Genomic DNA, 56,395 nt, shown 5'->3' with positions numbered 1-56,395 from the left:
CGCTGCGACGTGTGAAGTCCGGTCAAGTGACGTATGCCGTGCGTGATACCAACATGGATGGGATAGATATTAAACAGGGTCATTTCATCGGTATTCAAGATGGCCGGATTGTCTCTTCGCAGCCAAGTCTGATGGACGCGTGCAAGAAGCTGTTGGAGGAAATGATCGATGAAGGCAGCGAAATCGTAACGATTCTAACGGGCGAAGATGCGACTGAGGAAGGCACGGGAGAGCTAGAAGCTTTCATTCAGACGATGTACCCGGATATGGAAATTGAGCTTCATCCTGGTGGACAACCCTTATATGCTTACCTATTCTCTGTTGAATAGGATCGTATAAGCAGGTAGTGTAAATTCGTGATTGGAGTGAGCCCTGTGACAAATATTCGTATTGTAACGGATAGCACGGCCGATATTCCATTGGCTGTCAGAGAAGCGTTGAACATCGAAATGGTGCCGCTCAAAATTAATTTTGGCGAAGATCAGTATCTGGATACAGTGACGCTTCAGTCGGAGGACTTCTACCGCAAGCTGACGTCATCTGCGCATTTCCCAACAACATCAACGCCGTCACCAGGTGAGTTTCTGGACGTATATCAAAGCCTGTTAGAAGAACCCGATACAGAGGTCATCTCTATTCATTTGTCTTCTGTGTTGAGTGGAACGTACAGGACGGCTGAGCTGGCTTCTAGTCTGTTAGAGGGCGATCAGCTCGGCAAGGTTCACGTCGTGGATTCCTGCTCTGCTTCGTATGGCATTGGCGCACTTGTTGTGGCTGCTGCTGAGGCAGTTCAGGCAGGCAAGAGCGTCGATGAAGTTGTAGCGTTGGTTCAGACCATGCGAGCGAACTTTTATATATACTTCCTTGTTGATACGCTGGAGTTTCTTCAAAAGGGTGGTCGAATTGGCAAGGCATCGGCTCTCTTTGGTTCTTTATTGAACATTAAGCCAATTCTTTCGTTGGACAGCGCAGGTGAAGTAAGCGTTGTTGATAAGGTTCGTGGTAACAAAAAGGCGATTGCACGCATTCTTGAACTGTTAGCGGCGGATGTGTCGGACAAGACGATTCGCTCGCTGCATATTGCTCATGCTAATAATTTGGAAGGTGCGGAGCAGCTGCGGGAGGCCATCGTGCAGCGGTTTGCTGTGGAGCACGTGGATTATATTACCCTAGGACCTGTCATTGGCGCACACGCTGGACCAGGTACGATTGCAGCCTTCGTAAGTACGGTGTAAGAGATGGATTTAAATCAATGTCAAGTACGTGAAGTCCATGGAGTTGGCGCTCAAAAAGCACTTGAGCTAAACGCCATGGGCGTTTTTACGGTTATGGATTTGCTGGAGTATATTCCGTTCCGGTATGAGGATTATACGGTTCGGGATCTTGCCAGTGTGAAGGATGGGGACCGTGTCACCGTGAAGGGCTATATCATCGGCGAGCCGGTCTTGCAGCGCTACAGCGGCAAATCTCGCCTATCCTGTAAGGTGATGGTCGATGATTTCTTGTTGACGGCGGTGTGGTTTAACCGCCATTTCCTGAAGGATCGCTTGCGGCCACAGCAGGAGATTATCCTGACTGGCAAATGGGACGCCAAGCGGCGGCAAATGAGTGTGTCCGATTCGGAGTTCCCCGGACAAGGGGAGTCGAATACCGGCACGATTCAGCCGGTGTATTCGGTTGCGGGCTCGATTACGCAGAAATGGATGCGTAAAGTGATTGGACAGGCGCTGACACAGTACAGCGCCATGATTAGTGAAGTGCTGCCGGCGGTCATTACCGGCAGGTACGGGTTTATGCCGCGCAGCAAAGCGCTGGCTGTCATCCACACGCCGAGTGGCGTGGAGGAGGGCAAGCAGGCGCGCAGGCGCATGGTGTATGAGGAGCTGTTCCTCTTCCAGCTCAAGATCCAGGCTTACCGGGCGGTGACGCGCAGCCGCACGGATGGCTTGAAGCAGCAGGTAGATCTACCTGCTGTGCGCGCCTTCGTGCGCGCGCTCCCCTTCCAGCTGACGGAGTCGCAGAAGAAGGTCGTTGGTGAGCTCCTGCATGACATGCAGGAGCCCTACGCGATGAACCGACTGCTGCAGGGCGATGTCGGTGCGGGGAAGACGATCGTCGCGGCTATCGGGTTGTACGCGACGGTGAAGGCGGGCTACCAAGGCGCACTGATGGTGCCGACGGAGATTCTCGCTGAGCAGCATAATCGCTCGCTCAGCACGTTGTTCGAGCCGTATGGGCTGCAGGTCGCTTTGCTGACCGGAAGCTCCACAGACCGCCAGCGACGGGAGCTGCTGGCCTCTTTGCAGATGGGCTTGATCCATGTGTTGGTCGGGACTCATGCGTTGATTCAAGAGGATGTGTATTTCCGCCAGTTAGGCCTAGTTGTTACGGACGAGCAGCATCGCTTTGGGGTGAATCAGCGCAGCATCCTGAGGCGCAAAGGGATGAATCCGGACGTACTGACGATGACGGCGACGCCGATCCCGCGCACACTGGCCATTACGGCCTTCGGCGACATGGACGTGTCGACGCTGCGCGAGCTGCCGAAGGGGCGCAAGCCGATCAAGACGTACGCGGTTCAACACGCGATGCTGGAGCGTGTGCTCGGCTTCATTCAGCGCGAGGTGGCCGCAGGTCGGCAGGCTTATGTGATTTGTCCACTCATCGAGGAGTCGGACAAGCTGGACGTGCAGAATGCGATCGACGTCCACATTCAGTTGCAGCAGCATTTTCCGCAGATGCGGATCGGCTTGCTGCACGGGCGTATGAGTGCGCAGGAGAAGGAAGCGATCATGCGCGCCTTCAAGGAAGGCACCGTGGAGGCGCTTGTATCGACCACGGTGATCGAGGTGGGCGTGGACGTGCCGAACGCTACGCTGATGGTGATCTACGACGCCGACCGCTTCGGGCTGTCGCAGCTGCACCAGCTGCGCGGCCGGGTCGGGCGGGGCGAGCACCAGTCTTTCTGTGTGCTCATCGCCGATCCGAAGACGGAGGTCGGCAAGGAGCGCATGAAGGCGATGACGGAGACCACCGACGGCTTCGAGATTGCCCGGCGCGATCTCGAGTTGCGCGGGCCGGGGGACTTCTTCGGCACCAAGCAGAGCGGGCTGCCGGAGTTTCGCATCGCCGATATGATGGCTGATTTCGAAATCATGGAGCAGGCGCGAGATGATGCAGCCGAGTTAGTCGGCGACTCGTCCTTCTGGACGGGGGCTTCTTTTATGCCGCTGAGGGCGTATTTAGAGCGGGCTCATATTTTTGACAGCGAAGTGCTAGATTAGTAGATAATGGGCGGCGACACAAGTTGACCCCTAGCGCGTTCCCTTTTAAGATAGGAGTAGCTGCACTATTTTAGGAGAACGAAGGTGTACGGTCGTGACTTATTTCCTCATTTATTTATTGTTGATGAATATCATTACGTTTATTGAGATGGGACATGACAAAGGGCAGGCCAAAAAAGGCGGACGCCGCGTACCCGAAAAACGCCTGTTTCTACTTGCTGCTCTCGGCGGTGGGATAGGCGGTTGGCTTGGCATGCGGATGTGGCGTCACAAGACGAAGCATACTTCGTTTGTTGTGGGCTTTCCACTGCTTATTGCGTTAAATTGCATCTGCGTCATTTTCATCGCCATGTATGTGTAAATGAAGGGGACAGCTGCCGGAAACGGTGGCTGTTTTTGTTAGGTGGCAGGGCTACCCCCGAAGCACCTAACATCCGGAGCTCTCGAACCCCATATTTGTTATTTCGATAAATGGCTCGAATTTAACTGTACTTTTCCCATTTATATGACATCACCGCCATGTGTGTGGGCGCCATAACGTTCCCCCCGGATCCGCGCACGTTGCCCGCATAGAGGTGGGGGGAGCCATCCGCGTAGCGCGATCATTTTACTGCAAATTGTCTTGTACCGCTTAATCTATCGTCATAGGTTTTTCTTATATGCATCCACCTCAGTCAAGTTTGCCTATATTCACTCATAAGATAGGAGCATGACGGGTATCGGAGGTGCGGGGATGAGTTATCAGCAATATGGCATCGATCCTGCGCTCGTGGAGCGTATAAAATTCAAGATGAAAAACCCAGAGGTGAAAGAACGTATCAAAATGCTGCTGCAAGGCATCACGAAGGCAGATTTACAAAACACGGCGAAAGTTACACGCCTAATTGGTCTTGCCGCAGGTATTTTCGGTGAGAAACTCAGCGGGAATCAGACACACCAGATTTTAACGTTTATCCTTGCGCAAAAGATTGATCCGAATAACACGTTTCACTTAATTCGATTATGGTCCATATTTCGTTAGGTGCACGCTGAAAACGCCACTTGCAGAGCAGAAATGCCCTGATTGTGGCGTTTTTCTATGCCGATTAGGGACTAAAGGCGTAGAAAGGAGTGACACAAAGTTTGAGCGGCACCTGTTCATCTAAGCGGGACAAGTCAGGTGCGAGTAAACCGCATGTAATCGAATAGCTGCGAAAGGCACTCGTCCGAGGTGATTCGCCCATTTTTCGATAAATAGGTAAAAATAGGTAAAATAATTGAAATTAACTGTAGTTCATCCTTTTATTAGCAGGAAAATCTCCAAAAAACTACTTGCATAACGAATACGTGTTCGGTATATAATATGGAAAAACGAATATATGTTCGCATATGGTGGTGAGAACATGAGTGGTACTTCAAGAGTAGAGACAGAAGAGGATGTTCAAATGATTAAGGAATATACACTGTTGCCGATTTTGCTTGATATGCTGGCAAGAGATATGGAGGAGCTTAAGGTTTATAAAGATAAAATTGTTTATAATCATATTCTTTTCTATCTCAGAGAGGTTGAGATGGGGATTTATCCAGAATTACAGCAGTTGAAAAGCAAGATGAAGCAGCGAGAGATTAAGGTGATTCACACGGAAATGAATGCTTTAGGGATTCAGGTTGAATACAAAGTTCGAGGTTACATTCATCATTTCACGATGCTTCGTAGTTTGGTCAAGGCTGAGCTTATGACTATGCTGATGAATATGCGGGGGGAATTGCGATGAGTAAAGGGAACAAGGGTGGGGAACGAACGATCTTCTTGGCGGATTGTCAGAGCTTCTACGCAAGTGTAGAGAAGGCTGAACATCCAGGTCTAGAGAATAAGCCGGTTGCTGTTGCAGGAGACCCTGCGCTCCGGTCAGGCATTATTTTGGCCGCCTGCCCTGTTGCCAAAGGATATGGTGTATCGACCGCTGAACGATTGGGTGAAGCGCTCAAGAAGTGCCCTGAGCTGATTGTTATGCGGCCTAGGATGCAGCATTACATTGATATTTCGCTGATGATTACGAGCATTTATCAGGAATTTACAGATCTCGTTGAAATTTTCAGCATCGATGAGCAGTTCCTTGATGTCACAGGGAGCCTGCCGCTCTTTGGATGCGGAGCAGGTAGCGAGAAGTCTGCAGTATAAGGTGCTCAAACAAACGGGTGTTAAGCTTCGGGTGGGGATTAGTTCCAATAAAATCCTGGCGAAAATGGCAACAAGACTACCAAAAATTCATGTACAGAATAGAGAAATTTAATAAAATCCTTTATGTATCAGGGATATTTTTAGTAAACACTCATGTACATAATTGCGAAACGCAATTTTGACTATAAAAAGAAAAATGATCGAAAATGAATTTTATTAAGGTAAATAAATACAGAGAATGGCATATAATAATTAACGCGAATGTACGTTCTCTATTGGGGTGGTGTGACTATGAAATCAGAACGAGCTATTATGCTTGTGGACTGTCAAAGCTTTTATGCTAGTGTGGAGAAAGCGGCGCACCCTGAGCTTTGTAATAAACCCATAGCGGTTGGTGACCCTGCCCGTAAGAGCGGTATTGTATTAGCTGCTTGTCCCATTGCGAAATCTTATGGCGTATCAACTGCGATGCGAAATTTTGAAGCTCTTGCTGTTTGCCCAGATCTTACTATAGTCCGACCAAGAATGAAGACGTACATTGATGTCTCTACACTCATTACGGAGATTTATGAAACCTTTACCGACTTGGTTGAGCCATGGAGCATTGATGAGCAATTTGTTGATGTGACAGGTTCAACGTCGCTTTTCGGATCACCAGTAGAAATTGCACGCCAGATGCAAACAAAAGTTATGCTTTCAACGGGCGTTTGGATTCGTGCCGGTATCTCTTCAAACAAAGTGATCGCGAAAATGGCCACTGACCACTTCGCGAAGAAGAGCGAAAGTGGCGTTTTCGAATTGCCAGTAGATCAGGTCGAGTCCATACTATGGCCGTTACCTGTCTCACAAATGTACATGGTTGGGTCTCGGATGACTGCTCACTTTGTAAAAATGGGATTGAATACTATCGGTGATATAGCGCGGTTAGAGCTTGGAGAATTCAAAAGGCGCATGCGGATTAGGATGGGACGACAAAGCGATATCAAAGCCGAATATTATTGGCAAACAGCGCGGGGCATTGATCCCAGCCCAGTCGTTGCAAGAGCTTTTGCGAAGCCGCAATCCATTACTCGAGGCAGAACGGTACAGTCAACGAAATACCAAACAATGGAGGACATCGAGCCGCTAATGATTGAATTAGTGATTGAAGTTTGCCGAACAAGCAGACGGCAAAATAGTATGGGGCGTGTAGTAACAGTTAGCGCCGGGACGATGAAAAGGGGATTTTCGAGGCAAATGACACTACCTTCGCCGACTTGCCTAGAGCATCATGTTGTTTCAGCAGCGCGCGAATTGTTCAAGAAACATTGGAACGGAGATCCCCTCACGCATTTAGCTGTAGACCTATCTCAATTGACAGACGATAGCACTCATCAGCTCGATTTATTCGAGGATATCGAAAGAAATCTTAGGCTCGCCCAAGCTCAGGATAGCATTAAAGACAGATTTGGTGGTGCAGCAATTATTAGAGCTTCTTCACTGATGGAAACTGCACAAGCCAGAGAACGGGCAATCATGATAGGGGGACATTATGCTTGAGCAAACTACTTGATGGAAACGGTAGATGGAGCACGAAGTTCATGTCACCAGAACATAGTGCTGCACTTCAGCAGAGGAATCAACAACAAACCCAAACTACAATGCCTACGAAAGAGGAATTGGAAGCTATTAGGGATTTCGTGTTACTCCCGATGTTGCTTTCAATAGTGGAAAAGAATAAACAGGAAATAGAAAGAACCTCTTACTCCATGAGAACGATCTTTGTTAAGGCGGCGAATATCATTCAAAATCTCATAACAAATGACATTCAAGCAGTGCGGAAGCTGTTGAAAGAACGAAATATTAAGGTGTTTGAAGACGAAATGATGGATTCAAATCTGAGGTACAACTACATCTGCCGCGGCTACGAGGACAAATTTGTTTTGGTCAGAGATGTTGCTCGAGCAGAGCTTATGAGACGTTTAGGGAAGTACTCGGAGTTTTTGAAATAAAGTTATTGGACACATATTAATGAGAAACGAGTGCTCTCTAGGACCTTACAAGTCCTGAGTTACACTCGTTTTTAGTTTCACTGAACTAATTTTTAATTGCTTTTAGATCGAACCTCTGAAATTACAACATCCACTAATTTTTTAATTAAAGCTAGTTCTTTGTCCGAACATTGTTCAATTAAAAGATATGTAGAATCTAATAACTTTGATCTCTCATAATGCGAATTAGCAAGGTCATAACCACTGAATAAATTGCTAGGCTCTACTCTAAGGGTTTCAACAATCCTTTCGAGGGTTTCTAATGAGATATTCTTTTCACCCCGCTCAATGCCACCAATGTAGGATTGAGGGAGTTCAACGAGCTCACCTAGTTGTTCTTGGGTTAACCCTCTATTTTTACGGAAATTTCTCACTTTTACTCCAACATGTTTTGAGAGTTTGGACAAGAGACTCACCTCTTTTTCAGACTAGGGGAGTCTATGTCTAAATTACAGATACCTATAACATATATATATATATATTTGATTTTAGATCTTATAAGAACTATTATGGCTTTATACTAATAGCAAGGAGCCAAAAGGATGAGTAAGCTTCCACAGCAGTATGTTATTGAAAATGTACTCCAGTGCAAAATGCGAGGCAGGGTTGCATATCAAAGCTACTTTCCTGCTTCTGTTGGAATTAATTTAATTTATGTGAAACCGTATGATCACCCTTCTGGGAAGTGATATCAGCGCCCGGTTGATGCCAAAAGATGTGCAGATTTTGCATATTACTTATCTAAAGGGGAAGACGCCCTTTTTACTCCGATTTTATTGAACGCTGCAGCTAATTGGGAATTTGTTAGTTATGATAAACAACGCCCTTCATATGGCAGATTGCTTTGCAGAGGTAGGGCTTCTCTAATGGATGGGCAACACCGCGTAGGTGGAATAGAAAAGTATGTACGTGAAACGAATTCAGATATAAATATTCCGTTTCTAGCCTTCCATAGCTTAGATGAGGACGAGGAAATTAAACTATTCGATACTATAAATACGAAAGCAAAAGGAATAGGTACATCTTTAAGTAAATTTCTCCGCCGTGATTCCGACGATATTAGTTGGATGGCTACAGAAATGATGACTAGAAAAGATAGCCCCTTCAATTTAATTGGAAGTATAATTGGGAAACGAACTAAAGGAAGGCATGTTACCCTTCAGAATTTATATAGAACACTGACATATTTGATGAAAAATGAAAATATTAGTATTTTGCCTAAAGAAGAAAAAATTCAAATGGCTCTTACTTATTACAATGCGCTTCGAGACAAATTTCTTTTCGAATGGAAAGATTATAAGGGTTATCGAATAACTCATATTGTTTCTATAGATGCTTTATCTATTGCCGGGAGCACTGTTTTAAGTGCGTCACTAAAAGAAAACAAAAAGCAAGTCGACTTGTTGGCTATCATGAAATATGTAAATAAATTATCAGTGGAGTGGTCATCGGATGGTCCATTAAAGTATGTAAAAGGCTTAAGTGGATCGAAGAAATTAGCCGAGGAGTTAAAAGATCAAATGATGGCTTAATTTTGGTGATAGTGTTAATAATTTTCATACAGTTCAATTAGCTCGAATAGTCATGAAATAACAAAAGGCCATCCTTTAATCTGGATGGCCTTTCTGTCTTTAGATAATAAAGTAGACTCACATGGCGGCGTTGAACTAATTGGCAAAATAGTTTGGTGGCTTTGGATAGATTTTTCCTGTTCTTTTTTTAATATGTTGCAATCTTTTAGTACAAGAGAAGGATTAGCAAGGATTTGTCATAATATACTGAATTATTTGTTAAAAGGTCGAAGTAGGAGAGAGCATATGACTGTCGATGACTATCTAAAAAAAGTAATCGCTAAACATAAAGGTCAGACAGGTCCAAATTCAGAACCGTATAAAGCAGCTGCGGAGATTGTCCCTTAATCCAAAAATGGGCGCACGAATATTTAGATGATATCTATTTTTCTGGTTCGTATGCCAAAGAAACAAATATCATTGGAAGTGCCGATTTAGATCTATTTATATCCCTAAAGTCCACTGCAGATAAGTATACACTTCAATATTTATACGACTCGCTTCATGATTATTTTTCTGATAGTGGCTTTAAAACCCGTAAGCAAAACGTTTCAATCGGGATGAAGTACAAAGGTTTGGATGTAGATTTGGTTCCAGGACGAATTCAAAAAGGGTATAAAAATTATCACTCGCTTTATAAAAGTAAAGCCGACACTTGGACACAAACCAACATTCATAAGCATATCGACATAGTTAAGAATTCTGATCGACTGGACGAAATCCGGGCGATAAAAATATGGCGCAAACTAAATGATCTAGATTTCCCATCAATTTATTTAGAGCTAACTGTTATTGAGGCATTAAGATTTGGTTTAAAAGGACAAATAGCAAAAAACTTAGTCCAAGTGTTTGAATACTTGTCAAAAGATTTTACTTCTGCTATTGTCTACGATCCAGCCAACTCAGCCAATCGTATTTCAGATGATTTAAACAGAATAGAAAAAGGGCTAATAGCTAAAAACGCAAGTGAAACGTTAAATCAAACCAGTTGGAATTATGTGATATGGTAGGTGTAGGATGAACCAAACAAATTTGAAAAATATTTTTTACCGTCTTCAAAAACAAATGATTGAGAAATTATCGGGCAGCCGCGAAATCATTAAACATTCAGGTGTTAAGCATTTTACTATTCTTTCAGGTTTTCTTTGCTTGGATAGTCCTTGGAAACAACCTTTTGGAACTAGCTTTGACAAAGTCATTTCAAATTTAGATGAGTTTTCAAGAATAGATTTAGGGTGTGTTTTACAAACACGTTCGTTTCAAATAGGTTATGGTGATGAAATTACAGTAGATAAAAGTACTCAAGAGGAAGCATTAATTTATTTCTTCTTTAAACTCTTAATGGAATTGCAAAAGTTAGGTACTGTCCCAGCAATGGACATTGAAAAGTATGCAAAAGCATTAGATTCGATTTAAAGAACATATGTCCAATGACACAGAAGTGCCTAAAAAATAACTAAATGTAATGCGGAGGTAATATTCTCCAAAACGTGGAATTTTATGGTTGTGGAGGTGAGTGAGACTGGATGTTAAATCAATAATAGTTGGCGCATTGATTGGGGCTACAATCACAACAATTTTTAATGTGTTCATTGTTGAACCGCTCAAAATGCGAGTCAACGGGCAATATAAGACCAATAAAAAAGCATCACAAAAATCGAAGAACACGGATTTGGTGGTAAATTTCCTAAGGGAATGGCAGACAGTAGAACTACCTACTACGACACAAATACAACAATCCATTTTAAGTTATTGCTTCTAACTAATTATTAAGCTTTATAAAAAAATAGAGACTATTTGAATTAATGTACATATCCCTTAACCAGTGCATAGGATAATTTAATAAACTGTGAAGGGATTGGGAAAATGTACTTTGTTCCTTATATGAATCAATATAAATATCCTTATTATGTAAATTTTCTAATGTATAACTATGGAAGGCAGCCTGTTTTTTGGGCTTTTCCTGACGAGATAGAGCATGCAAACCGATTTGAATCTATTCGCTCTTCAGACGGTAACGGAAGTATTTTGTTAGCAGATTATGGAACAAAACCATTTGCAGTTAATATCAATGAAGCCACTAAGCAAAACAATACTTATCGTACTGCTCTTTGGACAGGAACACATTTACAAGTTACATTAATGAGTCTCAATGTTGGCGAAGATATCGGTGTGGAAATGCATCCTGACGTTGATCAATTCTTGCGTATTGAGCAAGGACAGGGGATTGTTCAAATGGGCACGAGTAAAGAGATTGTACACTTTGAAAGAAATGTCTATGATGATTCTGCAATAATGATACCTGCAGGAACATGGCATAATCTAATCAATACAGGCAATATTCCGCTAAAACTTTACTCCATATATGCTCCTCCTAATCATTCATTTGGTACTGTTCATGTTACCAAAGGAGATGCATTGTCTGCGGAATCAGGCTAATGTCATGACAATGGAAAAGAAAGGTTTTTTTGGTACTAAGCCGGTAACAAGCCAATACTGGCTTACTTGATGATTTAATTAAATAAAGAAACTTTTGTATAAATTAGGAGCAGCATAAAAATAAATAGGGTCAATAATTGTATTCATTAGCGAAATCTTTATATTTCATGGAACTATATGGTGTTATTAAAAAGCCCTTAGCAAAAAAATGCTAGGGGCCAATAATATTAATTGTTAAATAACTTCTCAAGCGCCTCACGTTGAGGCTGCCTAATACTAACAACTGGGCGAATGCTTTTGGCCAATTTTTCAGCATCTTCGATGTTTTCGCTCTTACCTAAAGCTATCAAAGTCCCAATTGCCACAGCGCCAGTACGCCCTTTTCCACCACCGCAATGGAATCCAACCTTCTTGCCGCTCTTATAAGCCTCTACAACGTGATTTATAGCTTGTTGGAATAGTTGGCCCTGTGGACTATCCGCATTGTCACCAAGCGGGACATGCAGCCATTTTACGCCATCTGTAGGATAGGCACTCTCCTTAGCTTCACCACGCAAATCGACTACAACCTCAACGTTCTCGTTTTTAATCATAGCCTCTACGTCTGCAGCTCCACCAAAAAATATTTTGTCATCAACAAGTGCTTGATAAGTTTTCTCCATAATAATCTCCCTACTTTTTCTTAAAAGGTGTGAATTCAATTGTTACAGGCGAGGACTGTGCTGGGGGAGGTGCACAACATAGTGACATATCCTGCAATTCCCCTGAAGATTCAAATTCGGAATCCTCTTTGGTGAAAAAAATTTCCCACGCATTGCCGTCCGGATCGTAAACCCAGACTTTATCCTGAACTGCATAGCAGCAAGTTGTATTCATTTCATCGATCAGAAGAAGTCCGCTTTGTCTTAATCGTTCGCCCATAGCCAGAACATCTTCCGTGTTATCCACTTGGAATCCCAAATGATTAAGAACGCCTTTTTTCTCAAAAGGACGAACATTAAGGGAAAAGTGAAGGGCAGGATCATCCAATTCAAACTTAGCGTAGTTGTCTTTTACTTTGGTAGGTTCTGCACCAAAAAAAGCACGGTAAAAATCAAGCGACTTCTGAAGCTCAGAACAGTTAACTGCAACGTGCATTCTTTTAATCATCTACTTGCCTTCTTTCAAGAATTGTTCGATCCTGCTTTTAATGGATTCACGAACGTCACGGAATTTAGCCGTAATATCTTCTTCTGTCCCAGTTACTTTTGCAGGGTCTTCAAAGCCCCAGTGCCATCTTTGCGCCTTGTCATTACGCACTACAGGGCAGTGTTCGTCTGCATGACCACACAATGTAATAATGTAATCAGCGCTGCTTAGAATCTCGGTATCAATAACATCAGAGGTATTGTTTGAGATGTCGATTCCAGCTTCTTTCATTATTGCAACTGCACGTGGATTTAATCCGTGGGCTTCCAAACCAGCACTTTTTACTTCGTATTTATCCCCGCCTAGCGCATTCAAATATCCATCAGCGATTTGGCTGCGGCAAGAGTTTCCTGTGCAAAGAAAATAAATTAAAGGTTTTTTGTTATCCATGATTTCATTTCTCCTTTTTTGAAGGAACATTTCAGACTTAAATGCTTTGATGTCCTTTATTCTTTTGTCTTGTTCCCAAAGTAGCTTTTATGATTAGCGCGGCGACCACCAAAATGACTGCAATTGCAACAATTAACAACCAAATATTCACGCTTGTTGTACTAATAACGTGAAGCCATAAATAAAGCCCAATAAGGGTAATTAAGAGCGTTGGGACAGTAAGTATGATACCTGTCTTAAAATAATTGCCCCATGTAATTTTTACACCTTTCGTAGATAAAACATGAAGCCATAAAAGGGTTGCGAGTGACCCGATCGGTGTTATCTTAGGTCCAAGATCGCTCCCAACAACATTGGCGTAAATCAGTGCTTCTCTTATAATACCGTCTGCATTTGTGCCTTTGATGGCAAGAGCATCAATCATAACCGTCGGCATGTTATTCATGATGGAGGATAAAATAGCCGACAAGAAGCCCATTCCTACTGTTGCGACAAATAATCCTTGTCCTGCTAAGTTCTCAACCACTGTTCCTAGGGCATCGGTGAGACCTACGTTTTTAAGGCCATAAACGACTACATACATGCCGATAGAGAATATGACTACAGCCCACGGAGCATTTTTAATCACTCGTTTTGTTTCGATCACTTTACTGGATCTAGCCATTAAAATGAAGATCAGTGCTACGACTCCTGCGATGATGGAAACAGGAATTTTAATAAATCCGCTACTTACATATGCGACGAGAAGGATTCCAAGGATAACCCATGACATTCGGAATAGCTTATGATCTTTAATGGCATCTGAAGGCGGTTTTAATTGCTTTATATCGTAATTCGTTGGTATGTCCTTTCTGAAGAAAACGAACAAGACAACCAAACTTGCCGCTAAAGAAAATAAGCTTGGGACAATCATGCGGCTCGCATAGGTGACAAAATCTATACCGAAGAAGTCCGCTGATACGATGTTCACTAAGTTGCTGACGACAAGAGGCAATGAAGTTGTATCCGCAATAAAACCACTTGCCATGATGAAAGGCAAAATCATTTTATCTGGCAGCTTCAACGCTCGGACCATCGCTAATACAATTGGCGTTAGAATTAACGCTGCACCATCATTTGCGAAAAATGCAGCAACTGCCGCGCCTAATAAAATGATAAAATGACGTACACAAACATGAGCCGTCCATTTCCTTTTGCAATCCTCGCCATATGCAAGGCAGCCCATTCAAAAAATCCGATATTGTCTAAGATTAATGAAATGAGAATAATTGCGACAAAAGCGAGCGTAGCATTCCAAACGATGGATGTAACCGTCAGTACATCGTGGAAAGAGACGACTTGGAAGATAAGAGCTAGGATAGCACCAGCAGAAGCAGACCATCCGATGTTGAGGTCCTTAGGCTGCCAAATAACAAAAGTTAACGTAATAAGAAAAATAAATACCGCAATGTAAGTCATGGTTCCTCCTAATCACAACAATTTAGATCTTCACAAGATATGGCATCCACTTTTTCTTTTTGGGATGGCAGGTGCTGAAAAAACTCGTTCAGAAAGGGTTTATCCTCAATATGTAAAGAGTAAAAAACCCATTGACCCTTTTTCGCTTCTTTTACTAAACCGCCAGTTTTCAGTTTTCGCATATGCTGACTCACATTGGGCTGACTGGTTTGTAAAAGTTCAACAAGCTCATATACACATAGCTCACGTTCTTTGAGAAGAGAGAGAATCGTTAATCTCATTTTGTCTCCAAGCAGCTTGCACACGTCAGATAATTGTTCAATATCGGGCAAAATTACACGCTCCTTTAAATTGGCACATTTAAGCCTTTTAAGAGTTCAATAACTTTTTTTTGTATTATGTCACGTGCATGTCGAACTGACTGAATGTCATTTGCAAGTAATGGATCTTCAATGTTCCAATCGACACTCGTAATGCCAAAAGGTACAATGGGACAACGTTCCGCAACTTGTTGGCAAAGCTTAACAATGACATTTGACGCAATGAAATACTTCATATTAATTTTCTTGGAAGTATTCCCTGATAACTCAATCCCAACTTCCCTCATGACTTCAATAGTCAAAGGATGAATATCATGCGGCTCAAGCCCTGCACTCTCGACAATAACGTGTTCCCCGCCGTAATGTTTAGCAAATGCTTCTGCTATTTGACTTCGGCAGCGATTTTGAATACATAAAAAGTAAATGCGAACTGTTTTTTTCATCATTATCTCAGCTCCAATATCATTTGTAAATGATTATATAATTATTCAGTTATATATAAAAGTTAAGATTTTGTAAATCGTAATTTAGATCATTAATTAAATCAAAATAATTTGATTTAATCCTTGAATTTCCCAAATACTATGTGTTAAGATTGGTTCATCAAATAAAATTGATTTAAGGAGGCGACTGCGATGTTGAACTCTTACAGTATGGAGAAACTCATGCAGTTTCAACAACATGAAATCCAAGAGCAAGCTTGTCATGCCTGGAAATGGGCCAATATCAAAGAAAGTACGCCAGATAGGCTGCAAATTCCTAGGATTGTTCCACAGACCAATTTGGCCTGCTGTCCAGCTTGTTGCTAAAGGGGGAGTTAAAAGTGATTAAAGTGCTTCCTATTTTTTCGAGTGTTGAGAGTCAAGTTGATTTTTCGAAATACGAACTCCAGTTTAAAGCTTTAGCAGATCAGAAACGGTTGCAAATCATGTATGAGCTTACTCAAAAAGGAAGTGTCTGCGTTTGTGATTTGGTTGATATTGTAAACATGCCGCAGTCAAAATTATCGTACCATTTGAAGATATTGCTTGATGCTAATCTGATCACGAAAGAGACCAAAGGAACTTGGAGTTATTATGAATTAAATCACGAAGAGGTTAACCGCTTGCTTTCACCAGAATTATGCTGTATTTTCCGAAAAAGCGAAAATCAATCAAGCGGATGTTGCTCGTAACCCACACAGGTGGGTTTTTAAATGAATTATTAATCAATATTTCTTGATATAACGAGGAGAGATGATCCATGAGTCAGGTTCAAAATGAAGAGGTACGTCAACATGTTCGGAATCGCTATAAACAGATTGCAATTGAGAGCATACCTAGTGCAAGTTGTTGCTCCTCCACTGAACCAGCAACTAGCTGCTGCAGCACTCCAGATGAGATCTCCTCAAAATTGGGGTACTCAAATGAAGAGCTTAATGTTGTTCCAAGTGGTGCGAATCTCGGGTTAGGGTGCGGAAATCCTCAAGCAATAGCCTCACTAAAATGGGGGGAAGTTGTTCTTGATTTAGGCAGCGGTGCTGGTTTCGATGTGTTTTTGGCATCTAAACAAGTTGGAGAAACGGGTAAAGTTTATGGAGTTGATATGACACCAGAGATGATTAGTCGTGCACGCCAAAATGCTCAGAAACATGGATATGAAAATGTAGAGTTTCGTCTCGGAGAAATTGAGCATCTGCCGATACTGAACGATTCGATTGATGTTATAATTTCAAATTGTGTTATTAATTTGTCACCTGATAAAGAGCAAGTATTCAATGAAGCTTTTCGCGTATTAAAACTAGATGGCCGTTTGGCGATTTCCGATGTAGTAATGACTTCCGAACTTCCTGCAGAGTTAAAAAGTGACCTTAATTCACTCGCTGGGTGCGTTTCAGGTGCATCTACAATTGATGAAGTAATGATATTCCTGCAAAAGAGTGGCTTTAGAAGTATTGTTGTAGAACCTAAAGATGATTCTCGGGAGTTTATTAAGGATTGGGTGCCTGGTGCAAATGTAGATAACTATATTCAATCGGCTGTTATCAAAGCAATTAAATAAAGAAATAAAGTATAATCTGGAACGAACAATAGTGATCCTGGAAATTATATCAACAACAGTCAGGGACGAGAATTTAAAGTCCTAGACTGTTGTTGTTTTATTAAATTTTGTTAAAAGAACACTTCAAATAGAAAGAGTTTAAACAATCTAATTTTCTATTATTGAAACTAGACCCGTGAAATTTACAGAGTAGCAGCAATCGCAGCGATTAAATATGAAATCGAGGTCCATTCAATATTCCGATTATTCCCATAACGCACTTTTTTTATGAAGAAACCAATGTATTCTATCCCAGTTAAACTGATACTACAGAGAAGTAGGCTTAGTATAGGATTAATTTTTTTAAATTCAATCCAATAAATTGCAAAGCAAGCTGCCAAAGGAAAAAGTCCTATGTCAAATGGTAGTGCAGATATTGTTTCATTTTCCTTAATAAGTGGAGATAAATCCCAGAAACCTAGTTGAAATCCCAAAGTATTAATGAGTGAGGAAATGAGTGCGGAAACTGGAAATATACTAATAACAATATTGGGGGCCTTTTTATATAAAAAAATCCCAAAAAACCAAGGGTATGTATCTAAACTCCTTATATTATTTCCCATTATAACTAATAGTAAGCTGCCCGTTTGTTGGGGGCTTTAATGCTTTTGTAATACATATGTAAGATTCATTGCTCGCAGCTGCGGTATAATTAATACCAGATCTGAGGAGGGAAGACTTATGAGTTCGCTTGTTCTCGTAGTGGATGATGAAACAAATATAATAGATGTATGTACCGTTTATTTGGAGCGAGAAGGTTACAAAGTTATTTCAGCAACAAATGGAGAAGATGCAATTCGTTTATGGAAGTTGCATAATCCCGAATTGATCGTACTCGATCTCATGATGCCGGGTAAAAATGGTTGGGTAGTTTGCGAAGAAATTCGCAACGAACAGGAAGTACCCATCATTATGTTGACTGCTAGAGGTGAAGAAAGGGACCGGCTAATGGGATTAACAATGGGCGCAGACGATTATCTGACAAAGCCTTTCTCTCCTCGGGAGCTGGTATTGCGAGTTAAAGCAATCCTCCGAAGGCTGCAACGAGGTCAGGTAGAAAGTACTTCGTATACTTCTGAAGCAAAGCTGCCTCCTCATATGCTGAATTTTCCGGGGATCGAACTTAATGTGCTCCATAGAAGTGTTCGAGTTAATGGTAAAGAGATAGAACTCACCGTTAAGGAATTTGAACTTATGCATCTGTTCGCTGCTCATCCAGAGCAAGTATTCTCACGCAATCAATTACTAAATAAAGTATGGGATATTAATTACTATGGAGATACAACGACAGTAACTGTCCATATTCGTAGGCTAAGGGAGAAAATTGAGCCAAATCCTTCTCAGCCGCGCTACATCAAGACAGTGTGGGGTATTGGATATAAATTTGAAGGGAGAGAGCCGTCTTGAAACTGCGCGTTTACTTGTTAATTGCTAGCGGTGTGAGTACTGGTATAATATTGCTTGTACTTTTTATTTGCTACCAATATATGCTGTTGAAATGGGAAGATGTCATCTTGCTTACGACAGTAACTATTGGCGCGGCTGGAGTTTCAATGTTAATCCATTATTTTATGACAAGGCCCCTGGAAAAAGCAATTAACGCCATTACTCAGGAAACGACCCATATTTCAGATGGATATTTTGAAGGTAAAGTGCCTGAGATTGGGCCTGTAGAATTTCAGAGACTGGCGAACCAGTTCAACCATATGACGAAGAATTTAAATGGAAGTTTTCAAAAATTGATTTCGGCAGAGTTTTCTCGTAAAGAACTAGTGGCGAATGTCTCTCATGATTTGAGAACTCCTATGGCATCCATTCAGGCCTTTGTTGAGGCGCTGCAGGATGATGTCATTCAGGACAAAGCCACTTTTGAGAGGTATCTGCAAACCATTCGCTTGGAAACATCTCGTTTGAATGGATTGATTCAAGAATTATTCACTCTCTCACAGCTCGAAGCAGGTGGAGTCGAAATTGTTTCTGAAAGGTATGATGTTGACCATTTAGTACTAGATGGTTTACAAAGTTTAGCTTTTCAATTGGAAGAAAAACAAGTGCAAGTAAAAGTTGACCTCCCTGATCGATTGCCCGCAGTAGCCATCATGCCTCAAGAAGTGAAGCGCGTCCTTTCTAATATTCTTGAGAATTCGATTCGTCACTCACCTATAGGTGGGACCATTGAAATAAATGCAAATCAGTTATCAGATCAGTTCATACATCTCTCTATTCAGGATGAAGGTCAAGGCATCGAGGAAGAATATAGAAGCAAAATATTCGATCGGTTCTTTCGTGTAGATCCCTCAAGAACACGAGCAAGCGGTGGGGCAGGATTAGGGCTTGCGATTGCAAAGTCCATTGTAGAGCTGCATGGAGGAACTATTGGTGTTAATAGTCCAGTATGTCAAGAAAGACGAGGATCAACATTTTGGTTTACACTGCCAATCTACTAAGAGGTTCATAAGTGGATATACTGAAACAATTTGCAGTCTTATATCTCTGTTGCATAGCCTGAATGATTTGGAGCCCTGCCATCTAATAAAGATGCTGGGCTTTTTTGTTATCTTTACGTAAGTAACTTGTAATGTTTTTGTTAGTGTTTCTTAAGTTAGCTACGTTATCTTAGAAGAGGAAGTCAGGATGAATACTTAGGAGGAATAAACGTGAGAACATGGAGAAAAATGATTGCAGTAAGCTTGGTAGCTTGTACATTAGCACTTCCAACATTAGTAAGTGCTGAAGAAATGATGATGCCGAAATACGACTATAGCAGTGTTCAGACAATGACAAAGGATGGATTAGAGCTTGTTCCACTTCGTCAAATTGCTGAATCCTTGGGATTCAAGGTGATATGGAATGGGGAGAATCGATCTATTACACTGTTGAAATTAGCGATGATGGATGATAAGAGTATGACGAATGATAAAATGATGGAAGACAAAACCATGAGTGATAAGAACATGATGGAGAAAAAAATGGATATGTACCCAGAGTATATCATTCAAATTGATAGCAAAAACATTCGTGTTGGAGGTATGGAGGAGATGCTAATGGTAGCACCTACGATCCTCAATGAAATGACTTATATATCTAAAGAATTCGTAGATACATATTTGGTAAAGGAAATGATGATGAAGTAATTGGTAGATGTTTAAAGGAGTGAATTCCAATTACGGCTTTGGGGGTCAATACTCTGTACATAAACAGCGTTTTAATGGCATATAAGAGCGTTAAAGTGGCAATTTTATGGGATCAAGAATTAAGCCAGAACGGGTGTAGTGGCTATAAGAATGCTTCTGACGCTGTGTGAGTTGCAAAGTATTGGCTGGATAGATTATATATAAGGCCAGACGTAATTAGTTGAGATAATATAATTTAGTGATTAGTAGAAAAGTGGTTACCTTTAAATCGGTAGCCACTTTTTTCATAATGTATGTTGAACTTCTCCATGTAGTTAAAACAGAGGAGTTTGTTGCTGACACATTACATAAAAAGGAAATTGACCAATCTTAACGAATACACTGGAGAACTTACAAATTTCGCCAATATAAAAATGGGGGTGCTATATATTATTAACGGACAGATAGAAATTTCAGATGATATTGTTGCTGCAAAACCACGACTTAAGCAATTAGTGATAAGAAATTTTCGTGCAATAGGTAATAAACCAGTAACAATCGAGTTGGATAAGATTGTTGTTCTTGTTGGACCAAACAATGTTGGAAAGAGTTCTATCCTACGAGCATACGAAGTGGCAATGTCGGAAGGTTCGAACGAAGCTATACTGTTGCAAGATGATTTTCATGGAGGTATTGTAAATAAGGATGCTCTACCCGAGATCGAATTACACACTGTTGTTCATGATCATGCACCAGGATCTAGGTGGATTTCAATAGACTCAATTACGCAAGAAAAAACAGTAATTGAGAAATGGACATGGGCATCGCCAGGTGCTCCTAAAAGACAGGGATATGATGTGGGAAAAGGTATGTGGGCAGAGGATGGTGTTCCTTGGGGAGCTCCGAACGTAGCAAATTCCTATCGGCCAAAGCCGCACAGAGTGGATGCATTTTCAGATCCGAAAGTTCAGGCTGATGCTATTGTTAAACTGTTGTCAGAAATAATTAAAGAAAAAGTGAAGGATGTTCAGGAAAAGTCTGAGGAAGAGTCTCAGTACAAGCAACTTCTCAGAACAATTACAACATTAAGGCAGCAAGTAATTTTTGATTCTAACACTCAAATTGAGAAACTAGAACGTATCACAACTACTGAGTGAGGTGTTTCCTGGTTATATAGTCAAATTTGATCCCAGAACTGAAGTGGATATTGAAAATGACCTTAATTTGTTTAACAAACTCAATAATGCTCAGCTTAAAATGGGTTACGCTAATGGCGGGCATTTAAGTACGCTAGATCGTCAAGGGAGTGGAGCACGACGTACATTATTATGGAGTGCTTTAAGGATGATTGCTGAATCTAATGTAGCCAAACCGACAAAAAAAGGTGCAAAGAAGGAATCGCCTGATAACGGGAATGCGCGGCCACATGTACTTTTACTTGATGAGCCCGAGTTATGCCTTCATCCTAATGCAGTAAGGGAAGCATGTCGTGTACTTTATGATCTGCCTAACACTGGCAATTGGCAAGTAATGGTCACAACGCATTCTCCTGCATTTATTGATGTTTCGAGAGATAACACGACCATAATCAGGGTTGAGCAAATGAATGGAAGTATTCTGGGAACAACTGTTTTTCGGCCGGAAAGGGTAAAATTAGATGACGGAGACAGAGCACGTTTAAAGCTGCTGAATATCTTTGATCCGTATGTTGCAGAGTTCTTCTTTGGAGGGCGTTGTATTATTGTTGAAGGTGATACAGAATATACGGCGTTTAAACATGTAATTGCTTCAAAATTAGGCGAGTATAATGACGTACATATCATCAGAGCAAGAGGAAAGGCAACGATTGTATCTTTAATTAAAATACTGAATCATTTCGGAACGAGTTACTCAATATTACATGATAGTGACACTACAACTACAATGCGAAAAGGGAAGAAAATCAAAAATCCGGCATGGGTTCATAATGAGAAGATATATAATGCTGTAATCGATCGACCAGAAACGTCAAATGTTAGGCTGCCTTTGCAAAAGTTGAGTTGCTTCTAGAAGCCCTGCTTGATCACGGCAAGAATCCTCCACTTGGGGCTCTACAATGGACAAGCATTGCTCAATTAGAGGAGTATGTTTCAGCCTTTAATAGTATGGAGTTAGTTGCAAGTGGAGATGAGATTTCTCAAGATAATATTGCTTCTAACTAGCCTTTAAGTTTAATGAAAATAGAGACTCCAGGAACTAAAAGGGTCTCTATTTTTGTTTTATAAAAATCGATACTTTATCAATGTCATGCTAATTTCAGGTTTTGCGACGTGGAATAATCATTGCGACTATAAACCAAGTAATACCACCAATAAGGCTTGAATAGTTTAATTTTTTATAGAGAAAAAATTGAAGAATTGTCCCTATAGTCGCAAAAGATACGGCACCTGTTAAAGCAAGTGAAATTTTCTTCTTCATAATAGCTCTCCTTAAATTCTTTATTACTTGCGATTCTTTAAATTGATTAAGTTAAAGAGGATTACGGGCTTATATGAACTATTGATTGAATAAAATCACCTGAATTGATCAAAGATGTAAATAAGGGGTGATTACTTGTTTACTTGGAATCTAATTCTATGCCTGTCAATTTCGTTGACTAACCTAATGCCTGCTGCAGAGAACATGGAAATACCTAAACACTCGCAGAGAATATTAGAGAGTATTCGTGCCGAAAGCGAAAACACTTTACAAGTAAAGTGGAATTCAGTAACTCAAACGCCAGAATTACTTACTGGGAATTTAACTAAGCCTTCAGAACATTCACCTGGATGGATTACATTCAGATATCTGGAGAAGATCAAACGACTTTACGACCTGAAGCATTTAGATCATGATTTAAAAATTATCTCGATTGACAAGAGCACCACTTCAACAATTGTTACCATGCAGAGACAACTATATAAGAACCCGGTATGCGGGGATCAAATGATTGTAGAATTAGACAAATCAGGAGTCGTGCAGCGTATAAATGGCACCATTCATGCAGGATTAGAAGAGAAACGCCAACGCAGGCCCATGTATCCAGCGGTATCTGTCGAAGATGCGAAACGAATAGCCTTAAAATACGACGCTTCACTTAAGACAAGTACACCCATAAATGAGGTTTCTTGCTATCATCCCACCAGAGATGGTATTCCCCTTGTTCATGTACTCACTTATGAGAAAGATGGTCGCGCAGTTCCCATTACGATACATTCGATGACTGGGCGAGTAATTGAAAAGTAAGCAGTCAAAGGAACTGCCTATTAAGGAAGTTCCTTTTTCCATTCAACTTTCGTCAATAATTGGTGTTTCATTAGTTGAAGGATGAAATCTCTATAAAAATCTTTGCGGACGATGACACGATATTCGTGGTTGGTGTAGGTGTAAACTAACACATCTGTAATGATATGGTTCGATTCAAAGATTTTCTCAATGCTTCTCATATCTTCAAAGTGTGATGGGGAGAGGATCTTGATCGAAAACTCGATATCGTTCAAAACTTCTGTTTCACTTATGTCAATTACATTTTGATTCCATTCATAATTGAGTTTCACGTTGCATTCCTCCTCATTAAATTAAGTATCGGACATAAATATAAATGTTTGCTAGCACAACGGAAATTAACATTAACGGAAAACCATATTTCATAAACGTAATGAATTTAATCGGGTGTCCTTCTTTCGCAGACATGCCAGCTACGATTAAGTTAGCGCTTGCCCCAATTAATGTGCCGTTACCCCCCAGACATGCTCCTAATGCTAGGCTCCACCAAAGTGGTTCTAGATTCTCTACCCCCATATTACCCATTTCCTGAATCATAGGAATCATCGTAGCCACAAAAGGTATATTGTCTAGAAACGCAGAGGCGATAGCACTGAGCCATAAAATCAGAATTGACGTAGCAACAGGATTCCCTCCTGTGAGTTCAATAGCCCCCGCAGCTAATTTGGAAATGACTCCTGTTTCCACTAGACCTGAAACTAAGACGAACAGTCCAACAAAGAAAAAGATCGTGGTCCATTCCACTTTAGTGAAAGCTTCTTCCATGGAGTGTTCTCCAGTTAGGAGTAGTAACAGGAATGCCCCAGCTAAGGCTACCGTGGCTGATTCAAGGTGTAGTAGTTGGTGGAGGAAGAAACCAATAATCGTAAGTCCTAAAATGGAAAGACTTTTCGTTAGTAGCACTCGATCTGTGATTACTTCTTTTTCATCAATTTGCATAATACTCATCTTTAACTCAGGAGTCGTCTGTATGTGCTTGCGGAATATGAATACGAAAATCGGGATTGTGACAGCCATAATGACAGCGACAATTGGAGCAAGATTGTTGATAAATGCCATAAAGGTCAATTCCTTAACAGCACTTCCGATCATGATGTTAGGTGGATCTCCAATTAACGTTGCAGTGCCACCGATATTTGATGCAAGAATTTGAGTAATTAAAAAAGGGACGGGATTAACGCGCAATTGCCGCGTAATACTGAATGTAACAGGAACCATAAGTAGAACGGTTGTAACGTTATCCAGAAAGGCTGATCCAATTGCCGTGATAAGGACGAGTGATATTAGAATCCTGACGGGATCACCCTTTGCCTTCTTTGCAGCTACTAGTGCAATATACTTAAATAACCCTGTTTCAGCTGTAATACTTACAATGATCATCATACCAATTAAGAGTCCAAGAGTATTGAAATCAATGTGATGTAGAGCTGACTCTTGATCAACTACACCAAGTACAACCATCAGGACACCACCGATCATTGCTACGATGGTACGATGAATTTTTTCGGAAATGATCATGCCATACGTAAGAAGAAAGATCCCAATTGCCAAGATTGCTTGCTGTTCCATAGTTCCTCCTGAATTTTCATGTTTTTTTAGTAATATTCCCTAAATAACAAGCGCTTAGAGAGCGACTACCATAATAATTCATATTTATAAATGGATATCAACTGCAACTGTTCTTTGCATAAAAAAGAGCCCTCTCAAGGACTCCTTATGTCGAAAAAAGAACAAAAGGAGCCCTTGGTGACAGGCTCCTCCATAACGCAACAATATATAGTTAGTTTATAAATATGATCAAGAAAACTTTTGTATTCCGCGGTGCTTTAAATTTATACTGCTTTTTGATTTATGTCAATAAGAGAAATGAATGTCTATGGAGTCAATATAACTGTGTTCTATGGTAGTGAAATACCCTCCAACATAATAACAGAAATGGCAGAGATGTGGTTTTTTTTACTTATTTGACCCACTATACACCTTTCTATATACCTGTACCGTTCTATTTAATGAGGTGATCGAATTGCCGACTGATGAACAGTTAACTGTGGAAATAAATGGTGGAGGCTAAGCAGCACTGGAGGTACTGACTAAACGCTATTACAGGTAGATTTATGCTTATTTTTACCGTAGTACCCAGCCAGTGTATATGATTTGAGACAGGTTTTGGGTTGGTAGCGAAAGACCACCATCATCCTTTTTGCTTTAGGAAGTCGAAGTAACATAACACGGCAGTGCTTATTGAATTATCAGAGATTATTATTGCTTCTCCATGATTCGTATGAGGTAGGCAACTTATAAGCATTTTCCCTTTATCTTTGTTATAAGAGTCCTGGAGGTTTTCCAGCTTCTCATTAATCATTCGGCATTTGGATACGCAGTCATGAACAAGATTGTTATTTAGCTTTTTGGATAGGTATATTTTGAATTCTTCCTCATGGTCCAATTCCTTCCACATACAATCACTCCTTTCTCATCTTATCACGCTGTAATCTTCCTTCTTCATCTGGGATACCATGATGCTGGCAGGCTGACTTACCGAATTAATGATCCGCTCTTGTTTTTTATGAATCCAAACTTAAAAACTTGGAAAACATAAGGAAATCCTCCATACTTGTTATTATGTTTGACCACATATGTCAATTCTAATTACATTACTATGCTTTTGAACGCGTTGGTCAATAAAATAGTTAGATCTCATTCGACAAAGAATGTATGTTATTTGTATACTTAATGAGATGCCAAAAGTATACAACACTTAAAATGGAGTCAAAGTACATATAAGTAGCAGGAGCCGTTATGCCTATTCTTGATATTTTAAAAAAACAATTTACACTCACGTCACCTAGAATATTGATACTTGGATTCATAATTGCGATTTGGGTAGGTACCATACTATTGTGGTTACCAGTATCTTCTACAAACGGAAAGAGGATATCTTTCCTTGATGCTCTCTTTACTTCAACTTCAGCTGTTTGTGTGACCGGGCTTGCTGTTGTGGACACAGGGTCCAACTTTTCAATATTTGGTCAGATTATTCTTTTAATTCTGATCCAATTCGGTGGATTGGGATTTATGACCTTTGGTGTTATTATTGCTATTGTTCTTGGGAAAAAGATTGGTCTTAAAGAACGCTTATTGATTCAACAATCAACCAATTCACTTTCGTTTCAAGGTGTTGTTCGATTAGCAATAAACATCTTCTTGATTGCTTCATTGCTGGAGATCATCGGGTCCATATTGTTGACGATTAGATGGTATGAAGATATGGGAATCAAAAGAGCAATTTATTATAGTGTATTTCATACTATTTCATCATTTAATAATGCTGGGTTCGCTCTTTGGCCGGATAGTCTCTCTCGATATGTAGGGGACCCTTTTGTCAATATAATCATTTCTGTTTTATTTATTTTTGGAGGTCTGGGATTTTCTGTAATCGTAGATATGTATCAAAATAAAAAATGGAACAGTCTTTCCTTACATACAAAAGTTGTGCTTGTTACATCTGGCATATTGTCCTTATCAGGATTTATAGCTGTTTTTGCTATTGAGCTGTTCAATAAAGAAACATTTGGTCTCCTTTCGTGGGGAGATCGTCTATGGGCAGGGTACTTTCAAGGAGTCGTTCCTCGTACAGCTGGATTTAATACCATAGATATTGGATCTATGATGACGGCTTCAGAACTATTTTTCATTTTTTTAATGTTCATAGGTGCTTCCTCTGGATCAACAGGGGGTGGAATAAAGACGAATACGTTTGCCATATTGTGTATGACGGTTTATATGATAATTAGAGGACGCGATGAACTGGATGTCTTTAAAAGGAGAATTGCGATTGACCTTATCCTAAGGGCGCTTGCGGTTATTATCATTTCTCTGGGCGTTGTCATAGTAGCCACATTTATACTTACAATATCAGAACATAGTCTGAAAAAGGATTTTATGGAAGTGCTCTTTGAAGCAACTTCCGCCTTTGGTACGGTTGGATTATCAATGGGTTTAACTCCTGAATTATCCCCAGTGGGGAAAGGAGTTATTATTGTAACCATGTTTATCGGCAGGTTAGGACCATTGACGTTAATGTTTGCATTATCTCAACGAGTTACCAAAAAAAAGTTTCGATATCCAGAAGAGAAGATATTAATTGGCTAAACGAATAGTACTACGTATTTAAACTTAATCAATTCCCTTCGTAAAGGATCGAACCATTATTTTCAATAGCAAAATATGATAGATAAGCCCTATCACAAAAGCCCCAATGGCCATAAACGGCTCATTTGAAATGCCCGTCATATAACACTTCGCCGGCCAAAAGGTAGGTACGATCACTCCTACATATTGCCAAGGTTCTGGTACAAAAGAGACAATTATAGGTCCAACAAATAACAGTCCAGTTACCTTAGATAAAGCTAACCCTTCGACCTTATTATCGGCGAAGGCAGCAAGGAACATGGCGATGCAAGGTGCTTCTAGTGCAAGTAAGATGAGCGTGAATGGATTCTCCATTTGCATGTTCGTTATCCCAGAAAACAGTAAAAATAGCGTAGTTAGTAGGACTGCCAAAAGGCTAGGTAACATCAGTCGATATCGAAAATAACCTTCTCGAGTGAGTGGTGTAATGGCATAATACGATATGATATTCTCGTCACGCTCATCCAGAATGAGCAAACCGGCCATGGTCCCTGGAAGCAAAGGCACGATGAGTAAAAGAAATGTAGCGATAAAATCGTTGTAGTCGGTTAAACGAAATCCGTATGCCTTGGCAATCCACTCGGAAAGCAGTGGGAGAATGAACCTAGCACAGACAATGAGTGCTAGTGGCCCCAATAAACTAGCCATTAGCATAGGATCTTTCGAAATTTGCCTCATATCATTGATAAGTAAAGTATGAGCTTTCATCCTCAAGAACGACCATCTCCAATTCGCCATAGAACCTTTCTCTCAAAGGAACGATAGGTCCATAAGAATACACATGCATTTCCTAAAACCAAAAGGGTTACAGCATAAATAGTTCCACCGAGTGAAACATGTTGATACGTTGTTTTTAAGAGTAAGAGAGAGCCATCCGTAGGGATAATTACATACATAAATGCCTTTCCAATTCCGAAGAAGTGGAGTAATGGAAGCGTAAATGGCAAAGCGTACAACTGTGAGAGCAGAATAAATCCATTAATGGATCGAGTACGGACAGCCACTCCTATAGAGAGAAATGTAAAAAAACTTGAAGTGAGCAGTACAGCTAAAGAAAAGCGGATTGGAGAAATAGGGAGGCCCAATGAAAAGACGTGAATAACCCAAGCTGCAGCCAATGATAGGGCAGATAAGGACAAGGCTTTGGCGAATAAGTATTCCCTTAATCGTAGGGGGGTTACAAACAAGCTATCATGTATACCTTGATCCTTCTCTAAGAGAACGATGCCACCTGCAAGAATTAACCCGAGAGCGCTGGGATCGGAAAAGGTTAACAGTATCGTAACGGTATCTTTGCGACTTTCGGGAACGAAATGAAGCAGTAGTACATAGAGAGAGCATACTAAAACATAAACACCGTAAAACCCATGTCTCCATTGAAACTGAACATCATACTTGGTCGCTGTCATCCATCTCATTCTAAGGATCTCCCCGTAACGTCAATGAAAATCTGTTCAAGCGTAGCTTCAAGTGAATGTATGGTCTCTATAGGGTACTTCTTTAAGAGATGTAAGAGCCGTTCGTTTTCCCCAATGCCTTCGATCGTAAACTCCTCTACCGCTTTTTCTTGGCCATTAAGGTATTCTACACGTAATTTCCGCTGACCTTGCTTCAACTTTAATGCTCTAGGCGAGTCTATTAACTTGATTTGTCCATCAACAATGAAAGCTACACGATCGCAAAGTTCTTCCGCTGCAAGCATATGATGAGTGGTGATGAGGATGGTCGTTCCTGCGGCTTTTTTCTCCAGTATTAAGTCTTTCATGATTTTAGCGTTTACTGGATCAAGTCCAGAGGTAGGCTCATCAAGGAATAAAATATTTGGATTGTGAAGTAGAGTACGGCAGAAATTAAGTCGCATTTTCATACCTTTAGAAAGCTGTGAAACCTTCAAATGGGCTGCTTCACCGAGTCCCACCTTAATGAGTAGATCCATCGGATCCTCCGTACGGCTATCATATAGTGATTGGAACATCCGCAAGTTTTCTAAAGCTGTAAATTTGGTATAAAAATTAGGGAATTCGAATGCAACACCGATGTGTTCATAATAGTCGGGGCCGATATCCCTAATCTCTTTTCCCATTACTTTTACGCTTCCTTCGTATTGCTTTAAGGCACCAATAAGGATTTTTTGTGTAGTACTTTTGCCAGCACCCGAAGGACCTAGAAACCCAAAAACTTCCCCATGACCAATAGCAAAATCAAGGCCATGAAGTGTTCTTTTTGCTGCTCCTGGGTATGTAAATCGCAGGTCATTCACTTGAATCATGGCTGTTCACTCCTTCTTTAAGCTAGTTGCGAACATTCCTTCAGCTAGTACATCAACCAATAATTCAATCGTATCTGTATAAATAGCCTCTCCAATTTCCTTCTTATGCAACGATAGCAGTATGAGAGCCCGAAGCATACTGACGATCAATTCTGGTCGTGCCGCGCGTAGTATTCCCGCATGCTGCCACCTGCGGACCACAGGCATTAAAGCTTCTTGATCATCAGTAAAATTATTTTCTAGTAGATCTGGAGGGAGTTTTCGAACAAGCTGTTCGAATTCACCCTCCAGATACATTTGACGGATCAACGGGCTTTCGCTCATTAGACGATAAGAATCTAATAAAAAAAGTCGGATACCCTGCTGCGATATAATGTTTTCTGAAGCAATCGAGTTTAGAAGCTTCTCACGAATAGATTGTTCTTCTTTCTGGAGCAGGTCGTAGAAAAGCTCTTCCTTTGACTTGAAAAATAAATAAAAAGAACCTTGTGCGATGCCGCAAGCTTTGGTCAAATCTTCAACGTTTGTTTTTTTTAGACCAAATGTTTCAAAACTGCGTTTAGCTACTTCGAGCAATTTCTGGTGTATGTGTGCTTTTTCATGTTCGTTAAATTTTTTAGGCATTTAAGAGCTCCTGTTATACTTTTTGTGATATTGTGAATATATTTATTTTTCATTCATAATAGAACATTATGCCATAAAACAATAATTGTCAATAGATGGATAATGATTTAAATATTATTGATTTCGTTTGACGGATGAATAAGCATTGTGTAAGATAAACCTACGCTTAATTTCCAGCTTTTACGTAAGCTCGGAAAGCGGGGGAACCAATTTTTTGGGGCGAATCTTTGAAGTAGGGAACCATCTTTCCCGAGCCCGGCAGCTAACCTCGTCAGCAGTGGATCAAGTTTTTTTATGATGCAAATAATTGCATTTTTGACCCGTATTGACGGGTTTTTTATATTTTTAAGACCCGTTACAGCAATGGGACTCGTAGATTTCCTGCGATTTCTTTGCTATACGGGTCTTTTTTGTTTGCTTATAGCTACCCATCCATAAGTTCTAGGAAAAGGAGGCATTTAAACGGTCTGAGCATGTGAAATTATTCATTCCTAAAATTAGTATTCAAGGAGGATCATATATGGCGAACCCGAAATATATCACCGATATTGATAAGATTTTGGATATTCCTGAAGCGGAACGGAGAAAGTTGAAAGCAATCACGGAAAAGTTCGTGTTTCGTGTGAATGATTATTACTTGAAATTAATAAACTGGCAGGATGGAAACGATCCGATTCGGAAATTAATTATTCCAAACGAAGGTGAACTATCAGAGTATGGACGTTGGGATGCTTCGGATGAAGATACGAATTATGTAGTACCAGGCTGCCAACATAAATATCGTACCACAGCATTACTTTTGGTATCAGAGGTATGTGGGGCTTATTGCCGTTATTGTTTTCGTAAACGTTTATTCCGAAATGACGTGAATGAAGCGATGTCTAACGTTGGCCCGGGAATCGCTTACATTGCCAGTCATCCTGAAATTAATAACGTACTTCTGACCGGTGGAGACAGTTTAATTCTATCCACGAGTAGATTACGAAAAATTATCGAAGAGTTGCGTAAGATCGAGCATGTGAAAATAAATAACGTACTTCTGACCGGTGGAGACAGTTTAATTCTATCCACGAGTAGATTACGAAAAATTATCGAAGAGTTGCGTAAGATCGAGCATGTGAAAATTATTCGTTTAGGTTCCAAAATACCCGTCTTTAATCCGATGCGGATTTATGAAGATAAAGAATTACTCGAGATGATTCGAAGTCACTCGACTGCTGAGAAACGCATCTATGTCATGGCGCATATTAATCATCCAAGAGAAATAACGAATGAGGCAAAGATGGCTTTTGAAGCCTTGCATGATGCCGGAGCCATCGTTGTTAACCAAACTCCTGTGCTGAAGGGAATCAATGATGATCCATCAATTCTGGCTGAGTTACTGGATCGACTATCTTGGGCAGGAGTAACTCCTTATTATTTCTTTATTAACCGTCCCGTTGCAGGTAATCGTGATTTCGTTTTACCCTTAGAGAAGGTGTACCATATCGTGGAACAAGCTAAATCCCAAACATCTGGTCTTGGCAAGCGAGTAAGATTGTCAATGAGTCATACTTCTGGCAAAATTGAAATTCTAGCGATTGAAAATGGAAAGGCTTACTTCTCCCAAACATCTGGTCTTGGCAAGCGAGTAAGATTGTCAATGAGTCATACTTCTGGCAAAATTGAAATTCTAGCGATTGAAAATGGAAAGGCTTACTTGAAGTATCATCAATCAAGAGATAACCAGTATGGCAAATTTATGGTGCTAGATTGCCCTAATGAAGCAGCTTGGTTTGATGATTTGCCAGGAAGTGAAGAGCTTTGGGAAAAACCGCAGAAAATTGCGCATGACGTAATCTCTGTTAATGAACTTCCGGAATTGCCTCAAGCCACTTAACTTAGAGGGGAGAGCAGTTTCATTATGATAATGAAGACAAGCGATGGTAAGGTTGTTGAAATCCTTTTTAAAGATGAGAATGGCTTTTGTACATGCGATGATGGTTGGAAAAGACCGATAAATGAACTTACAATTCCAACTAGAATGGAAGTCAATATGAAGCGTAAGAATACTAAGAAGCTAGAAAATTAATTATATTATTAATAATGAGCCCGCCGAAACAAACCCTACTGTATTCAGAAGGATTTGTTCAGCGGGCTTTTAGGCATGTAAATTGCGGATGACTGGTTGTGAAGGAAGTGAAATATCAAGCTTACGATATTAATTATTAGTATTCATTGCAAAGTTCAATCATGCTATTGTTCAGAGGCTAGCAGATCTCTATCAGATGCTTGTGGTGGTTGTTCTAACCAACCATTATCAATCATGATATTGGCACCATCTTCGGCAAAGTTTAATATTTCAGATGTTAAACGAACATAGTTTGATGCAAGATCTCTTCTTGGACTAAGTGCTAAGCTTCTTCCGTAGTGAGCAATTCCATCAGCATTTAATGAAGTAGCTTGAAACATCATAAGTTTATCGGAAAATGTTGTCGTCGTGGAGGTTGTTGGCATTGTATCCCAAGAGCTTGCAGAAGGAAGGAACTCCTTACTAAGTAGGGAACCGAAAATTTCGACGTGTTTATCTGCAATATCTCTACCTCTGACCATGTATTCACGGACTTTTTGAGAACTGGCCACTTGGCTGAACCCTATAAGCAATGTACGGCCTAACTGATTTCGTATGAGGTTATAGTAAATATTGGAAATTTCAATTACATTCAATGGTCTGTGATGCCCAAAGAAACCTGCCATATAACTTTGTTTTTGAACATATTCATTTTTCTGGGGAATTGGAATAAATGGAGCTCGAATGAAAGTACCTTTCATTAACATGATTTCTGTGGCTTTATTTAATAAACGTGATGATTCATTTAAACATTCAGTAAAATACTCACACATATCAAGACGAGCCGCATTTGATAAAGCTGTTGTATAGAATTCCATACCGATTTTGCCCATATTCTGAATGTAGAATAAACAAAAATCATCTGTAAATAACCGCGGAGCATCTTTTGAAGCGTCATGTTCTTGTTGAAATCCGTCAGGTATTGGATATCGTTCTTCGTTAAAAAAGGATTTTAATTTTTCAAGATGAGATATAGATAGGTTAAGAGCGAATTCTAGAACTGAGTGAATTTCACGGTCTTCAATGTACTTAATATATGATGCTATTGTACAGACACCTACGGAATCATTCATGTAATTTGACCAAAGAGCAGCAATTTCAGCAGCATTTAAATAGATTTTGTGGTCAGTTATCATTATTTCTCTCCTTGGAAGTTTTTCTCTTATTTTGTTTTAGTTTCTTCTAAATTATTCTTAAGCATTGAAGGTGAAGATCTGCTCGCTTGCAGCCTTTGCAATAAGGGCATGGATCCTTCGAGTGATGGGATGCTTCGGCAAAGAAGATTAACAAAAATTATGGAAGAGCTGCGTAAGATCGAGCGTGGAACAGCTTGGTTTAATGATTTGCCAGGAAGTGAAGAGCTTTGGGAGTAACACTACTTATAATTTAGAGATAAGCGCTTCGAAGAGAGCAGAACATAATTCAAAGTCTTGAAAGGTTCTATCGTCGAACGTAACCTCCCAAGTATCCTCAGAAAAATTCACTGAGAGCTTTCCTCCAGATTGAGATAGGCAAGCCATCATTTGACCGATGGACAGTAAGGGAAGCGACTTATTTTTTTGCACACCATTTAAAAAATATATCATTTCTTCATGGTCACCTGTGGCCATGTATTCGCCTTCTTGCGGCTCCCACAGCTCGCGCAATTTAATTTGTTGTTGCCCATCAAGCTTTTGCAAGTGCGTGTAAGAAATACGTTGCTTCAATAGTAGTCCTCCTAAAATAGTTGGTTAACTTACTGCTGCTCGAAATGCCTCGATATGCTCTGGTGGGCCACTAACTAATAAACGATCTCCTAACCTTATTTCAGTATTCCCATGTGGTATCAGATACGATTGGCCACGGTATATACGCAAAATCAATAAATTTTCTAAATTTGGTAACTGACGAAGGAAAGTGGAACGATAGGGCAGGTGTTGAATAGATACCTCAAATATCGTTCCTTCTTCTTCAGAGAGTAACTTCAGCGCACCTGGGCTATCGATAAGAGCTCTTAACACGGTTCGTGCCGCATAAAGGGTCGAGAAAACTTCAAATCCTTCATTCAAGATTTCACGCTGTGTTTCAGGACTCTCGATTCGAACGAGAACTCTCTTATCAGATTCAGCTTTTAATTTTCTAGCCATGTGGATATTGAACGCATCATCCATCGTAGCAAATACAAGGATATCAGCATCAAAAGCGCCACTCTGCTTTAAGAGTGGTTCCGTCATCTTTTTCAGAACCTGAACGAACTCGCTGATGGGGGGCTCATGACCTCGTGAGCTTTCTTCGAAATCATTTGCGGTAAATACGCGAATTAGGTACATATCTTCCTTCATGAAATCTTGTGCGACAGGGAGGGTGATATGGTTTAATCCAATAATGGCAATGGACTGCTTGTTTTCTGTTACCACGGGAGCCAATTTGTTAAATAGAGTTGGAAAGAGCAGGCAGCTTAATATCGCAACCATGATCAGTGCGCCATGAAAGGATTCCCCAATGATATGCAAATCCAAGGCTAATGTAGCCGCAGCTATAACAAGACTAAGCTTAGATGACAAGAGGATGCCAGAACTGATAACATCGCGCCAACTAAACCATTTTCTCAAAATGAGCATAGGAATCATCTTCGCAAGGAACATCACAAGTAATAATAGTGGAATCGCCATGAGTATCTTCGTATCTTTGAATAAATAAGTGAGATCCAGTTTTGCTCCGACCATAACGAAAAAGATGGGGATAAGGAAACCGTAGCCAAATGACTCGAGTTGATGGATAAATTCTTTTTTGGGACGCATCAGCGATACAATCATTCCTGCTAGGAAAGCGCCTAGAATATTTTCGACACCTAAGCTTTCGGAAAGAAAAACGATAGCCATGATCAGTGTGAAGATAGCTCTAGTCCCGAATTGAATGGAACTTTCCCCAAGTACTTGAAAGACCTTGCCAGACGCAAACCTTTTAACAAACTGATAGATTAGAATGACTAATAAAAAAAACATCAGTAAGAATACCAACTTGGTCATATTTCGGGAAAGAAAGCTTACATAAAACGCGAGTAGAATCATCGTGAAGAAATCAGCTAGTACGGTAATTAATAGCAGGGTTTGTCCCAAATTCGATTGCAGCATCTTACGCTCTTTTAAAACCGGTACAACAACACCAAGCGAGATAGTACCAATAATGAGTGTTGTCAAAAATGCGCGATTAACAAGACCCAATGCTACCAGTCCCCAAGACATCACACCTGAAAGAACGAAGATACCTAAGAAAATGATGACCGCAACAGTCATTGGTCGATACTTTTTGAGCGTGGAATTTTTTTGTTTGGAGAAGGAAGAGAAGTCGATTTCAACACCGCTTAGGAACATGAGATAAATAAAACCAAGTAAAGAGAGCAATTCAACCCAGGGGTCATTGCCAACCAAGTCCAACCCGCTTTTTCCAATAAGGATGCCTGCGAGTATTTCGGCGACGACGACAGGGATTACGCGTAATCGTAAATGATATAGAAGGATTGGAATGACAAATGAAATTGTAACCACAAGGATAAGACTTCCTAATGAACCACTGCCGTGTTCCATGTTCAACATCACCACTTCCTAAACTTTTTCGAAAATAAGCCGTAAATGATCTAATTAACATAATTTTAGCGAAAAATCGCCATTTATACAAACATATATAGAATAATCACGTGATAATGAGCATTATTGCGGTTTTTCTCTTCTTTAACGATATAAATTGAATATTTCGTATAATTGAGCATTTGGAGGGATAAGCGAGTTTTTTCTTGCATATGTCATCTTATTTACGCTTAAGGAGGGACAGAGGGGCTGAGCGACTCTGAGGCAGGATAACCAAGGGTGTGATACATAAAGGATCATGTTACACTTATGTAGGGCCCCAAATTAATGGAAAAAAGGAGTTTTTGAATGAATAAGTTGTTTTCGTACGCGCTATGTTTACTGCTCGTGTTGACAGTGGTGGGTTGTACATCCCAAAGTACAAGTAGCCAAACAAATGCAAACGATGAAAAGTCAACGACCCAGGAGAGTACACTTGAGAAAGCCAAAAAACAAGGGTTCATTACAGTTGGATTTGCGAATGAAAATCCGTATGCTTATGCAACACCAGACGGTAAGTTAACGGGAGAGGCCGTAGAAGTGGCACGCGTTATTTTGAAAAATATGGGGATCAATGAAATGAATGGCGTCTTAACCGAATTCGGGTCTTTAATTCCCGGCTTGAAGGCGAAACGCTTCGATATCATTACGGCAGGTATGTTTGTTAACCCAGCAAGAAGCAAAGAAGTTGCATTTGCAAATCCAGAGTACAGTATTGGCGAAGCGATTGCTGTTAAACAAGGAAATCCTCACAATTTACATAGCTATAAAGATATCGCTGCTAATAAGGATGTCAAGGTAGCTGTCATGGTAGGCGCTATCGAGAATGAATACTTGGTGAAATCTGGCGTGGCAAAAGATCAAATCGTTACGGTACCAGATCAACCTTCGGCTATTTCTGCCTTACAAGCGGGACGTGTACAGACAGTAACGATGACAGGACCTTCCTTACAAGCATCACTAGCATCAGCCAAAGATAATAAGATAGAGCGGGTGATGGATTTTACACAACCAGAAATTGATGGGAAAAGCATCAGAGGCTATGGCGCGGCGGCATTTCGTATGGAGGATACAGCATTTAGAGAAGCCTTCAACGCAGAATTGGATAAGCTGAAAAAGTCAGGACAATTACTAGAAATATTGAAGCCATTCGGATTTACAGATCAGGAATTACCCGGTGATATGACGGCCGAACAGCTGTCCAAAGGTTAATCGCATGTTTAACTTACAGACCTTTTTTTCCTTTTTCCCCTTGTTGGCAAAAGGAGCACTTGTTACGCTTGAAATTACTTTGCTCGCAATTATACTTTCAGCAATTATATCGTTCGCTATTGGTTTTATGCGCTTATCTTGCTTTTGGCTCGTACGTAATTTAGCTACGGTATATGTTGAAGTTTTTCGAGGCACTTCGTTGTTAATTCAATTGTTTTGGTTGTATTTTGCACTTCCAATGCTTCTGGATATCCAGATTCCAGCAATGACAGCCGCAGTTATTGCGCTGGGGTTGAACTATGGGGCTTACGGTTCTGAAGTTGTACGAAGCTCAGTTCTTTCAGTTCCCAAAGGGCAATATGAGGCAGCCATTGCGCTGAACATGAGTCCATATAGAAGAATGCGTCGAATCCTTCTTCCACAAGCATTTGTTCGAATGCTCCCCTCTTTTGGCAATTTGCAAATTGAGTTGTTGAAGGGAACCTCATTGGTCTATTTAATTACACTCACAGACCTTACCTATCAAGGTATGATACTGCGTACATTCGACAGCTCCAAGACGACTGAAATATTCACCAGCATGCTGATCCTGTACTTTATCCTTTCCTATGCCTTAACGTTAATCATTCGTTACATGGAGCGTAGGACAATTAGGGGGCGGTATTAGCATGTGGGATTGGCACTATGCTTGGCATATTTTTCCTCAACTCTTGAAGGTATTACCGATCACGATCGGAGCGACGCTTGTAAGTTTTTTCATTGCCATCGTACTTGGATTGCCGCTAGCACTGGCTCGCAGATCACAAAGTAAGGTACTTGCTGGAACTGCTCTAGCGTGGGTGGAGTTTATACGAAGTACACCGTTGCTCGTCCAATTGTTTGTCCTGTTTTATGCACTTCCCTTGTACGGTATTTCCTTCTCACCATTCACCACGGGTGTTATTGGACTAGGTATTCATTACAGTACCTATATGTCCGAAGTGTTTCGCTCTGGCATTGAAGCTGTTCCAAGGGGACAGTGGGAAGCATCTAGGGCGTTAAACTTCAACGTTAAGCATACGTGGGGGAGTATTATATTACCCCAAGCGCTGCCACCAATCATTCCTGTGATGGGTAATTATTTAATTACCATGTTTAAAGAGACACCCATTCTGTCTGCCATCACACTCGTAGAGCTTTTACAGACAGCGAAAGCGATTGGTTCCGGATCATTTCGATATTTGGAAGCATTTACGCTAGTGGGGCTGTTGTTCTTGCTGCTCAGCTATCCTTCATCACTGCTCGTTGGATGGCTAGAGAGACATTTTCAAAGAAATAAGTAGAGGGGTATTACATGGATACAGTAGAGAAGTCAGTCAGCAACCCTATTGAACGTTTCAATACACCTGCTTTACAAGATGGGAATCCCATTGTCAAATATCGTGGTGTCAGTAAGTCATATGGAGATATTCAAGTTCTTAAAGACATTGATCTGGATATTTTTCCCGGTGAAAAGGTAGCTGTCATTGGACCGAGTGGTTCTGGGAAAACGACATTGGCTAGGATGCTCATGACGTTAGATCGACCAACCGCAGGAACCATAGAGGTGAATGGACAGATGCTCTGGCATCAAGAAGTGAAGGGCAAGTTAATCCCGGCAAATGAAAAACACTTGCATCAAATTCGCAGTCACATTGGTATGGTGTTTCAGCATTTCAATCTATTTCCTCACATGACTGTGCTGGGTAATGTTACAGAAGCCCCTATTCATGTCCTTGGTTTGAAACGGGCTGATGCGGAACAACGTGCTATGGAGATGCTGGAGAAAGTTGGCTTAGCCGATAAAGCGATGGAATATCCTTCTCGTTTGTCAGGGGGACAAAAACAACGAGTTGCGATTGCAAGAGCTGTGGTTATGCGACCGAAAATTATGCTGTTCGATGAAGCAACGTCTGCCCTTGATCCCGAGCTTGTGGGTGAAGTACTTTCCGTCATCAAGGACCTTGCAGCGCAAAGAGATATGGCGATGATGCTGATCACACATGAGATGGATTTCGCCAAGGATATTGCGGACCGCATCCTCTTTACAGATGGCGGATCAATCGTTGAGCAGGGAACGCCGGACCAGATTTTCGGAAATCCACAAAGTTCTAGATTGCAATCCTTTCTAAGTCGCTTTCGACAAACCTGGTTTATGGGCGGTGTAGGGCAGGTATCGACATCCATCGAATAAGAAGGAGGATTCCTCTTGACTCTTTTAGATACGAATAACTGCGTAATTAGAAAAGCAACCGTGCAGGATGGCAAGTATATGTGGCAGCGAGTTAAGGATAGTCAGAAGCTTGATGTGAATTCAGCTTACTGCTACATCATGTTGAGTGAGTATTTTACTGATACTTGTTTAGTAGCGGAAATTGATAAGGAAATTGTTGGATTCGTGACCTCACTGATTCGCCCATCCAATCCTGAAGTACTCTTTGTTTGGCAAATTGCTGTTTCAACGGAACATCAAGGAAAGGGAATCGCGTATACTCTTCTTCATGAGTTAATATCGTCAGCTTCATGTACCGAGGTACGGTATATAGAAACAACCATCTCACCAAGGAACACAGCATCAAACCAGTTATTCCGTAAATGGGCGGAAGAAATGGAAGCACCACTATTAGAAAGTGAAGGATTCTCTTCCTACTTGTTCCCAGGAGATGTACACGAGGATGAACGATTGATACAAATTGGACCTATTAATCAACAATTAGGAGGAACACACTCATGAAAGTATTAGATCCGAGTAAACCATCCCTACATATTTTTGACATGCTGGAGTCTGAGGTTCGCAGCTACTGCCGTTCTTTTCCTACTATTTTTACAAAAGCGAAAGGGTATAAACTATGGGATCGAACAGGTGAAGAATATATTGACTTCTTTGCAGGCGCTGGAGCGTTGAATTACGGACACAACAATGCAGATTTAAAGGAGAAGCTGATTCAATATATTCAGAATGATGGCGTTACGCATAGTCTAGACATGGCAACAGAAGCGAAAGAACAGTTCCTTGAACGTTTTCAACGAATTATTTTGGAGCCTAGGCAGCTTTCGTATAAAATTCAGTTTCCTGGTCCAACGGGTGCTAATTCAGTGGAAAGCGCATTAAAGCTTGCCCGTAAGGTGACGGGGAGATCAACGGTTATTGGTTTCACGAATGCTTTCCATGGGATGACGTTAGGTGCTTTATCTGTAACAGGTAATAAATTCAAGCGAAGAGGTGCAGGTGTTCCCTTACATCATACGGTATCTATGCCATATGACGGGTATATGGGTGATGATGTTGACACAATTGAATACATGAACAATTACATTCAAGATACGGGAAGCGGCGTATCGTTACCAGCTGCGATCATCGTGGAAACGATCCAAGGTGAAGGCGGGATCAATGAAGCTAGCATCGAATGGTTGCGCAGCCTAGAGGCGTTATGTAAAGAACAAGGTATTCTACTCATCGTCGATGATGTACAGATGGGTTGCGGAAGAACGGGAACATTCTTCAGTTTCGAGGAGGCGGGGATTAAGCCCGATATTATCTGTCTGTCGAAGTCCATCGGAGGATATGGATTGCCAATGGCGTTGACACTGATTCGGCCTGAACTGGATATATGGGAGCCAGGAGAACACAATGGCACCTTCAGGGGCAATAATTTAGCTTTCATAACAGCCTCGGAAGCGCTTCGGTATTGGGAAAATGAGCAATTCTCTGTGAGCATTCTGGAGAAAGGCAGGCTGTTAAATATTCGTCTGCAAGAAATGGTAGCCTCATTCCCGCTATTAAGAGGGAAGGTCAGGGGAAGAGGACTTATGCAAGGTATTGTCTTCGAAATTAGTGGCATAGCAGAGAGAATATGCGAACGTGTCTTCTCCAAGGGACTGATCATGGAAACCTCTGGAACCGACAGTGAAGTTGCCAAAATCATGCCGCCGTTAATCATTGATGAAGCAGGCTTAGTCCAAGGATTGAACATTTTACGACAAAGTATGGAAGAAATCGCTGCAGAACTACAGTTGACAAGTAAACAGGCATAGGAGGAGCAGGCCATGATTGTAAGACAATTAGCTGAGAGAGTCGGCACTGAATTCCATGTAGATACAGAAACTTGGTATAGTACACGATTGCTGGTGAAAAGTGACCAGGTAGGCTTCTCTTTGCACGATACGACGATTAAAGCAGGTACTGAAACAGAGATATGGTACAAACATCATGTTGAAGCCGTGTATTGTATTCAAGGAGAAGGGGAGATTGAAGTCCTCGAAAGCAAAGAGATTTATCCCATTTCCGCAGGAACCCTATATGTGTTAAACGGCCATGAGAAACATCTGCTTCGAGGTAGAACAGATATGCGTATGATTTGTGTGTTTAATCCGCCTACAACAGGTCGAGAAGTGCATGATGCTGAGGGGACATACCCGTTAGACCAAATCTAATAAGGGAGAGTGGCAATCCATGTTGACATCCAAGGGGCAAATTACGGTGAATCGATCGAGCATGCAAGACAGCTATCCATCAAGAATCTATCAGGAGCCAAAGTTACTGGAGCGACAGGATCTGGTGGTATATAATCCTACAAATAATCAGAAAGAAATTAGCAAGGAGCAGCTTACATTTTACGATGAAAATGGTTATTTGTTCTTGGAATCCTTTTTCACCGAGGATCAGGTTCAATTCTGGAAGCAAGAGCTTGCAAGACTTTGGGAGCAAAGTAAAGAAGTGCAGAAACCTGAAGTGATCAGAGAACCAGGGAATGATGAAATCAGATCTATATTCGCTGTGCATCGGGATGACGAAGTGTTCAAACAAATGGCTTCGGATCCACGTATACAAGACATCGTTAATCAAATTCTGGGTAGCCAAACCTATATCCATCAATCCAGAATTAATTTTAAACAGGGATTTACAGGTAAAGAATTTTATTGGCATTCGGATTTTGAAACCTGGCATGTGGAAGATGGGATGCCGAGGATGCGAGCGCTTAGCTGTTCCATTGCGTTAGAAGATAATCATGCCAATAACGGTCCGCTTATGGTTATACCTGGCTCACATCGTACGTTTGTTTCCTGTGTTGGGGAAACGCCGGATGAGAATTATAAATCCTCGCTTCGTCGTCAAGAATATGGTGTGCCTGACCAAGAGAGTCTAAAGCAGCTTGCCAAACAAGGCGGTATTGTTGCACCTACAGGTAAAGCTGGCTCTATCCTCCTATTCGACTGTAATTTGATGCACGGTTCAAATAGTAATATTACCCCTGACCCTCGCTGCAATGTTTTCATTGTATACAATAGTGTGCTGAATAAACTCAATGCGCCTTACTCAGGTAAGGGACCTAGACCAGATTTTATCGCTGAACGCTTATCATAACATGATGTTTAAGGACCATCCAAACGGAGGGTCCTCATCGGTAACCAATGAGGTGAAGCGGTGTGTTATCCATATTAGGCAGCATTCTAGCGATTCAAATCGTCTACGTTTCTTGTTTCACACTCCGTATGATCCAAACGTTAAAAGGGGAGAAATATACAGCCGCAGCGATTAGTATGTTAGAAATACTTATCTATGTAATGGGACTTAATTTGGTTCTTAAATACGTTAATCAACCGGCTTGTCTAGTTGTCTATGCCGTCGGCTATGGTCTAGGTGTGTTAGTGGGTTCTTGGATTGAGGAGAAACTTGCTCTGGGATATGTTACGATTAAAGTCATTACAAATGAACTGCAAAGTGATATAGCCTATCACCTCCGTAGAGAGGGATTTGGTGTTACTTCTTGGCTTGGATGGGGACGAGATGGAGAACGATTGGTTTTGGAAGTATTGGCTCGAAGAAAAAATGAAAAGTTTTTGTATGCCTGTATTCGCAACGTAGATTCGAAAGCGTTCATCATTACGCTGGAACCAAAGAGCTTGCATGGTGGCTTTTGGTTGAAAATGATTCGGAAATAATAAGGCCTGGGTAAGCGCTGAGTCTTGCACGAGGCAAGAGCGGGGGAACCAAGGTGTATGGCAGCATGCACAGTTGGGGTGAATCTCAGATGTATTGAGTAGGGCTATTCTCAGGTCCGAATCCGACAGCTAACTTCGTAAGCGTAATTGTGTAGAGGTCACGAAGATTGACTGCAAGGTAGTTTAAAGGATGATTTTCGTTGCCTCTCAAAGGGGGAAAAGTTAATTGGAAAACAAGGAACAGTTCAATTCATCTGAGTATGTACTGGTCAATGCTCCTAACCGAGCGGGTAAAGATTTCATTCATTTATTACGTTCAAAAGGCATTCAATATTATGCTCTCACGAATAATAAGTATGGAAAGAAAAAGCTGGAAGCTATGGGTGTGGATTCAATTATCATGGTTGACACAGAAGATGCTGCGACTTGGGTGCTTCCTGATATCCAAATAAGTAAAGTTTATTTATTTGAAATTAGTTTTAATCTTTGTAGCAGGTATATTCAAATTTGTAAAGAGTGGGGCTCTAAGTCGATACACGTAGTAACAAAAAGGGATAAGTCAAGGAGTGCATATAGAAGCCTGGGTGCTAACCAATTTACGTACATAAACAGGAATAATGAGGTAACAACTCTTTTGCCTTAAAGTAGGCATGATTACTTTTCCTAAATTGCTTATGGAAAGTGGGATCATATGAGATTGTTTTTGAGATAATTTGCTGTTATTATGTATAGATCATAATTGTAACTTTACTTCAGAAAATTAAGAAACAATGTTTGCAAAAAGACTTCATATAAAATTTTAAGCAATATAATAAATCAATATTATCTTTAGTTGGTGGAGCCTGTCATTAGACGGGCTCTTTTTATCTAATTTAAGTGATACATTTCGAACGGTAGGAGTTGAATAAGAAATATTAACTTCACTCATATTTGTAATCATTGGGGCATGGCTTTTTGGAGATATAATGGCAAGATTTATCGTCGAGATTATAATTCGAATGAAAGTGCAGCTTATTTATAGACGCATTATCTTCATTATTGCTCTTCCAGTTTGTTTGGTGGTCTTGTCCACTTATCATCTTGGAGATTGGCAGGACAGGGTATTCTCGGTAATAAGTCTTTCTACAATATGGTACAGGAGTTTATTAAACTTAACATACAATGAGTAATGAAATTAAAGTATTAATATTGTTACTGCTAAGTCATACCGTCCACCAATTGACGGCGTATGCGGTCCTAACTCTGACGGACAAGCTGTCCAGTCGATGGTTTGAAAAAAGGGAGAATCATGAACATTCTCCCTGGATGACGCGTTTTACCATGTGATCATCGATGATGCGATGACCATTCTGAGCACCGTAGATTAAACTGTGTGTACAAACTGTGTTGACGAGTCTAGCAGAACCGCTAGAAAAACGATATATATCCTCAATTGCTCCATCCGAGAAGATCTCATTCTCAGCCCCAGCATACGTCAAATGACGCTTTATATAATCCCCAACCTGTGCCCGATCGTAATGCGGAAGCTTACATTGCAAGTCGATCCGTTGCCTTATCGCTGCGTAAGCTTGAAGCCCGATCCGATCCCAAAGCTCACTTTGCCCGACTAAGATAAGCGCCATCGGACTTTGTGCATCCATTTTGAAATTCAGCAAGAAGCGGACTTCCTCGAGCATTTCTCGATCCAGCAAATGAGCTTCATCGACGACCACGACAGGCTGTACCTGATGGATGCCTCGCATGAGCTCAATTTCCCGATGTAGCTGCCTTTTAGCGTCACCGCGATAAAACTTGGACTCACAACCGAGTTGTTCGAGTAAGCCTTTATAGAAATGCCGAGGCATTAGCTTCGAATCTGACAGATAGAGCACCTTGTACTTGGCTTGATCCAAAACTTCTGTAAAGCGGCGAATGGTCGTTGTTTTGCCCGTTCCGCAGTCACCCGTCACAACGGCAAACCATTGTCTTTGAGCTGCATATTCCAGTCTGCCTAACGTTTCTTCAAGTACGACCGATTGATACAGTTCGCTCGTTGGTATGTCCCTTGAAAACGGGGAATGACGGAGCCCATAGAATGTCTCAAACATGTCCAGGCTCCTTCCGAACAGCACGGTAGGACACAGCAGGCGCTTGCTGTTCTTTACGGTGTTCATTACGCGTTTCGGCGGCATCCAGTAGTCTCGACGATGAAGCAGGCGACGGTCCTAGATGTTCCGGTAATGCAGGACGTTTACCCGCTCTTTCACCGATGACAAGCTCACGCACGTTCCATGGCGGGTGTGCCTCGTACTCAATGGTCAACTCCGTTATATCTGCCGGATCGAAGATAACTTCGACCGTGCAACCGATAAAAGGAAGGCCAACTTCGTACTTTCTATCCATGAAGCTGATGCAACCAGATTTGTCTACTTTTCGCGATTCACAATGCAAGAACGCACTCGTCAGTACATCTGGATCAACGAAACGCAGTGCCTTTTTGTCGCTGCGAAACGTCGTTTCAGGACTTTGCTTGTTCGGAAGAGCCGAATGGGACTTGTGCTGGTAGCATTCGCTGAGCCATACCTGAAACAGCTCATTAAGCCGCTCGAGCGTCTTCGGTTTCTCTAGTGTGACTTCACTTAAAAAGCTGTCTACAACGCGATTAAAACGTTCTACTTTGCCCGTTGCTTCAGGTGAGTAAGGCTTCGCGAATACAAGCCGAATACCCAGTTTGGAGCAAGCGCGCGTCATCCACTTCGTTCGGTATTGCTTTCCATTGTCGAAGTACACCGCCTCGGGTACGCCATATTTCTGAATTGCCCTGCGGAAACAGTCTTCGATGATGGACTTGTCCATCACGGGGTAGAACTCACCGTGCAGTACAAAACGCGTAGCGTCGTCCACAAAAGTAACCAGAAACACTTGCTTCATCGCTCCTCCTGGACCAACGGGCAAGTACGGACCGTACTTGATATCTGAATGCCACAACCGATTGCGATGACGCTGTTGAAAACGCCTTGCAGCAACACCTGACTCTTCGTACATACGCATATGGCGGCTGCTGTAACCGCGCTGCGTGAGTTTTTCTTGCAGCGTACTTCGCTTAATCTCACCTGGTGCAATGCGACCTTCCCATTCCAAAATTTGAATAATTGAGCCACACTGCGGCCGGGCACTTCACGACGTAGTAGAATAGCTTGCTCCATAAGCGGCCCTGCAATAACGGCTTCAGATGGCTGCCTTCCCTTACTCATTGGCTTTAACCCGCTGAAGCCCTCTTGCCGATAGCGTTCTAAATAGCGGCGTAACGTCCGCTCAGAAAGACCTGTTTGCTCGCAAATCTGCGCTTTTAACTCTTTTGCCTTGGCGGGATCAAGACCTTCTGCGAGCAGAGGTGATAACAACTGCACTCGCTGTGCGGCGATCTCTTCCGCTTTCTGCTTATCTTTCATTCATGCTCATCTGCTTTTGCTAGACTACGAACTGAGTCTACCAAAAGCATCTGCGGACAAGAATGCAGAACGGGTATGTAGCCATAAATTCATATTGGCAATGGGACGGACAACTCTCGCCAGCCATCTGGGCGCATCGCCAACGATTTGTCCAATTGTGTGGTGTGCAGACAATGAAGGTGTGGACGAAACCTCCATGGGTTGTTGATGAAAACCGAACTGCGATCGAGAAAAGAGCGCCACACCAATAGGCTGTTAGTTCGTTGTACCAACTTCGCCAGCGATACAAGGTGGAGTCGTCTGCTGCAACAACAGTTCCCGCCTCCTCCTCAGAAACCACTTCCTCTAGACAAGTAGATTCGTAACGCTTGTAAGGAACCAAACAGTCTGGTAGTTCGTGATGGATCTTACGGCAACCGTTACAGCGTAATCTTCGAAGGGATAACACCTTGGCTTCTCCTGTGGCATTCCTACTAATTCGTTTCCGACTACCAATGACCTTGAGTTCTTCCCCACAACAGGGGCAGGGGACCATTTCTACACACCTGACAAAAAACGCCGGTGATCTTCTCAACCAGCTCATAATTTGATACAATGACCATGTTGATTTTTTTGTGTGAGGATGTCTCCAGTGAACCTGCTCGAACAGGTACACGTTTATGGGGGCATCCTTTTCCTTTACTATGATACGGTCATTATATTCGTCAATCCTCGGACAGGCAATTCCGTCAGCTTTTGGGCATTATGATTCAGCGGCAACACTCGGCGACTCACAGTATGCGTCGTAAGATAAAAGGTAAGGAGTCCTTTTAAATTCTTTTGTTATTTCTTTATATTGTAAGATTAATTGAGTTAAATCCTCATTAATTTCAAGGATATCAACAATACCAACTTCATTTTTCTTTTTGGCTGGAACTTTTTTTCTAGGTATTTTCAGAAAAAATTTAGAGGAGTCTGCAATAATACAATCATAATCGATAGAGCAGAATTCAGAGACCCGCATAGGGATTACTAAGGTAATGCGCCACCATAAGACAATCGGGAAAAAAAATTAGCTTTTCAGATGATGACCAATTTTTTTGAAAATCATGGATTATGGAATCAAATATCAAAGTATCTTTTGAAATTGGGGAGACTTCGAATTCCATGCTGAAAAGTACTAAACTGATCGGCTATATCTAGAAGTTCATCGTTAAATGTAAAATTAGAAAAGTAAAGAAACTGCTGTATTGCTGGGCAAAGTTTAGTTAATGTAGGTTTAGGTTTAGACATGAGCCATCTTTCGAAATGAACAAGCACTTCATCCACAGGACATCTAAAGCCTTGACACGATAAAATCCCCTCGATCAAATGTTTGATTCTAAATTGCGTGTATTTATGGTCATGTCCTTCAATTAGGCCAAGCACAGTAAAACACTTAAGTGACAATTTCATTTCGGAGTAAACATCAATATCAAAAGTAATTGCTGTTTGAACATCATTAGCACTTAATATCCATTCATCTTCTTCGAAATCACGGTTTACAATAATTTGAGTTGATTTAAAATCCAAGAATGCCTCTTTGTAGTAACTTATATCTTGGGAATCAAAGATTACGGTATCTGAAGCTTGGGCGAATTGTAAGAATCCGATATCTGAGATATATTCGGATCGCTTAAAACCATGATCATTTGCCAAAGAATATCACTCCTTACGATTTTCTACTTAAGTTTGGTGATATTGAAGAGCTGCAGCGACATTTGATAAAAGATCATCGTAATCAACGAATGTTCTTATATACTCGATCCCGTAAGCCTTAGTAGCTTCTTGTAATAATAGCAATAATTTGTATATCCAAGATTTTTCCCTAGAAGCAATGAAAGAATTATTTGTCGAATTCAGAATAGAGATCCTTTTTGTAATTCGATACCAATGCTGATTAACAAAAAAATTTTAGGGATTATATTAGGACAACCAATACAAGATGTTGCCGTAGGGTGAATACAATTCGGGTAAACAAAACATTGGGTATGTTCTGTATGTCCAGGCATCTTGTCCATATAAATCTTATGTATTACTCTTTCAGGATTGCGATTAAGAATCACCCATTTAACTTTATCACATAACCGATTTGCCAGAAGTAAATGAACAAAACGGTGAGAAACATTGTATTTGTCCATGATTTGGTTGGCAGTATAATATTTAAGTGGTATCTCATCTAAAAAAAATTTAAATTTATGTACATCGCTTTTAAGCAGATAGTAAGTATTTTTGAATTTATACTTAATTCCAGTAAGTTGGTATTCCGAATCAATGTGCGCACTGAACCGGTGCTGCATCCTAAATAATCTGCAACTTCGCCAATTGAGTAGTAATCACTAGAATTCTCTATTTTATAATACTTTTGCTTATATTCTTCAAACGATTCCCTCGGGACATAGTGATAGCCCCCTAAAGTTTGAAACCATCCTTCTATATGGTTCTTTTGAATAGCATCTAAAACAGTGCTTCTATCTATTTTTAGTTCGTCCATGATCTCTTTAGTGCTCATGCAGTTTGTAATATCAATTCGCAGATCCTTGAGAGGGAAAATGTCTTCCTTGTGGACATAATTAGTACCTGCAACTTTTTTAACTCTAATTGTATTCAATCGGTTGCTTACCCAAGTCCGCATGACGGAACGTTCCAATCCAAACAAGTTAGCTGCCTGTTCAGATGTGAAATACGTATTAATGAATTCCTCATATTTTTCCAAAACTATCTCAGGAATCATCCTTCTACCATTAATCCTTTCAAGTTTTATACCAGAAATTTCTTCAAGAGGATTTTTTTTTAACTTTTGCAAATGCGTCGCGAAGGCTTTTCCCCGTAAGAGCTTTGCCATCACGGTTTATAAAAAGAGGTGAGTCCACTTCTGGATATTTACCAAGTTTTCTCTGCATTTCCGTAAGGTGATTTTTGTAAAGTAAGGGAAGTAGGTCTTTTATAGGGTAAACAAACTGTCTTCTATCACGTTTAACTCTTGATGTGTCGGAGATATCTTTAATATCTGTTCTTAAATTTCTTGTCTTAAGGAGAAGCATAAGTCCACCTTTTCCATATTCATCTCCATATGGTGTAATATCACTAATTTTTATGTTGACGATTTCCCCAGCCCTTAACCCTCCAAAAATAGATAAGTAAATAGCAAGTGCAATTGTCGGTGAGATTGAAACTGCAGTTCTAAGAAACATTAAAAGGAGTCTGGGGGTAACGTGTGTTCAATTGCAACTTTCCCTCTTTCAGGATCATAAGCAAACTCCTTTGAATACATAGGATTAAAAGGGGTTACATCTGGATTTGTATCTTCGGAGTTTTGTAAGATTCCTTTTTGTATTAAAAAAGAATAGAAGTGCTTTAAAGTTCGTTCAACATTCTTAACACTTAAATTTGAACTTCCTTTGGATAACAGAAAATTCAAGAAGTCTGTTCCATGAATAATGGTAAGATTAGATAATGAGGATAGTTTGAATTTTTTTCTATTATCAATCAAAAGATAATTTAAAAATTGAGCTAAATGAGTTCCTTGTAATCGTTGAGTATTATATTCCTTGTATTTCCATCTCCATTGAATAAAAGCAGTAAGTGGGTGGACAATGGATGTATTGCTTTTTCTGTTTTTAAGCATCAGGACTGCATGCTTTCTTATCTGTTGTGTTCCTTTCACTTTATATTTTACGAAACTAACGTCTACGCAAAATGAAAAATCTATTTGAACATAATTAACATCGACCAATATAGTAAGGTTACTCAAGAGGGCTAACACCTCCAAAATGTTCCATAATTCGACTATAATATCTAGGAATTATGTGCGCAATAAAAAAATAAAAAACAATTATGTACATAATTGTTTTTTATTGATTAATTGATTAAATGTATTTTTGTTTAACGAAATAAATTCTAGGGGATAGGATTAATAATGTACATAAGAATAATGTACATTTTTAGTTTGTCTAGGCCACAGATATTTGGGCCAAAAAGAATGAGACTGGCATCTTCACACTCCTACCGTCCGCTATCGAGGAACGCCTGTGGGAGCAGCCTGTCAGTAAAATGTTCGGTGTGGGTTCACGGATGACCGCTCATTTTGCCAAGTTGGGCATGTATACGATTGGTGAGGTGGCACGAACGCCGCTGCCTCAGTTGAAGCAGAAATTTCGCGCGCGTTTCGGCAAACAGTCTGACATTCATGCGGAGGTCATGTGGCGAACGGCAAACGGTTTGGATGACAGTCCAGTCACGCCGGGCACGTTCGATACGCCTCCGAAGTCGATCGGCCATATGATGACGCTGCCGAGGGATTATGCAGAATCCTCGGAAGTGAATACAATTCTCATGGAGCTGACGGAGGAGGTGTGCCGGGATTGTCGGCGCAAAGGCTATATGGCCTCTATCGTGACGGTCAGCTGCATGTGCAGTCCCTTTGATGCGCCGACAGGCTTCTCGCGCCAGATGAAGATGCCGGACCCGACGAATCATACCGGTACTGTTTTTCAAGTTGTGAAGCAGCTTTTCTATAAATTCTGGGACACGATGCCGGTTCGCCGTGCTGGTGTGATGCTGAGTCAGTTCGTGGACGATGAAACGTATCAGCTCACCCTATTTGAAGATCAAGTGAAGGCACGTGAATTGGAGAAGGTAACGGATAGCATTAAGGATCGGTTCGGCAATGCGGCGATTGTTCGCGCGTCCTCCTTGACGACAGCTGGTCAAGCGAAGGTTCGCTCGCTCAAAATCGGAGGTCATTATAAATGAGCAAAAAATTGCAGAATAACGGTTTATGGGAGTCAAGCCGCATGATGCTTCCACAGCACCGGGAAGCAGCTCAAAGCCAACGGCATGACAAACCGGTTCCTACGAAGCGCCCGTCAGCGGATGACATTAGCATTATACGAGAATCTGTTTTGCTGCCGCTAATGCATACGATTATTGTGCGAAGGGCGCGTGAAGTGGAGCGTTCCTCCGAGATGTTAAGGACACTCTATTCGAAGGTGGCCCAAGTGCTGGCTAAGAATATGCAGGCCGACTTAGCCAAAGTAAAGCGCCATATGCTCGAGAATGATATGCACGTCGCGGAAGAGGAGAAAGACGATCAGATGATCCGTTATCGGTATCGGTGCCGTGAGCATGAAGATCGATTTACGATGACGAGGGACTATATGCGTGCTGAAATTGGTGTGAGAATCGGCCGATATGCCGACAGTCTGGTCACAACCATGTATGGGACGGATCCGCGTGTGAGTGTGTTAGAGAGGGATACGAAGAAGAAATCGTGAATCTGCGTGAATATAGGGGTTAGCGCTCATTTGTACAGCCTGAAGGAGAAAGGTTCTTCGGGCTGTACGAATTGACGTAAGCCTATCTTTTTTCCATAATGGAGTAAGGGGAATGGGATAATCGTGTGAAGGAGAAGGATGATTAGCTATGTGCGGACGCTACACGATCACCGTAACGTTAGAAGAATTGATGCTGCGCTACGATATGTACGATACTTTTATGCCGAGATATAGCCCTAAATACAATGTTGCTCCAGGACAGCAGGTGATGGCGATCATCCATGATGGGCAGCGAAATAAGCTAGGCGAACTGCGATGGGGACTGATTCCAGAATGGGCCAAAGATGAGAAGGTTGGCTATCAAATGCTCAATGCACGCTCCGAAACCTTGACGGACAAGCCTGCTTTCCGCAAGCCATTCGAACGTAAACGCTGCTTGATTCCAGCAGATTCTTTCTATGACTGGAAGGGAAGCGGCAAGCATAAGCAGCCGATGCGTATTATGCTGCGCAGCAAGGAGCTGTTCAGTATGGCTGGGCTTTACGATACATGGACATCTCCCGAAGGTGTGCGTATCTCAACTTGTACGGTCATTACCACGGAATCGAACGAGATGATGAAGGATATTCATGAACGTATGCCGGTCATTTTGCCACGGGAGAAAGAAGCTATTTGGTTAGATCGCAGTATGAAAAATGTGGAGCAACTTCGCCCACTTCTGCAGCCATATCCCTCTGAGCTTATGATGGCGTACCCGGTGTCTAGCCGAGTGGGAAATGTGCGGAATGATGATGAGCTATGTATAGAGCCGATAAGTCTATTGCTATAAAGGTAGAAGGTAGTAGAGAATAGGAGCGTCAAGAAACATGAGAAATGGTATGTTGCTTAGGGTCACGATTACACTTGCTATTGTAGCGGCGATCAACGGCTATATAGGCTGGCACTTGAAGGTTTTTTTGTCACATCTGTTTGGTGCTTCATTTCATCCTTGGTTGTATTGGCCTGTGTTCTGGATCGTTGCGTTCTCCTATGTTATTGGGCGGTTTGGAACGAAAGTGCTGCCTTCAACGCTAACACGACTGCTGAACATTATGGGTTCCTACTGGCTGGCTCTCATCCAATTCGGTATCCTTCTATTGCCCATCACGGATGTGGCGATTGGTGTGCTTTATATGGCGTCTGTCTCGTCAGCTAGCTATGTGCCTATACTGGGGTGGGTCGTTATAGCCATTGTACTTATTCTTCTTCTAGTAGGCTCTTACCTGGCGCGAACCCCGGTTACCCGTAAGTATGAGATTACGATTCCCAAGCATGCAGGGGACTGGGAAAGGCTTCGGGTTGCTGTTGCTTCGGACATTCATTTGGGCGCCGTCGTCGGCAATCGTCATTTGCGCAAACTTGTCAAGCATGTGAATGGGATGAAACCTGATCTAATTCTGTTGCCTGGTGATATCATAGACGATGATATTAAACCTTTTGTTCGTTATCAAATGGGGCAGACCATGCGAGAGTTGCAGGCTCCATTAGGCGTGTATGCTGTGCTTGGCAACCATGAATACTATGGCGGACATATTCCAGCCTTTGTGGAACAAATGGAACAAATCGGCGTTCGCGTGCTGATGGATGAAGTGGTTCATGTCCAAGAATGCTTGTTTATTGTCGGGCGTAAAGATAAATCAGCGGAGCATACCGCCCAGGGACGTAAATCGCTAGTCTCTTTGATGGAGGGGCTAGACCTTGCTCAGCCGATTATCGTGATGGACCATCAACCGTATCAGTTAGACGTAGCGGCGGCCGCAGGCGTTGATGTGAATTTGTCAGGTCATACGCACCGTGGTCAGATAGCGCCGAACCATCTGTTCACTAGACGGATCTTTGAGTTAGATTGGGGTTACTTACGTAAAGGGAATTTACATGCGCTGGTGTCCTCGGGCTTCGGTACATGGGGGCCACCGATACGATTGGGAAGCCAATCGGAAATTATTGAGTTGACGATTCATTTTACAAGTAATGATAGAAAAGAGGAGTAATGCCTATGCAAGAGTTAGAGAAGAAACCAATTACACCTGTGGAGCTGGCGGCAGCGATGATGCAGTTTACGATGAAAAGCATAGAAAATAGCTGGGACACGTTGAAGCCTGCCATCATTGCCTATCTACCACAACCTGTCTTAACGATGGCCAAAGAAGATGAACTGCTAAGACACATTTACATAGCAGCTTTGGCGCTTGAAATTTACTGTATCCCGCACGCTTTTGAGGAAGAAACAGCACGCCTAGTCAGCCTAGGTATGGGCGAGGTGATGGCTTCAGACAAATTGGCTGAGCATCGTTTATCAGAATCGATCGCGCAAGAGTATCTCCCTAGATTAGAGGCAGTAGCAGAAATGGCACCTGAAGATTTAGCGTTTGAATTGGTCCAAGAAGCCGCGAAAATCCTTTACGAACGCATAGAGCTTCCGTTAAAACCGACGGATCCAAGTACGAGTCTGTTGTGGACAAAGTTATTTCCTTTTTTGGCCGGCATTGTTGGGAAATGGCCTATTTTGGCTACCAAATTTGAAGTGAAGACCGAGTAAGCGTGGGTGTGATTAGCCCGAAGATGGAGGTAAATGACGCGAATGGCAAACAAACGGGTTCATGTATATGTTTTATCTGGATTTCTGGGGAGCGGTAAAACGACATTACTCACTAAGGCAATCGATTATTTCACCGAAGCGGGCCGTAAGCCGGCTGTCATCATGAATGAAATAGGCGAAGTGAATTTGGATGGACAGTTAATCGCCAATGAAGTCCCTATGTCGGAACTGCTTGGTGGATGCATTTGCTGTTCGAGTCGTGGTGATCTTGCCACAGCGTTGAACGAATTAGTGATAGGAGAGCAGCCAGATTTAATTTTCGTTGAATCGACGGGGATAGCGAATCCTATGGAAATTATTGATGAGATAACGGACGCTTCGCTTATACTTCCTATAGAGCTTTCAGCTATCATTACGGTTGTGGATGCCCCACAGCTGCTTGAATTAAATCGAACAAGTCGCGGAAAAACCTACCGGCTTATGCGGGATCAAATTCGTTGTGCGAACTTGCTCTTGCTTAACAAGACGGATCTGTTGCAGGAATCGGCGCTTCAAGAAGTTCAAGATCTCGTAAGGGAATGGAATCCCTATGCGGATTTACATTATACCGTGTTCAGTCAGATCGATATCAGGGTAATTGAAGACATTCACACAGAGATTTCGGACAGGTCACCCATGCAGGTAGAATCGAACGATGAGACGGCTTCACATAGCCACGAGCATCATCATGAGCATGAACATCATCATTCACATAACCATGTAATGGCGTATACCCATTTTTTTGAACGGGCTGTAAATAGTAACGAATTTGAACAATTCGTAAGTCAACTTCCTCAGGAAGTATATCGTGCCAAAGGGATTCTAAGCTTCTCGGATACATCGAGTCGGTTCTTATTCCAATACGCCTATAGAGAAATGGATTTTGTGAAAATAACGCCAAAAGGCGATGTGCCTGATGTTGCAGTCTTCATTGGGGAGAACTTTGCCAAGGATGTCATTCGCGCAAGCTTGCTGAAATTAGAAGAAGAGTCCGATACCTAGAAGATCAACTAGCTGAAAATGGCAAGTCCTGGGTAGTATCTGGGAAATATACAAATTCCGTCATCGTTCTACACTTGACGCAAGTGGCCTATTTGCTGCACTATAATAGGAGAAGATTTCAACACAGAGGGGTAATGCAAGTGAGTACGCATACGGATACGATCGATGAGATGCTAAGAGCGATGTCGCAGAAGGGCTGGCGTATTACAGAGCAACGCAGGAGCTTAGCGACCTTATTCGCAGAATCGGGCAGTTATTTATCGCCGAAGGATGTTTATGAACATATGAAAATGAAATATCCAGGCGTAAGCTTCGATACAGTGTATCGTAATCTCCGATTGTTGAGCGAGATGGGTGTTCTGGAGCAATTTCATTTGGCGGATGGCTTGAAGTTCAAAGCGAGTTGTTTGTCCCATCATCATCATCACATGATTTGCGTCAACTGCGAGAAGACTGTGACGTTTGAGTTCTGTCCGATGAAGCTAGTACAGGATTTGCCGGAAAGCTTTGAGATTCAAAGCCATCGGTTTGAAATATTTGGCTATTGTGCCGATTGTAAATCAACCATGCCTACCGCTCAGGTGGGCGAATAAATATTTATATGTGTATAACAAAAAAGCAGTCTGCTGGGGTGAGCCCGGTTGAAGTGACCCCTTAAAGTTAGACATATATATTAAGCAACCTGTTGGGCATGGGCTCGGTATTGTACTGGGCTCATGCCTTTTAATTTTGACTTTATCATC

General features: G+C 41.5%; 66 protein-coding genes, 4 pseudogenes and 2 riboswitches (1 of these 72 cut by a window edge). Of the genes and pseudogenes, 44 read left to right on the top strand and 26 right to left on the bottom strand.

Annotation, left to right across the window (positions count from 1 at the left end; all coding sequences use genetic code 11):
• The 9 genes and pseudogenes from ASG89_RS22200 to ASG89_RS22160 form a co-directional block, all read left to right on the top strand.
• Positions 1–329, top strand: partial view of a DAK2 domain-containing protein gene (locus ASG89_RS22200; protein ID WP_057313254.1) — the end only. Its footprint begins 1,414 nt before the window's first position; 329 of the gene's 1,743 nt are visible here — the last part of the coding sequence; its start codon lies off the left edge, out of view; it ends in the stop codon at positions 327–329.
• 45 nt (positions 330–374) lie between these two features.
• Positions 375–1,235: a DegV family protein gene (locus ASG89_RS22195; RefSeq protein WP_057313253.1), complete on the top strand. Its 861-nt coding sequence runs from the start codon at positions 375–377 to the stop codon at positions 1,233–1,235.
• Between the two features lie 3 nt (positions 1,236–1,238).
• The gene (gene recG / locus ASG89_RS22190; protein ID WP_057313252.1) at positions 1,239–3,284 is read left to right on the top strand and encodes an ATP-dependent DNA helicase RecG; all 2,046 of its coding nucleotides are present in this window, start codon (positions 1,239–1,241) and stop codon (positions 3,282–3,284) included.
• Positions 3,285–3,378: 94 nt separating this feature from the next.
• On the top strand, positions 3,379–3,645 hold the full coding sequence (locus tag ASG89_RS22185; RefSeq protein ID WP_235549880.1) for a DUF1294 domain-containing protein: 267 nt from the start codon (positions 3,379–3,381) through the stop codon (positions 3,643–3,645).
• Positions 3,646–4,017: 372 nt separating this feature from the next.
• Entirely contained in the window at positions 4,018–4,305 is a 288-nt protein-coding gene (locus ASG89_RS22180) for a stage VI sporulation protein F (RefSeq protein ID WP_057313251.1), read from the top strand.
• Between the two features lie 361 nt (positions 4,306–4,666).
• The gene (locus ASG89_RS22175; RefSeq protein WP_063868092.1) at positions 4,667–5,038 is read left to right on the top strand and encodes a hypothetical protein; all 372 of its coding nucleotides are present in this window, start codon (positions 4,667–4,669) and stop codon (positions 5,036–5,038) included.
• Positions 5,035–5,518, top strand: a pseudogene (gene polYB / locus ASG89_RS22170) (DNA polymerase IV); the annotation flags it as partial. The gene ASG89_RS22175 and the pseudogene polYB (ASG89_RS22170), both read left to right, overlap by 4 nt.
• 218 nt (positions 5,519–5,736) lie before the next feature.
• A complete protein-coding gene (locus ASG89_RS22165; protein ID WP_082593502.1) occupies positions 5,737–6,984 on the top strand; it encodes a DNA polymerase IV in 1,248 nt (415 codons plus the stop codon).
• The gene (locus ASG89_RS22160; RefSeq protein ID WP_057313249.1) at positions 6,981–7,436 is read left to right on the top strand and encodes a hypothetical protein; all 456 of its coding nucleotides are present in this window, start codon (positions 6,981–6,983) and stop codon (positions 7,434–7,436) included. The genes ASG89_RS22165 and ASG89_RS22160 overlap by 4 nt, the downstream gene beginning before the upstream one ends.
• 92 nt (positions 7,437–7,528) lie before the next feature.
• Here ASG89_RS22160 and ASG89_RS22155 read toward each other — a convergent pair whose 3' ends face one another.
• Positions 7,529–7,882 (bottom strand): helix-turn-helix domain-containing protein, encoded by a 354-nt coding sequence (locus tag ASG89_RS22155; RefSeq protein ID WP_057313248.1) that lies wholly within the window; start codon positions 7,880–7,882, stop codon positions 7,529–7,531.
• A gap of 294 nt (positions 7,883–8,176) precedes the next feature.
• On the opposite strand from ASG89_RS22155, the pseudogene ASG89_RS22150 reads away from it, so the two are divergent.
• The 5 genes and pseudogenes from ASG89_RS22150 to ASG89_RS22130 all read left to right on the top strand — a co-directional run.
• Positions 8,177–9,007, top strand: a pseudogene (locus tag ASG89_RS22150) (DGQHR domain-containing protein); the annotation flags it as partial.
• 84 nt (positions 9,008–9,091) lie between these two features.
• Complete coding sequence (locus tag ASG89_RS37840; protein ID WP_157276764.1) at positions 9,092–9,394, top strand: hypothetical protein; 303 nt, start codon at positions 9,092–9,094, stop codon at positions 9,392–9,394.
• A gap of 212 nt (positions 9,395–9,606) precedes the next feature.
• Positions 9,607–10,056 carry a hypothetical protein gene (locus ASG89_RS22145; RefSeq protein WP_235549879.1) on the top strand — a complete coding sequence of 150 codons (450 nt, stop codon included), beginning with the start codon at positions 9,607–9,609 and terminating at the stop codon, positions 10,054–10,056.
• A gap of 7 nt (positions 10,057–10,063) precedes the next feature.
• Positions 10,064–10,462 carry a hypothetical protein gene (locus ASG89_RS22140; RefSeq protein WP_057313246.1) on the top strand — a complete coding sequence of 133 codons (399 nt, stop codon included), beginning with the start codon at positions 10,064–10,066 and terminating at the stop codon, positions 10,460–10,462.
• A 450-nt stretch (positions 10,463–10,912) separates the two neighbouring features.
• Positions 10,913–11,485: a cupin domain-containing protein gene (locus ASG89_RS22130; RefSeq protein WP_057313244.1), complete on the top strand. Its 573-nt coding sequence runs from the start codon at positions 10,913–10,915 to the stop codon at positions 11,483–11,485.
• A gap of 227 nt (positions 11,486–11,712) precedes the next feature.
• Here the strand turns inward: ASG89_RS22130 and ASG89_RS22125 are convergent, their stop codons facing one another.
• The 6 genes and pseudogenes from ASG89_RS22125 to ASG89_RS22100 form a co-directional block, all read right to left on the bottom strand.
• Entirely contained in the window at positions 11,713–12,147 is a 435-nt protein-coding gene (locus ASG89_RS22125) for a dual specificity protein phosphatase family protein (protein WP_057313243.1), read from the bottom strand.
• A 10-nt stretch (positions 12,148–12,157) separates the two neighbouring features.
• Positions 12,158–12,634 carry an ArsI/CadI family heavy metal resistance metalloenzyme gene (locus tag ASG89_RS22120; RefSeq protein WP_057313242.1) on the bottom strand — a complete coding sequence of 159 codons (477 nt, stop codon included), beginning with the start codon at positions 12,632–12,634 and terminating at the stop codon, positions 12,158–12,160.
• Positions 12,635–13,063, bottom strand: coding sequence for an arsenate reductase (thioredoxin) (gene arsC / locus ASG89_RS22115; RefSeq protein ID WP_200963516.1), 429 nt, complete (start codon positions 13,061–13,063; stop codon positions 12,635–12,637).
• Between the two features lie 37 nt (positions 13,064–13,100).
• Positions 13,101–14,521: pseudogene (locus tag ASG89_RS22110) on the bottom strand (arsenic transporter).
• A gap of 8 nt (positions 14,522–14,529) precedes the next feature.
• Positions 14,530–14,853 carry an ArsR/SmtB family transcription factor gene (locus ASG89_RS22105; protein WP_157276763.1) on the bottom strand — a complete coding sequence of 108 codons (324 nt, stop codon included), beginning with the start codon at positions 14,851–14,853 and terminating at the stop codon, positions 14,530–14,532.
• A gap of 14 nt (positions 14,854–14,867) precedes the next feature.
• Complete coding sequence (locus tag ASG89_RS22100; RefSeq protein ID WP_057313241.1) at positions 14,868–15,287, bottom strand: arsenate reductase ArsC; 420 nt, start codon at positions 15,285–15,287, stop codon at positions 14,868–14,870.
• Between the two features lie 189 nt (positions 15,288–15,476).
• Here ASG89_RS22100 and ASG89_RS36590 point away from each other — a divergent pair, with 189 nt between their 5' ends.
• The 3 genes from ASG89_RS36590 to ASG89_RS22090 all read left to right on the top strand — a co-directional run bounded on the left by ASG89_RS36590 (position 15,477) and on the right by ASG89_RS22090 (position 16,881).
• On the top strand, positions 15,477–15,650 hold the full coding sequence (locus ASG89_RS36590) for a hypothetical protein (RefSeq protein WP_157276762.1): 174 nt from the start codon (positions 15,477–15,479) through the stop codon (positions 15,648–15,650).
• Positions 15,651–15,682: 32 nt separating this feature from the next.
• Positions 15,683–16,015, top strand: a complete 333-nt coding sequence (locus tag ASG89_RS22095) for an ArsR/SmtB family transcription factor (protein ID WP_057313271.1) — start codon at positions 15,683–15,685, stop codon at positions 16,013–16,015.
• Positions 16,016–16,083: 68 nt separating this feature from the next.
• Positions 16,084–16,881 carry an arsenite methyltransferase gene (locus tag ASG89_RS22090; RefSeq protein ID WP_057313240.1) on the top strand — a complete coding sequence of 266 codons (798 nt, stop codon included), beginning with the start codon at positions 16,084–16,086 and terminating at the stop codon, positions 16,879–16,881.
• 182 nt (positions 16,882–17,063) lie between these two features.
• On the opposite strand, the gene ASG89_RS37835 is transcribed toward ASG89_RS22090, so the two are convergent.
• A complete protein-coding gene (locus ASG89_RS37835; RefSeq protein ID WP_057313239.1) occupies positions 17,064–17,483 on the bottom strand; it encodes a hypothetical protein in 420 nt (139 codons plus the stop codon).
• A gap of 118 nt (positions 17,484–17,601) precedes the next feature.
• Here ASG89_RS37835 and ASG89_RS22080 point away from each other — a divergent pair, with 118 nt between their 5' ends.
• The 5 genes from ASG89_RS22080 to ASG89_RS37200 all read left to right on the top strand — a co-directional run bounded on the left by ASG89_RS22080 (position 17,602) and on the right by ASG89_RS37200 (position 22,082).
• A complete protein-coding gene (locus tag ASG89_RS22080) occupies positions 17,602–18,327 on the top strand; it encodes a response regulator transcription factor (protein WP_057313238.1) in 726 nt (241 codons plus the stop codon).
• A complete protein-coding gene (locus ASG89_RS22075) occupies positions 18,324–19,367 on the top strand; it encodes an ATP-binding protein (RefSeq protein WP_057313237.1) in 1,044 nt (347 codons plus the stop codon). The genes ASG89_RS22080 and ASG89_RS22075 overlap by 4 nt, the downstream gene beginning before the upstream one ends.
• A 210-nt stretch (positions 19,368–19,577) precedes the next feature.
• A complete protein-coding gene (locus tag ASG89_RS22070; protein WP_057313236.1) occupies positions 19,578–20,054 on the top strand; it encodes a copper amine oxidase N-terminal domain-containing protein in 477 nt (158 codons plus the stop codon).
• Positions 20,055–20,413: 359 nt separating this feature from the next.
• Complete coding sequence (locus ASG89_RS37205) at positions 20,414–21,190, top strand: AAA family ATPase (RefSeq protein WP_235549878.1); 777 nt, start codon at positions 20,414–20,416, stop codon at positions 21,188–21,190.
• A gap of 1 nt (position 21,191) precedes the next feature.
• Positions 21,192–22,082, top strand: coding sequence for an ATP-dependent nuclease (locus tag ASG89_RS37200; RefSeq protein ID WP_063868081.1), 891 nt, complete (start codon positions 21,192–21,194; stop codon positions 22,080–22,082).
• 246 nt (positions 22,083–22,328) lie between these two features.
• Here the strand turns inward: ASG89_RS37200 and ASG89_RS36585 are convergent, their stop codons facing one another.
• Positions 22,329–22,490: a hypothetical protein gene (locus tag ASG89_RS36585; RefSeq protein WP_157276761.1), complete on the bottom strand. Its 162-nt coding sequence runs from the start codon at positions 22,488–22,490 to the stop codon at positions 22,329–22,331.
• Positions 22,491–22,676: 186 nt separating this feature from the next.
• Here ASG89_RS36585 and ASG89_RS22060 point away from each other — a divergent pair, with 186 nt between their 5' ends.
• Positions 22,677–23,297, top strand: a complete 621-nt coding sequence (locus ASG89_RS22060) for a hypothetical protein (RefSeq protein WP_157276760.1) — start codon at positions 22,677–22,679, stop codon at positions 23,295–23,297.
• Positions 23,298–23,317: 20 nt separating this feature from the next.
• On the opposite strand, the gene ASG89_RS22055 is transcribed toward ASG89_RS22060, so the two are convergent.
• Complete coding sequence (locus ASG89_RS22055; protein WP_057313234.1) at positions 23,318–23,608, bottom strand: hypothetical protein; 291 nt, start codon at positions 23,606–23,608, stop codon at positions 23,318–23,320.
• Positions 23,609–23,624: 16 nt separating this feature from the next.
• On the bottom strand, positions 23,625–24,905 hold the full coding sequence (locus ASG89_RS22050) for an SLC13 family permease (protein ID WP_057313233.1): 1,281 nt from the start codon (positions 24,903–24,905) through the stop codon (positions 23,625–23,627).
• A 1,230-nt stretch (positions 24,906–26,135) separates the two neighbouring features.
• Here ASG89_RS22050 and ASG89_RS22040 point away from each other — a divergent pair.
• Positions 26,136–27,488: a TrkH family potassium uptake protein gene (locus ASG89_RS22040; protein ID WP_057313231.1), complete on the top strand. Its 1,353-nt coding sequence runs from the start codon at positions 26,136–26,138 to the stop codon at positions 27,486–27,488.
• A 24-nt stretch (positions 27,489–27,512) separates the two neighbouring features.
• Here the strand turns inward: ASG89_RS22040 and ASG89_RS22035 are convergent, their stop codons facing one another.
• Genes ASG89_RS22035 through ASG89_RS22020 form a run of 4 tightly spaced genes read right to left on the bottom strand, consistent with a single transcriptional unit; the run spans position 27,513 to position 30,420 of the window.
• A complete protein-coding gene (locus ASG89_RS22035) occupies positions 27,513–28,205 on the bottom strand; it encodes a hypothetical protein (protein WP_235549877.1) in 693 nt (230 codons plus the stop codon).
• A 32-nt stretch (positions 28,206–28,237) separates the two neighbouring features.
• Positions 28,238–28,945, bottom strand: coding sequence for an ABC transporter permease (locus ASG89_RS22030; protein ID WP_057313230.1), 708 nt, complete (start codon positions 28,943–28,945; stop codon positions 28,238–28,240).
• Positions 28,942–29,796, bottom strand: coding sequence for an ABC transporter ATP-binding protein (locus ASG89_RS22025; RefSeq protein WP_057313229.1), 855 nt, complete (start codon positions 29,794–29,796; stop codon positions 28,942–28,944). Before ASG89_RS22025 ends, ASG89_RS22030 begins: the two co-directional genes overlap by 4 nt.
• A gap of 6 nt (positions 29,797–29,802) precedes the next feature.
• Positions 29,803–30,420 (bottom strand): TetR/AcrR family transcriptional regulator, encoded by a 618-nt coding sequence (locus ASG89_RS22020; protein WP_057313228.1) that lies wholly within the window; start codon positions 30,418–30,420, stop codon positions 29,803–29,805.
• A 153-nt stretch (positions 30,421–30,573) separates the two neighbouring features.
• Positions 30,574–30,712: riboswitch (cyclic di-AMP (ydaO/yuaA leader) on the top strand.
• 228 nt (positions 30,713–30,940) lie between these two features.
• On the opposite strand from ASG89_RS22020, the gene ASG89_RS22015 reads away from it, so the two are divergent.
• Positions 30,941–32,299: a KamA family radical SAM protein gene (locus ASG89_RS22015; RefSeq protein WP_057313227.1), complete on the top strand. Its 1,359-nt coding sequence runs from the start codon at positions 30,941–30,943 to the stop codon at positions 32,297–32,299.
• A 24-nt stretch (positions 32,300–32,323) separates the two neighbouring features.
• Entirely contained in the window at positions 32,324–32,491 is a 168-nt protein-coding gene (locus ASG89_RS36580; RefSeq protein WP_157276759.1) for a hypothetical protein, read from the top strand.
• A 164-nt stretch (positions 32,492–32,655) separates the two neighbouring features.
• Here ASG89_RS36580 and ASG89_RS22010 read toward each other — a convergent pair whose 3' ends face one another.
• Positions 32,656–33,666 (bottom strand): DUF3231 family protein, encoded by a 1,011-nt coding sequence (locus ASG89_RS22010; protein WP_057313226.1) that lies wholly within the window; start codon positions 33,664–33,666, stop codon positions 32,656–32,658.
• A 108-nt stretch (positions 33,667–33,774) separates the two neighbouring features.
• Here ASG89_RS22010 and ASG89_RS38250 point away from each other — a divergent pair, with 108 nt between their 5' ends.
• Positions 33,775–33,903, top strand: coding sequence for a hypothetical protein (locus ASG89_RS38250; protein ID WP_268795646.1), 129 nt, complete (start codon positions 33,775–33,777; stop codon positions 33,901–33,903).
• Positions 33,904–33,909: 6 nt separating this feature from the next.
• Here ASG89_RS38250 and ASG89_RS22000 read toward each other — a convergent pair whose 3' ends face one another.
• Positions 33,910–34,236, bottom strand: coding sequence for a hypothetical protein (locus tag ASG89_RS22000; protein WP_057313224.1), 327 nt, complete (start codon positions 34,234–34,236; stop codon positions 33,910–33,912).
• Between the two features lie 24 nt (positions 34,237–34,260).
• Positions 34,261–36,105, bottom strand: coding sequence for a cation:proton antiporter family protein (locus ASG89_RS21995; RefSeq protein WP_057313223.1), 1,845 nt, complete (start codon positions 36,103–36,105; stop codon positions 34,261–34,263).
• 339 nt (positions 36,106–36,444) lie between these two features.
• Between ASG89_RS21995 and ehuB the strand changes: the two genes are divergently transcribed.
• The 10 genes from ehuB to ASG89_RS21945 all read left to right on the top strand — a co-directional run bounded on the left by ehuB (position 36,445) and on the right by ASG89_RS21945 (position 43,951).
• On the top strand, positions 36,445–37,347 hold the full coding sequence (gene ehuB, locus ASG89_RS21990) for an ectoine/hydroxyectoine ABC transporter substrate-binding protein EhuB (protein ID WP_057313222.1): 903 nt from the start codon (positions 36,445–36,447) through the stop codon (positions 37,345–37,347).
• Between the two features lie 4 nt (positions 37,348–37,351).
• Positions 37,352–38,014, top strand: coding sequence for an ectoine/hydroxyectoine ABC transporter permease subunit EhuC (ehuC, locus tag ASG89_RS21985; RefSeq protein ID WP_057313221.1), 663 nt, complete (start codon positions 37,352–37,354; stop codon positions 38,012–38,014).
• A gap of 1 nt (position 38,015) precedes the next feature.
• Positions 38,016–38,669, top strand: a complete 654-nt coding sequence (ehuD, locus tag ASG89_RS21980; protein ID WP_057313220.1) for an ectoine/hydroxyectoine ABC transporter permease subunit EhuD — start codon at positions 38,016–38,018, stop codon at positions 38,667–38,669.
• A gap of 11 nt (positions 38,670–38,680) precedes the next feature.
• Complete coding sequence (ehuA, locus tag ASG89_RS21975; protein WP_057313219.1) at positions 38,681–39,559, top strand: ectoine/hydroxyectoine ABC transporter ATP-binding protein EhuA; 879 nt, start codon at positions 38,681–38,683, stop codon at positions 39,557–39,559.
• Between the two features lie 15 nt (positions 39,560–39,574).
• On the top strand, positions 39,575–40,099 hold the full coding sequence (gene ectA, locus ASG89_RS21970; protein WP_057313218.1) for a diaminobutyrate acetyltransferase: 525 nt from the start codon (positions 39,575–39,577) through the stop codon (positions 40,097–40,099).
• Complete coding sequence (gene ectB, locus ASG89_RS21965) at positions 40,096–41,400, top strand: diaminobutyrate--2-oxoglutarate transaminase (protein ID WP_057313217.1); 1,305 nt, start codon at positions 40,096–40,098, stop codon at positions 41,398–41,400. Before ectA ends, ectB begins: the two co-directional genes overlap by 4 nt.
• Before the next feature lie 12 nt (positions 41,401–41,412).
• Complete coding sequence (locus ASG89_RS21960; RefSeq protein WP_057313216.1) at positions 41,413–41,799, top strand: ectoine synthase; 387 nt, start codon at positions 41,413–41,415, stop codon at positions 41,797–41,799.
• 19 nt (positions 41,800–41,818) lie between these two features.
• A complete protein-coding gene (gene thpD / locus ASG89_RS21955) occupies positions 41,819–42,730 on the top strand; it encodes an ectoine hydroxylase (protein WP_321166527.1) in 912 nt (303 codons plus the stop codon).
• A 62-nt stretch (positions 42,731–42,792) separates the two neighbouring features.
• Entirely contained in the window at positions 42,793–43,308 is a 516-nt protein-coding gene (locus ASG89_RS21950) for a DUF2179 domain-containing protein (protein ID WP_057313215.1), read from the top strand.
• 5 nt (positions 43,309–43,313) lie between these two features.
• Positions 43,314–43,467, top strand: a riboswitch (cyclic di-AMP (ydaO/yuaA leader).
• Positions 43,468–43,534: 67 nt separating this feature from the next.
• Positions 43,535–43,951: a hypothetical protein gene (locus tag ASG89_RS21945; protein WP_057313214.1), complete on the top strand. Its 417-nt coding sequence runs from the start codon at positions 43,535–43,537 to the stop codon at positions 43,949–43,951.
• 643 nt (positions 43,952–44,594) lie between these two features.
• On the opposite strand, the gene ASG89_RS21940 is transcribed toward ASG89_RS21945, so the two are convergent.
• The 8 genes from ASG89_RS21940 to ASG89_RS21910 all read right to left on the bottom strand — a co-directional run bounded on the left by ASG89_RS21940 (position 44,595) and on the right by ASG89_RS21910 (position 50,511).
• Complete coding sequence (locus ASG89_RS21940; protein WP_057313213.1) at positions 44,595–45,395, bottom strand: ExeA family protein; 801 nt, start codon at positions 45,393–45,395, stop codon at positions 44,595–44,597.
• Positions 45,388–46,332: a DDE-type integrase/transposase/recombinase gene (locus ASG89_RS21935; RefSeq protein WP_235549883.1), complete on the bottom strand. Its 945-nt coding sequence runs from the start codon at positions 46,330–46,332 to the stop codon at positions 45,388–45,390. Before ASG89_RS21935 ends, ASG89_RS21940 begins: the two co-directional genes overlap by 8 nt.
• Entirely contained in the window at positions 46,215–46,739 is a 525-nt protein-coding gene (locus tag ASG89_RS37830; RefSeq protein WP_235549876.1) for a helix-turn-helix domain-containing protein, read from the bottom strand. The genes ASG89_RS21935 and ASG89_RS37830 overlap by 118 nt, the downstream gene beginning before the upstream one ends.
• 37 nt (positions 46,740–46,776) lie before the next feature.
• Entirely contained in the window at positions 46,777–47,274 is a 498-nt protein-coding gene (locus ASG89_RS37825; RefSeq protein WP_235549875.1) for a DUF6431 domain-containing protein, read from the bottom strand.
• 566 nt (positions 47,275–47,840) lie between these two features.
• A complete protein-coding gene (locus ASG89_RS21925) occupies positions 47,841–48,416 on the bottom strand; it encodes a hypothetical protein (RefSeq protein WP_057313211.1) in 576 nt (191 codons plus the stop codon).
• Positions 48,417–48,936: 520 nt separating this feature from the next.
• Positions 48,937–49,563 carry a helix-turn-helix domain-containing protein gene (locus ASG89_RS21920; protein ID WP_057313210.1) on the bottom strand — a complete coding sequence of 209 codons (627 nt, stop codon included), beginning with the start codon at positions 49,561–49,563 and terminating at the stop codon, positions 48,937–48,939.
• A complete protein-coding gene (locus ASG89_RS21915) occupies positions 49,535–49,951 on the bottom strand; it encodes a hypothetical protein (RefSeq protein WP_057313209.1) in 417 nt (138 codons plus the stop codon). Before ASG89_RS21915 ends, ASG89_RS21920 begins: the two co-directional genes overlap by 29 nt.
• Positions 49,951–50,511, bottom strand: a complete 561-nt coding sequence (locus tag ASG89_RS21910; protein ID WP_057313208.1) for a hypothetical protein — start codon at positions 50,509–50,511, stop codon at positions 49,951–49,953. The genes ASG89_RS21915 and ASG89_RS21910 overlap by 1 nt, the downstream gene beginning before the upstream one ends.
• Before the next feature lie 203 nt (positions 50,512–50,714).
• On the opposite strand from ASG89_RS21910, the pseudogene polYB (ASG89_RS21905) reads away from it, so the two are divergent.
• The 7 genes and pseudogenes from polYB (ASG89_RS21905) to ASG89_RS21875 all read left to right on the top strand — a co-directional run.
• Positions 50,715–51,512 (top strand): annotated as a pseudogene (polYB, locus tag ASG89_RS21905) (DNA polymerase IV); the annotation flags it as partial.
• On the top strand, positions 51,509–52,033 hold the full coding sequence (locus ASG89_RS21900) for a hypothetical protein (protein ID WP_063868079.1): 525 nt from the start codon (positions 51,509–51,511) through the stop codon (positions 52,031–52,033). The pseudogene polYB (ASG89_RS21905) and the gene ASG89_RS21900, both read left to right, overlap by 4 nt.
• Positions 52,034–52,181: 148 nt before the next feature.
• Positions 52,182–52,862: an SOS response-associated peptidase gene (locus ASG89_RS21895; RefSeq protein ID WP_057313207.1), complete on the top strand. Its 681-nt coding sequence runs from the start codon at positions 52,182–52,184 to the stop codon at positions 52,860–52,862.
• A 37-nt stretch (positions 52,863–52,899) separates the two neighbouring features.
• A complete protein-coding gene (locus ASG89_RS21890) occupies positions 52,900–54,063 on the top strand; it encodes a metallophosphoesterase (RefSeq protein ID WP_057313206.1) in 1,164 nt (387 codons plus the stop codon).
• Between the two features lie 5 nt (positions 54,064–54,068).
• The gene (locus ASG89_RS21885; RefSeq protein ID WP_057313205.1) at positions 54,069–54,611 is read left to right on the top strand and encodes a hypothetical protein; all 543 of its coding nucleotides are present in this window, start codon (positions 54,069–54,071) and stop codon (positions 54,609–54,611) included.
• A 42-nt stretch (positions 54,612–54,653) separates the two neighbouring features.
• On the top strand, positions 54,654–55,652 hold the full coding sequence (locus tag ASG89_RS21880; RefSeq protein WP_057313204.1) for a CobW family GTP-binding protein: 999 nt from the start codon (positions 54,654–54,656) through the stop codon (positions 55,650–55,652).
• A 134-nt stretch (positions 55,653–55,786) separates the two neighbouring features.
• On the top strand, positions 55,787–56,245 hold the full coding sequence (locus ASG89_RS21875) for a Fur family transcriptional regulator (protein ID WP_057313203.1): 459 nt from the start codon (positions 55,787–55,789) through the stop codon (positions 56,243–56,245).
• The last annotated feature ends 150 nt before the right edge of the window (positions 56,246–56,395 follow it).

It is taken from the genome of Paenibacillus sp. Soil766 (genome assembly GCF_001428105.1).
Lineage (GTDB): Bacteria > Bacillota > Bacilli > Paenibacillales > NBRC-103111 > Paenibacillus_E.
This window is presented reverse-complemented; position numbering and strand designations above follow the sequence as displayed.

Excerpts from the sequence above, each read along its gene's own strand:
- recG (WP_057313252.1), top strand. The coding sequence starts at position 1,239 with ATGGATTTAAATCAATGTCAAGTACGTGAAGTCCATGGAGTTGGCGCT.
- ASG89_RS22180 (WP_057313251.1), top strand. The coding sequence starts at position 4,018 with ATGAGTTATCAGCAATATGGCATCGATCCTGCGCTCGTGGAGCGTATA.
- ASG89_RS22175 (WP_063868092.1), top strand. The coding sequence starts at position 4,667 with ATGAGTGGTACTTCAAGAGTAGAGACAGAAGAGGATGTTCAAATGATT.
- ASG89_RS22165 (WP_082593502.1), top strand. The coding sequence starts at position 5,737 with ATGAAATCAGAACGAGCTATTATGCTTGTGGACTGTCAAAGCTTTTAT.
- ASG89_RS37840 (WP_157276764.1), top strand. The coding sequence starts at position 9,092 with ATGGCCTTTCTGTCTTTAGATAATAAAGTAGACTCACATGGCGGCGTT.
- ASG89_RS22145 (WP_235549879.1), top strand. The coding sequence starts at position 9,607 with ATGAAGTACAAAGGTTTGGATGTAGATTTGGTTCCAGGACGAATTCAA.
- ASG89_RS22140 (WP_057313246.1), top strand. The coding sequence starts at position 10,064 with ATGAACCAAACAAATTTGAAAAATATTTTTTACCGTCTTCAAAAACAA.
- ASG89_RS22130 (WP_057313244.1), top strand. The coding sequence starts at position 10,913 with ATGTACTTTGTTCCTTATATGAATCAATATAAATATCCTTATTATGTA.
- ASG89_RS22125 (WP_057313243.1), bottom strand. The coding sequence starts at position 12,147 with ATGGAGAAAACTTATCAAGCACTTGTTGATGACAAAATATTTTTTGGT.
- ASG89_RS22120 (WP_057313242.1), bottom strand. The coding sequence starts at position 12,634 with ATGATTAAAAGAATGCACGTTGCAGTTAACTGTTCTGAGCTTCAGAAG.
- arsC (WP_200963516.1), bottom strand. The coding sequence starts at position 13,063 with ATGGATAACAAAAAACCTTTAATTTATTTTCTTTGCACAGGAAACTCT.
- ASG89_RS22100 (WP_057313241.1), bottom strand. The coding sequence starts at position 15,287 with ATGATGAAAAAAACAGTTCGCATTTACTTTTTATGTATTCAAAATCGC.
- ASG89_RS36590 (WP_157276762.1), top strand. The coding sequence starts at position 15,477 with ATGTTGAACTCTTACAGTATGGAGAAACTCATGCAGTTTCAACAACAT.
- ASG89_RS22090 (WP_057313240.1), top strand. The coding sequence starts at position 16,084 with ATGAGTCAGGTTCAAAATGAAGAGGTACGTCAACATGTTCGGAATCGC.
- ASG89_RS37835 (WP_057313239.1), bottom strand. The coding sequence starts at position 17,483 with ATGGGAAATAATATAAGGAGTTTAGATACATACCCTTGGTTTTTTGGG.
- ASG89_RS22080 (WP_057313238.1), top strand. The coding sequence starts at position 17,602 with ATGAGTTCGCTTGTTCTCGTAGTGGATGATGAAACAAATATAATAGAT.
- ASG89_RS36585 (WP_157276761.1), bottom strand. The coding sequence starts at position 22,490 with ATGAAGAAGAAAATTTCACTTGCTTTAACAGGTGCCGTATCTTTTGCG.
- ASG89_RS22060 (WP_157276760.1), top strand. The coding sequence starts at position 22,677 with ATGCCTGCTGCAGAGAACATGGAAATACCTAAACACTCGCAGAGAATA.
- ASG89_RS22050 (WP_057313233.1), bottom strand. The coding sequence starts at position 24,905 with ATGGAACAGCAAGCAATCTTGGCAATTGGGATCTTTCTTCTTACGTAT.
- ASG89_RS22040 (WP_057313231.1), top strand. The coding sequence starts at position 26,136 with ATGCCTATTCTTGATATTTTAAAAAAACAATTTACACTCACGTCACCT.
- ASG89_RS22035 (WP_235549877.1), bottom strand. The coding sequence starts at position 28,205 with ATGAGGCAAATTTCGAAAGATCCTATGCTAATGGCTAGTTTATTGGGG.
- ASG89_RS22030 (WP_057313230.1), bottom strand. The coding sequence starts at position 28,945 with ATGAGATGGATGACAGCGACCAAGTATGATGTTCAGTTTCAATGGAGA.
- ASG89_RS22025 (WP_057313229.1), bottom strand. The coding sequence starts at position 29,796 with ATGATTCAAGTGAATGACCTGCGATTTACATACCCAGGAGCAGCAAAA.
- ASG89_RS22020 (WP_057313228.1), bottom strand. The coding sequence starts at position 30,420 with ATGCCTAAAAAATTTAACGAACATGAAAAAGCACACATACACCAGAAA.
- ASG89_RS22015 (WP_057313227.1), top strand. The coding sequence starts at position 30,941 with ATGGCGAACCCGAAATATATCACCGATATTGATAAGATTTTGGATATT.
- ASG89_RS36580 (WP_157276759.1), top strand. The coding sequence starts at position 32,324 with ATGATAATGAAGACAAGCGATGGTAAGGTTGTTGAAATCCTTTTTAAA.
- ASG89_RS22010 (WP_057313226.1), bottom strand. The coding sequence starts at position 33,666 with ATGATAACTGACCACAAAATCTATTTAAATGCTGCTGAAATTGCTGCT.
- ASG89_RS38250 (WP_268795646.1), top strand. The coding sequence starts at position 33,775 with ATGGATCCTTCGAGTGATGGGATGCTTCGGCAAAGAAGATTAACAAAA.
- ASG89_RS21995 (WP_057313223.1), bottom strand. The coding sequence starts at position 36,105 with ATGTTGAACATGGAACACGGCAGTGGTTCATTAGGAAGTCTTATCCTT.
- ehuB (WP_057313222.1), top strand. The coding sequence starts at position 36,445 with ATGAATAAGTTGTTTTCGTACGCGCTATGTTTACTGCTCGTGTTGACA.
- ehuC (WP_057313221.1), top strand. The coding sequence starts at position 37,352 with ATGTTTAACTTACAGACCTTTTTTTCCTTTTTCCCCTTGTTGGCAAAA.
- ehuD (WP_057313220.1), top strand. The coding sequence starts at position 38,016 with ATGTGGGATTGGCACTATGCTTGGCATATTTTTCCTCAACTCTTGAAG.
- ehuA (WP_057313219.1), top strand. The coding sequence starts at position 38,681 with ATGGATACAGTAGAGAAGTCAGTCAGCAACCCTATTGAACGTTTCAAT.
- ectB (WP_057313217.1), top strand. The coding sequence starts at position 40,096 with ATGAAAGTATTAGATCCGAGTAAACCATCCCTACATATTTTTGACATG.
- ASG89_RS21960 (WP_057313216.1), top strand. The coding sequence starts at position 41,413 with ATGATTGTAAGACAATTAGCTGAGAGAGTCGGCACTGAATTCCATGTA.
- thpD (WP_321166527.1), top strand. The coding sequence starts at position 41,819 with ATGTTGACATCCAAGGGGCAAATTACGGTGAATCGATCGAGCATGCAA.
- ASG89_RS21940 (WP_057313213.1), bottom strand. The coding sequence starts at position 45,395 with ATGTTTGAGACATTCTATGGGCTCCGTCATTCCCCGTTTTCAAGGGAC.
- ASG89_RS21935 (WP_235549883.1), bottom strand. The coding sequence starts at position 46,332 with ATGTACGAAGAGTCAGGTGTTGCTGCAAGGCGTTTTCAACAGCGTCAT.
- ASG89_RS37830 (WP_235549876.1), bottom strand. The coding sequence starts at position 46,739 with ATGAAAGATAAGCAGAAAGCGGAAGAGATCGCCGCACAGCGAGTGCAG.
- ASG89_RS37825 (WP_235549875.1), bottom strand. The coding sequence starts at position 47,274 with ATGGTCCCCTGCCCCTGTTGTGGGGAAGAACTCAAGGTCATTGGTAGT.
- ASG89_RS21915 (WP_057313209.1), bottom strand. The coding sequence starts at position 49,951 with ATGTTTCTTAGAACTGCAGTTTCAATCTCACCGACAATTGCACTTGCT.
- ASG89_RS21900 (WP_063868079.1), top strand. The coding sequence starts at position 51,509 with ATGAGCAAAAAATTGCAGAATAACGGTTTATGGGAGTCAAGCCGCATG.
- ASG89_RS21895 (WP_057313207.1), top strand. The coding sequence starts at position 52,182 with ATGTGCGGACGCTACACGATCACCGTAACGTTAGAAGAATTGATGCTG.
- ASG89_RS21890 (WP_057313206.1), top strand. The coding sequence starts at position 52,900 with ATGAGAAATGGTATGTTGCTTAGGGTCACGATTACACTTGCTATTGTA.
- ASG89_RS21885 (WP_057313205.1), top strand. The coding sequence starts at position 54,069 with ATGCAAGAGTTAGAGAAGAAACCAATTACACCTGTGGAGCTGGCGGCA.
- ASG89_RS21880 (WP_057313204.1), top strand. The coding sequence starts at position 54,654 with ATGGCAAACAAACGGGTTCATGTATATGTTTTATCTGGATTTCTGGGG.
- ASG89_RS21875 (WP_057313203.1), top strand. The coding sequence starts at position 55,787 with ATGCAAGTGAGTACGCATACGGATACGATCGATGAGATGCTAAGAGCG.